At 74.2% G+C, this 52,521-nt stretch carries 41 protein-coding genes, 1 tRNA gene and 1 pseudogene; 33 read left to right on the top strand and 10 right to left on the bottom strand.

Translation table 11 applies throughout. The features are described 5' to 3' along the window. Both AC07BF_RS02280 and AC07BF_RS02275 read left to right on the top strand, forming a co-directional pair. A pseudogene (locus AC07BF_RS02280) lies at positions 1-603 on the top strand (DEAD/DEAH box helicase); the annotation flags it as partial. Between the two features lie 66 nt (positions 604-669). After that, on the top strand, positions 670-1,548 hold the full coding sequence (locus tag AC07BF_RS02275) for a tetratricopeptide repeat protein (protein WP_363624204.1): 879 nt from the start codon (positions 670-672) through the stop codon (positions 1,546-1,548). 89 nt (positions 1,549-1,637) lie between these two features. Here the strand turns inward: AC07BF_RS02275 and AC07BF_RS02270 are convergent, their stop codons facing one another. Continuing rightward, positions 1,638-3,008 carry a DUF1015 family protein gene (locus AC07BF_RS02270; RefSeq protein ID WP_478332799.1) on the bottom strand — a complete coding sequence of 457 codons (1,371 nt, stop codon included), beginning with the start codon at positions 3,006-3,008 and terminating at the stop codon, positions 1,638-1,640. 92 nt (positions 3,009-3,100) lie between these two features. Here AC07BF_RS02270 and AC07BF_RS02265 point away from each other — a divergent pair, with 92 nt between their 5' ends. Together AC07BF_RS02265 and AC07BF_RS02260 are read left to right on the top strand one after the other, a co-directional pair. After that, positions 3,101-3,700: a tetratricopeptide repeat protein gene (locus AC07BF_RS02265; RefSeq protein ID WP_363589375.1), complete on the top strand. Its 600-nt coding sequence runs from the start codon at positions 3,101-3,103 to the stop codon at positions 3,698-3,700. Positions 3,701-3,801: 101 nt separating this feature from the next. Continuing rightward, positions 3,802-4,839: an HAD-IIA family hydrolase gene (locus AC07BF_RS02260; RefSeq protein ID WP_400984512.1), complete on the top strand. Its 1,038-nt coding sequence runs from the start codon at positions 3,802-3,804 to the stop codon at positions 4,837-4,839. Positions 4,840-4,934: 95 nt separating this feature from the next. Here AC07BF_RS02260 and AC07BF_RS02255 read toward each other — a convergent pair whose 3' ends face one another. Continuing rightward, the gene (locus AC07BF_RS02255; protein WP_363589371.1) at positions 4,935-5,282 is read right to left on the bottom strand and encodes an SCP2 sterol-binding domain-containing protein; all 348 of its coding nucleotides are present in this window, start codon (positions 5,280-5,282) and stop codon (positions 4,935-4,937) included. Positions 5,283-5,459: 177 nt separating this feature from the next. On the opposite strand from AC07BF_RS02255, the gene AC07BF_RS02250 reads away from it, so the two are divergent. The 4 genes from AC07BF_RS02250 (at position 5,460) to AC07BF_RS02235 (ending at position 8,381) form a co-directional block, all read left to right on the top strand. Next, positions 5,460-6,353, top strand: a complete 894-nt coding sequence (locus AC07BF_RS02250) for a histone H1-like repetitive region-containing protein (protein WP_478332798.1) — start codon at positions 5,460-5,462, stop codon at positions 6,351-6,353. Beyond that, complete coding sequence (locus AC07BF_RS02245) at positions 6,337-6,525, top strand: hypothetical protein (RefSeq protein ID WP_363589367.1); 189 nt, start codon at positions 6,337-6,339, stop codon at positions 6,523-6,525. Before AC07BF_RS02250 ends, AC07BF_RS02245 begins: the two co-directional genes overlap by 17 nt. Further along, positions 6,522-7,379, top strand: a complete 858-nt coding sequence (locus tag AC07BF_RS02240) for a TlyA family RNA methyltransferase (protein WP_363589365.1) — start codon at positions 6,522-6,524, stop codon at positions 7,377-7,379. Before AC07BF_RS02245 ends, AC07BF_RS02240 begins: the two co-directional genes overlap by 4 nt. A 93-nt stretch (positions 7,380-7,472) precedes the next feature. Then, positions 7,473-8,381: an NAD kinase gene (locus AC07BF_RS02235; protein ID WP_063349647.1), complete on the top strand. Its 909-nt coding sequence runs from the start codon at positions 7,473-7,475 to the stop codon at positions 8,379-8,381. Between the two features lie 19 nt (positions 8,382-8,400). Here AC07BF_RS02235 and yczR read toward each other — a convergent pair whose 3' ends face one another. Further along, the gene (gene yczR, locus AC07BF_RS02230; protein ID WP_478332797.1) at positions 8,401-9,900 is read right to left on the bottom strand and encodes a MocR-like transcription factor YczR; all 1,500 of its coding nucleotides are present in this window, start codon (positions 9,898-9,900) and stop codon (positions 8,401-8,403) included. A gap of 132 nt (positions 9,901-10,032) precedes the next feature. On the opposite strand from yczR, the gene yczE reads away from it, so the two are divergent. The 3 genes from yczE (at position 10,033) to AC07BF_RS02215 (ending at position 14,000) form a co-directional block, all read left to right on the top strand. Further along, a complete protein-coding gene (yczE, locus tag AC07BF_RS02225; RefSeq protein ID WP_400812510.1) occupies positions 10,033-10,728 on the top strand; it encodes a membrane protein YczE in 696 nt (231 codons plus the stop codon). 88 nt (positions 10,729-10,816) lie between these two features. Continuing rightward, positions 10,817-12,550: a DNA repair protein RecN gene (gene recN, locus AC07BF_RS02220; RefSeq protein ID WP_478332802.1), complete on the top strand. Its 1,734-nt coding sequence runs from the start codon at positions 10,817-10,819 to the stop codon at positions 12,548-12,550. 271 nt (positions 12,551-12,821) lie between these two features. Next, entirely contained in the window at positions 12,822-14,000 is a 1,179-nt protein-coding gene (locus AC07BF_RS02215) for a glycosyltransferase family 4 protein (protein WP_363589361.1), read from the top strand. A 27-nt stretch (positions 14,001-14,027) separates the two neighbouring features. Here AC07BF_RS02215 and AC07BF_RS02210 read toward each other — a convergent pair whose 3' ends face one another. Next, complete coding sequence (locus tag AC07BF_RS02210; RefSeq protein WP_400844681.1) at positions 14,028-16,034, bottom strand: glycoside hydrolase family 15 protein; 2,007 nt, start codon at positions 16,032-16,034, stop codon at positions 14,028-14,030. Between the two features lie 720 nt (positions 16,035-16,754). Between AC07BF_RS02210 and AC07BF_RS02205 the strand changes: the two genes are divergently transcribed. The 10 genes from AC07BF_RS02205 to AC07BF_RS02160 all read left to right on the top strand — a co-directional run bounded on the left by AC07BF_RS02205 (position 16,755) and on the right by AC07BF_RS02160 (position 29,906). After that, entirely contained in the window at positions 16,755-18,434 is a 1,680-nt protein-coding gene (locus tag AC07BF_RS02205; protein WP_079135937.1) for a CTP synthase, read from the top strand. Positions 18,435-18,527: 93 nt separating this feature from the next. After that, positions 18,528-19,175: an NUDIX hydrolase gene (locus tag AC07BF_RS02200; protein ID WP_363586994.1), complete on the top strand. Its 648-nt coding sequence runs from the start codon at positions 18,528-18,530 to the stop codon at positions 19,173-19,175. Between the two features lie 175 nt (positions 19,176-19,350). Further along, the gene (locus tag AC07BF_RS02195; protein ID WP_478332796.1) at positions 19,351-21,549 is read left to right on the top strand and encodes a tetratricopeptide repeat protein; all 2,199 of its coding nucleotides are present in this window, start codon (positions 19,351-19,353) and stop codon (positions 21,547-21,549) included. 261 nt (positions 21,550-21,810) lie between these two features. Next, positions 21,811-22,926, top strand: a complete 1,116-nt coding sequence (ald, locus tag AC07BF_RS02190; RefSeq protein WP_363624116.1) for an alanine dehydrogenase — start codon at positions 21,811-21,813, stop codon at positions 22,924-22,926. A 497-nt stretch (positions 22,927-23,423) separates the two neighbouring features. Further along, positions 23,424-24,491: a ParA family protein gene (locus AC07BF_RS02185; RefSeq protein ID WP_030245868.1), complete on the top strand. Its 1,068-nt coding sequence runs from the start codon at positions 23,424-23,426 to the stop codon at positions 24,489-24,491. Beyond that, positions 24,488-25,075, top strand: a complete 588-nt coding sequence (locus tag AC07BF_RS02180; RefSeq protein WP_400811461.1) for a hypothetical protein — start codon at positions 24,488-24,490, stop codon at positions 25,073-25,075. The genes AC07BF_RS02185 and AC07BF_RS02180 overlap by 4 nt, the downstream gene beginning before the upstream one ends. Positions 25,076-25,319: 244 nt before the next feature. After that, a complete protein-coding gene (locus AC07BF_RS02175) occupies positions 25,320-26,186 on the top strand; it encodes a segregation and condensation protein A (protein WP_363629147.1) in 867 nt (288 codons plus the stop codon). A 254-nt stretch (positions 26,187-26,440) separates the two neighbouring features. Further along, positions 26,441-27,112, top strand: a complete 672-nt coding sequence (gene scpB, locus AC07BF_RS02170) for an SMC-Scp complex subunit ScpB (protein WP_400811587.1) — start codon at positions 26,441-26,443, stop codon at positions 27,110-27,112. A 63-nt stretch (positions 27,113-27,175) separates the two neighbouring features. After that, entirely contained in the window at positions 27,176-28,630 is a 1,455-nt protein-coding gene (locus tag AC07BF_RS02165; RefSeq protein ID WP_478332795.1) for a pseudouridine synthase, read from the top strand. Positions 28,631-28,922: 292 nt separating this feature from the next. Continuing rightward, positions 28,923-29,906 (top strand): helix-turn-helix domain-containing protein, encoded by a 984-nt coding sequence (locus tag AC07BF_RS02160; protein WP_159398525.1) that lies wholly within the window; start codon positions 28,923-28,925, stop codon positions 29,904-29,906. Between the two features lie 47 nt (positions 29,907-29,953). Here AC07BF_RS02160 and AC07BF_RS02155 read toward each other — a convergent pair whose 3' ends face one another. The 3 genes from AC07BF_RS02155 to AC07BF_RS02145 all read right to left on the bottom strand — a co-directional run bounded on the left by AC07BF_RS02155 (position 29,954) and on the right by AC07BF_RS02145 (position 34,352). Beyond that, entirely contained in the window at positions 29,954-30,316 is a 363-nt protein-coding gene (locus AC07BF_RS02155) for a DUF952 domain-containing protein (RefSeq protein ID WP_350883713.1), read from the bottom strand. A gap of 79 nt (positions 30,317-30,395) precedes the next feature. Next, positions 30,396-31,943: a mucoidy inhibitor MuiA family protein gene (locus tag AC07BF_RS02150; protein ID WP_478332794.1), complete on the bottom strand. Its 1,548-nt coding sequence runs from the start codon at positions 31,941-31,943 to the stop codon at positions 30,396-30,398. 3 nt (positions 31,944-31,946) lie between these two features. After that, positions 31,947-34,352 carry a DUF4139 domain-containing protein gene (locus AC07BF_RS02145; RefSeq protein ID WP_478332793.1) on the bottom strand — a complete coding sequence of 802 codons (2,406 nt, stop codon included), beginning with the start codon at positions 34,350-34,352 and terminating at the stop codon, positions 31,947-31,949. A gap of 397 nt (positions 34,353-34,749) precedes the next feature. Between AC07BF_RS02145 and AC07BF_RS02140 the strand changes: the two genes are divergently transcribed. The 4 genes from AC07BF_RS02140 (at position 34,750) to der (ending at position 39,662) form a co-directional block, all read left to right on the top strand. Continuing rightward, positions 34,750-35,835, top strand: a complete 1,086-nt coding sequence (locus AC07BF_RS02140; protein ID WP_363587002.1) for a prephenate dehydrogenase — start codon at positions 34,750-34,752, stop codon at positions 35,833-35,835. Positions 35,836-35,914: 79 nt separating this feature from the next. Beyond that, positions 35,915-37,009 carry a DUF4419 domain-containing protein gene (locus AC07BF_RS02135; protein WP_363587003.1) on the top strand — a complete coding sequence of 365 codons (1,095 nt, stop codon included), beginning with the start codon at positions 35,915-35,917 and terminating at the stop codon, positions 37,007-37,009. A gap of 190 nt (positions 37,010-37,199) precedes the next feature. Beyond that, complete coding sequence (cmk, locus tag AC07BF_RS02130; protein WP_363629139.1) at positions 37,200-37,913, top strand: (d)CMP kinase; 714 nt, start codon at positions 37,200-37,202, stop codon at positions 37,911-37,913. Between the two features lie 294 nt (positions 37,914-38,207). After that, positions 38,208-39,662: a ribosome biogenesis GTPase Der gene (gene der / locus AC07BF_RS02125; protein ID WP_363587005.1), complete on the top strand. Its 1,455-nt coding sequence runs from the start codon at positions 38,208-38,210 to the stop codon at positions 39,660-39,662. A 149-nt stretch (positions 39,663-39,811) separates the two neighbouring features. On the opposite strand, the gene AC07BF_RS02120 is transcribed toward der, so the two are convergent. After that, entirely contained in the window at positions 39,812-40,567 is a 756-nt protein-coding gene (locus AC07BF_RS02120; RefSeq protein ID WP_363629137.1) for a hypothetical protein, read from the bottom strand. Between the two features lie 224 nt (positions 40,568-40,791). Further along, the gene (locus tag AC07BF_RS02115) at positions 40,792-41,625 is read right to left on the bottom strand and encodes a hypothetical protein (protein ID WP_363587031.1); all 834 of its coding nucleotides are present in this window, start codon (positions 41,623-41,625) and stop codon (positions 40,792-40,794) included. Positions 41,626-42,231: 606 nt separating this feature from the next. On the opposite strand from AC07BF_RS02115, the gene AC07BF_RS02110 reads away from it, so the two are divergent. The 8 genes from AC07BF_RS02110 to AC07BF_RS02075 all read left to right on the top strand — a co-directional run bounded on the left by AC07BF_RS02110 (position 42,232) and on the right by AC07BF_RS02075 (position 51,205). Continuing rightward, on the top strand, positions 42,232-43,029 hold the full coding sequence (locus AC07BF_RS02110; protein ID WP_478332792.1) for a transglycosylase family protein: 798 nt from the start codon (positions 42,232-42,234) through the stop codon (positions 43,027-43,029). A gap of 332 nt (positions 43,030-43,361) precedes the next feature. After that, on the top strand, positions 43,362-43,820 hold the full coding sequence (locus AC07BF_RS02105) for a transglycosylase family protein (RefSeq protein ID WP_478332791.1): 459 nt from the start codon (positions 43,362-43,364) through the stop codon (positions 43,818-43,820). A gap of 70 nt (positions 43,821-43,890) precedes the next feature. Next, positions 43,891-44,589, top strand: a complete 699-nt coding sequence (locus AC07BF_RS02100; RefSeq protein ID WP_363629158.1) for an alpha-ketoglutarate-dependent dioxygenase AlkB family protein — start codon at positions 43,891-43,893, stop codon at positions 44,587-44,589. A gap of 235 nt (positions 44,590-44,824) precedes the next feature. After that, a complete protein-coding gene (locus tag AC07BF_RS02095) occupies positions 44,825-45,691 on the top strand; it encodes an acyl-CoA thioesterase (RefSeq protein WP_363587009.1) in 867 nt (288 codons plus the stop codon). A 254-nt stretch (positions 45,692-45,945) separates the two neighbouring features. Next, positions 45,946-46,737: a DUF1684 domain-containing protein gene (locus AC07BF_RS02090; protein WP_363587010.1), complete on the top strand. Its 792-nt coding sequence runs from the start codon at positions 45,946-45,948 to the stop codon at positions 46,735-46,737. Between the two features lie 62 nt (positions 46,738-46,799). Then, a complete protein-coding gene (locus tag AC07BF_RS02085) occupies positions 46,800-48,209 on the top strand; it encodes an MFS transporter (protein ID WP_400811480.1) in 1,410 nt (469 codons plus the stop codon). Positions 48,210-48,365: 156 nt separating this feature from the next. Then, positions 48,366-48,439 (top strand) — tRNA-Pro (locus tag AC07BF_RS02080). A gap of 603 nt (positions 48,440-49,042) precedes the next feature. Continuing rightward, positions 49,043-51,205, top strand: coding sequence for a tetratricopeptide repeat protein (locus AC07BF_RS02075; RefSeq protein WP_478332790.1), 2,163 nt, complete (start codon positions 49,043-49,045; stop codon positions 51,203-51,205). On the opposite strand, the gene AC07BF_RS02070 is transcribed toward AC07BF_RS02075, so the two are convergent. Further along, on the bottom strand, positions 51,189-52,521 hold a 1,333-nt coding region (locus AC07BF_RS02070; RefSeq protein ID WP_478332789.1), incomplete at its 5' end, for a hypothetical protein. The two genes, AC07BF_RS02075 and AC07BF_RS02070, sit on opposite strands and share 17 nt — an antisense overlap.

The raw sequence follows: 52,521 nt of genomic DNA, 5'->3' as shown, positions 1-52,521 counted from the left end.
AACCGTGACCGTGGGGACCGCCCGTCGGGTGGTTTCAACCGCGATGACCGTGGTGGCGACCGTGGCGGCTTCCGTCGTGACGACCGCCCCTCCGGCGGTGGCTTCAACCGTGACCGTGGCGATCGCCCGTCGGGTGGTTTCAACCGCGATGACCGTGGTGGCGACCGTGGCGGCTTCCGTCGTGACGACCGCCCCTCCGGTGGCGGCTTCAACCGTGACCGTGGCGACCGCCCGTCCGGTGGCGGCGGTTTCCGTCGCGATGACCGTCCGGGCGGCTTCAACCGTGACCGTGACGACCGTCCGCGTCGTGACGACCGTCCGTCCGGTGGCGGCTTCAACCGTGACCGCGACGACCGCGGTGGCTTCCGTCGTGACGACCGCCCCTCCGGCGGTGGCTTCAACCGTGACCGTGGGGACCGCCCCTCGGGTGGTTTCAACCGCGATGACCGTGGTGGCGACCGTGGCGGCTTCCGCCGTGACGACCGCCCCTCCGGTGGCGGCTTCAACCGCGACCGCGGCGACCGTCGGGACGACCGCGGCGGCTACCGCGGCAACCGCGACGACCGCCGTGACGACCGGGGCGGCTACGACGACCGTCGTGGCAACTACGAGCCCGTCAAGCGCCTGCCGATCCCGGAGGACGTCACCGGCTTCGAGCTGGACGGGGACGTGCGCCAGGAGCTCAAGAGCCTTCCCAAGACGCTCGCGGACGATGTCGCCCGCAACCTGGTGATGGTGGCCCGCCTGCTCGACACCGAGCCGGAGGAGGCCTACCAGTTCTCCCGCGTCGCGCTCCGTCTGGCCTCCCGCGTGGCCGCCGTCCGTGAGGCGGCCGGTTTCGCCTCGTACATGACGCAGCGGTACTCCGAGGCGCTGACCGAGTTCCGTGCCGCCCGTCGGATGACCGGCCGCGCGGACCTGTGGCCCGTGATGGCCGACTGCGAGCGCGGTCTGGGCCGTCCGGAGCGGGCACTGGCGATGGCCGGTGAGCCCGAGGTGAAGCAGCTGGACAAGGCCGGCCAGGTCGAGATGCGCCTGGTGTCCGCCGGCGCCCGCTCCGACATGGAGCAGTTCGACGCGGCCGTGGTGACCCTGCAGAGCCCGGAGCTGGCCTCCAGCGCCGTGCACCCGTGGACCGCGCGTCTTCGGTACGCCTACGGCGAGGCGCTGATCGCGGCCGGCCGTGGCGACGAGGCCCGTGACTGGTTCGCGAAGGCGGCCGAGGCCGACACCGACGGCACGACCAACGCGGCGGAGCGCCTGGCCGAGATCGACGGCGTGGAGTTCGTGGACGCGCTCGACCCGGAGATGGCCGAGGAGGAGTCCGAGCAGGCCGACGCCCCGGCGAAGAAGCGCGGCGGCGAGGCCTCCGACGACCGCGTCATCTTCGAGGACGAGGAGGACGTCGAGGAGTACTACGACGAGGACGACCTCGAGATCGACGAGGAGTTCGACGGCGTGGTGCCCGCGCGCGCCGCCGAGGCCAAGGACGAGGCCAAGGACGAGGCGAAGGCTGACGCCGAGGCCAAGGGCGACGCCCGCAGCTGAGCGGCTCCGACCGACGAGTGAGGCCCTGCCTGCTTCCCCTGGAATTCCAGGGGAAGCAGGCAGGGCCTCTTCGCGTTTCGGCGGGGAACCTAGCCCAGTTCGAGGTTGCGCAGCACCAGTCCGGTGGCCGGCTTCGGCCCGAAGGAGGTGGACTTGCGCGGCATGGTGACGCCCTGTTCGGCGAGCCTGCGGACCACGCTCTCCCGGACCGGGTGCAGCAGGACGGCGGTGCCGCCGGTGCGCGCGGCCTCCTGCTCGGCGGCTGCGGCGGTGTGCAGGTAGCCGATGTCGTCCGGGCCGTCGGGGACGTGCCAGGTGCGGTCGAGCAGGGTGGCGTGCAGGACCGTGGCGTCCAGGTGGCGCCACTCCTCGGGCCGGTTGTGCGGCACGGTGGCGTCGAGCAGTGCCTCCTCGGGCTCGCCGAGCAGCCAGTACACGCCGTCCCCGCCGGTCAGTATGAAGCCGTTGCCGCCGTGCCGTTTCTGTTCGGCGAGCGCCTGGAGGGCGGCGGTCAGCGGGCCGGGGACCTCCTTGACCTTCCACTGGTCGCCGAGCCTCTCCAGTGCCTCGGCCACGGGCAGCCGGTACAGCACCCGGTGGATGGCCCGGACTCGCAGCGGGTAGCGGGCGGTGTCCACCAGGAGCACCAGGCCGCGGTCCCACGGGCTGCGCGGCAGGTGGCGGTGCTCGCGCTGGAGGCGGAGGTACATCTCCCAGCGGTGGTGGCCGTCGGCGATCAGGGCCCGGCAGGTGGCGAGGTCGCGGCTGATCTCGGCGATCTCGGCGGGGTCGGCGACGGCCCAGAGGCGGTGGTGGGTGCCGTCGCTGGTGGCCGTGGAGAGCAGCGGCTCGCCCTGGACGGTCCGTTCGATGACGCCGGAGGCGCCGCCGCCGCCGCGGTAGGTGAGCAGCAGCGGTTCGAGGTTGGCCCGGGTGGTGCGCATCAGGCCGACCCGGTCGGCGACCGGCCGCGGCATCACGTCCTCGTGGGGGAGGACCACGCCGGCCTCGCGACCGCTCACCGCGAGGGCCCCGATCAGCCCGCGCTGGAGCAGTTCGGGGGAGTCGCCGCTGGCGGGCACGCGCTGCTCGTAGACGTAGAGCGCGGGCGCCGCGTCGGCGGCGAGGATCCCCTCGCGCTGCCAGGCGGCCAGGAGCCGGGCGGCGTGCCGGTACTTGGTGTCGCGGTCGGGCCGATCGCCGGCGTCCTCGGGCTCGGGCCTGGGCAGGATCAGCCGGACCACGTTGTGCGGGTCGGCGGTCTCCAGGTCGAGCCGGCGGCCGGGGTCGACGACGTCGTACGGCGGTGACATGACCGCGGCCAGGGCACCGACCCGATCGGGGACGTAGCGCAGGCCTCGGAAGGGTGACAGGGACAGGCCTGCGGTGGCGACGTGCCCGGGATTGCCGGGGCCGCCCTCGGGAGTCTCGACTCCGTCTTCTGCACTGGGTGTGCTCATTCTGGGCATCGTAACCGGGTACGCGTTGTTGAGAGATCGGAATACCCGTGCTGACCTGTGGGACGGGTGTGCGACCGAGGGCGAGGTACCGCATGGACGACGGGCAGGAACGGCTGGACGGCAGCGGCCCGGCCGAGCAGGGCGGGCCGGCCGGCGTCGGCGGCGGGGGCGCTCCGGCGCACGGCGGCGTGCCGGCGCAGGGGCGTTCCGGCGAGCCGACCGGGGACGTGTACGACTGGTTCCGGCGCGGCGGCAGGCTGCTGGCCCAGGGCAACCCGGCGGCCGCCGAGCAGCTGCTGGTCCGGGCGGCGGCGGCCGAGCCGCAGTCGCGCAGCATCCGGGAGACGCTGGCGCGAGCCCAGTTCGACACCGGTTCGTACGCGGCGGCGCTGGAGAACTTCCGGGCCGTCGCGCTGGCCGATCCGTCGGACGACTACGCTCAGTTCGGGTGGGGCGTCGCGGCGGCCCGGCTGGGCGACTTCGAGACGTCCGCCGAGCACCTGGCGCTGGCCGTGGCCATGCGGCCGGGCACCGAGCACTACCAGGCGGCGCTGCGGCAGACCAGGGCGACCCTGGCGGCCCGCGCCGGGGCGTTCGGCCCGCTGCTGCCCGGGGCACCCGGGTACCTGGCGCCCCCGCCGGGCCCGGACGGGGCGCCGACGGGCGACGCCGGTGCGGACGACGAGGTCTGACCGGCTCGGGGCCCACCTGCTCAAGGGCCCACCGGCTCAAGGGCCACCCGCTCGGGGGCACCCGAGGAAGCGAACGACGCAGTGAATGAGGTAGCGCAGCCATGACCGAGACGGCCACCACCGTGCGACGGACCGCCCCCGGCGGCAGCGAGCAGCCGCTGACCGAGGCGTACGACACGGCGCTGCTGGACCTGGACGGCGTGGTCTACGCGGGCCCGCACGCGATCGAGCACGCCGTGGACGCGCTGGCCGCCGCCCGGACGGCCGGGATGCGGCTCGCGTACGTGACCAACAACGCCTCCCGCCCGCCGCGGGTGGTGGCCGAGCACCTGACCGGGCTGGGCGTGCCGGCCGAGCCGGCCGACGTGATCAACTCGGCGCAGGCGGCCGCCCGGGTGGTCGCCGAGAAGGTGCCGGCCGGGGCGAAGGTGCTGGTCGTGGGTGGCCCGGGGCTGGAGGAGGCTCTGGCCGAGCGCGGGCTGGTCGCCGTCCGCTCGCTGGCCGAGGAGCCGCTCGCGGTGGTCCAGGGCTACGACCCGTCGGTCGGCTGGGCGCAGCTGGCGGAGGCCGCGTACGCGGTGCAGCAGGGGCTGCCGTGGGTGGCCTCCAACACCGACCTGACCATCCCGACCGCGCGCGGCATCGCGCCCGGCAACGGGACGCTGGTGGCGGCGGTGCGGGCGGCCGCCGGGGTGGACCCGGTGGTGGCGGGCAAGCCGCAGCCGCCGATGCACCGGGAGACCGTGCTGCGGACCGGCGCGCGGCGGCCACTGGTGGTCGGCGACCGGCTGGACACCGACATCGAGGGCGCGTTCAACGGCGGGGTGGACAGCCTGCTGGTCTTCACCGGGGTGACCACCCCGGCGCAGCTGCTGGCGGCCCCGGCCGAGCACCGGCCGACCTACCTGTCGGCGGACCTGCGCGGGCTGCTGGAGCCGCACCCGGCGGTCACGACCGGGGCGGACGGCTTCGGTTGCGGCGGCTGGGCCGCGTCGGCCGCCGGTGGCGTGCTGCGGCTGGACGGCGGCGGGGACCGCTGGGACGGTCTGCGGGCGCTGTGCGCGGCGGCGTGGACGGCGCTGGACGCGGACGGCGCACCGGCCGACGGGCGCAAGGCCCTGGCCGAGCTGGGGTTCTGAGCCGCCGCGCGGCGCTCAACGCGAGGGCGGTCGGGCCCGGAGCACTTGGGTCCGGAGCGCTCGGGTCCAAGAGGGAAGGAGCACGGCGGCCGGGTTCAGAGCAGGGTGCGCAGCCGCAGCAGATCGCGGAAGCTCGCCTCCAGCCGGATCCGGCCGCCCGCCCAGGCGGACGCGAAGTTGAGCCCGCCGAAGACCACGGCGACCAGGTCGTCGCTGCTCATGGTGAGCCGGATCGCCGCCTTCTCGGCCGGGGCGCCGGGGGCCGAGGCGAGGTCGTGGATCCGGCCGTCGCGCAGTTGGCCGGTGAAGGTCAGGTCGAGGTCGGTGATCCGGCAGCTGAGCGAGCGGTCGAGAGCGGCCGCCCTGCGGACGTCACCGGTGGACTTCGCCATGTTCCGGCTGAGCTGTTCCAGCGCCTCGCGGCACTCCTCGGCGTTGGCCATGGCGGTGGTTCCCCTCCCTGGGTTCCCCGGTGGTTGCGGCAGGTGACGGCGATGGTCCCTGCCGGGCCACGGTACCGCAGGCGGGTTTTGGCGGTAGCGTCGTCCGTGGGGTGCCCGGATCGGCCCGGGCACCGACGGCGACGGAGCGATGCGCGCAGGCGCTAAGGAGGCACCCGGATGCTGCCGAGGACGGTGCGGGGAGTGGTGGAGGTCGCCGCCGGGCTGGCGGAGGAGGTCGGCAAGCGGGTCGTCGGGACGGCGGCCGTGATCCTGGAGCGGACCGGGGTCGACGTCACCGAGGTCGAGCGCCGGCTCGGCGGGCAGTTCCCGCCGTCGGCGAAGACGCTGCAGACGCTGGCGGAGGAGGCGGTCACCGCCGGGCGGGCCGGGGTGGACCTGGCCGTCGGGGTGGCGCGCGGCGAGGTGGAGAAGGCCTTCGAGAAGGTCGGCGACCAGGTGATGAAGGTCGGCGTGGTGCTCGCCTATCTGGAGAGCAAGCTGCGCGAGGTCGAGGAGGAGGCCGAGCCCGCGGTGCGGTCGGCCGGGTTCGACGAGGCGGCGGAGCCGGCGCCGGCGCCCCGGGCGGACGACCTGTTCGGGCGCGGCTGGGAGCGGGCGGACGAGCAGCCGGCGGCCCCGGCGGCGGGGGAGCCGGTAGTGGCCGAACGGGTGGAGGTGGACGAGCCGGTCGAGGTCGACCCGCCCGTCCCGCCGGTACGGCCGTCGCTACCGGGGAAGGCCGCCGCGAAGCGGACCCCGGCGAAGGAGCCCACGGCAGCGGAGCCGGCCCCGGCGGAGCAGACCTCGGCGGAGAAGGCCCCGGCGGCGGGCCGGGCCGGGGTGAAGAAGTCCCCGGCGAAGAAGGCGGCGGCCAAGAAGCCGGTGGCCAAGAAGACGGCCGCCAAGAAGACGACCGTGCGCAAGACGGCCGTCAAGAAGACCGCCACCGCGCAGCAGACCGCCGCCGAGCCGCCCGCGCAGCCCAAGACGCCCGCGAAGCGTACGGCGACGAAGAAGACCACCGTCCGCAAGGCCACCAGCACGAAGAAGCCCGATGACCGGACCAGCTGAAGCCGTCGAACCGCTCGGCGTGGAACCGACCCCGACCGGCCACCCCGTCGTGGACGCCGGGCTGGCCCGGCTGGAGGCCCTGGACGGGGTCCCGGCCGAGGCACACGTCGAGGTGTACGAAGATGTTCACCAGCGGCTGGCCGACACGCTGGCCGCGCTCGACCAGGAATGACCCTGGAACGACCCGCAGGACCCGTAGGAGCTGAAACACCAGTGGCAGTGGCACGACGCCGACTCGACGCGGAGCTGGTCCGCCGCAAGCTGGCCCGGTCGCGTGAGCACGCGTCCGAGCTGATCGCGGCCGGCCGGGTGACCGTCGGAGGCACCACCGCGACCAAGCCGGCCACCCAGGTGGAGACCTCGGCCGCGGTCGTGGTGGCCGAGGACGACAACGACCCCGACTACGTCTCGCGCGGCGGGCACAAGCTGGCCGGGGCGTTCGCCGCCTTCGTCCCGCAGGGCCTGGTGGTCGAGGGCCGCCGGGCGCTGGACGCGGGCGCCTCCACCGGCGGCTTCACCGACGTCCTGCTGCGGGCCGGCGCGGCCGGCGTGCTGGCGGTGGACGTCGGCTACGGGCAGCTCGCGTGGTCGCTGCAGAGCGACGAGCGGGTGACGGTGATGGACCGCACCAACGTCCGGGAGCTGACCCTGGGGCTGATCGGCGGCACCCCGGTCGACCTGGTGGTCGGCGACCTGTCGTTCATCTCGCTGGGCCTGGTGCTGCCCGCGCTGGCCGCCTGCGCGGCCGGGGACGCGGACCTGGTGCTGATGGTCAAGCCGCAGTTCGAGATCGGCAAGGAGCGCCTGGGCAGCGGCGGGGTGGTGCGCAGCCCCCAGCTGCGCGCCGAGATGGTGCGCCAGGTCGCCGGGCAGGCGTGGGAGCTCGGGCTGGGCGTGCGCGCCGTCACCGCGAGCCCGCTGCCGGGCCCGTCCGGGAACGTGGAGTACTTCCTGTGGCTGCGCCGGGACGCCCCGCAGCTGGATCCCGCCGAGGCGGACCGGGCCGTCGCGGAGGGGCCCCGATAGGGTGCTGTGGGGGCGTCCGGTCCGTCATGCTGTGTGACGCGGCCGTACCGGGGCCGAAGGCGACCCGGCAGGCGTGAGGGAGAGGGCAGCGGCATGAGCGATGAAGAACGTACGGTCTTCCTGATCGCGCACACCGGCCGGGCGGCGGCGCTGCGCAGCGTCGAGGCCTTGGTGCACGGGCTGCTGAAGGCGGGCATCCGGATCAGACTGCTCGCCTCCGAGGCGCTGGACCTGGACCTGCCGGACGGGGTCGAGAAGGTGGCCGGGGGGCCGGGTGCGGCGGACGGCTGCGAGCTGATCCTGGTCGCCGGCGGGGACGGGACGCTGCTGCGCGGGGCGGAGCTGGCCCGCGAGCACGGGCTGCCGATGCTCGGGATCAACCTGGGCCGGGTCGGGTTCCTCGCCGAGGCCGAGCGGGACGATCTGGCCGTGGTGGTCGAGCGGGTGGTCGACGCCGACTACGAGGTCGAGGAGCGGATGACGATCGACGTCATCGTCCGCACCAACGGCGATGTGGTGCACCAGGACTGGGCGTTGAACGAGGCGTCGATAGAGAAGGCGTCCCGGGAGCGGATGCTGGAGGTGGTGACCGAGGTGGACGGCCGCCCGGTCTCCAACTTCGGCTGCGACGGCGTGGTGTGCGCGACGCCGACCGGTTCCACCGCGTACGCGTTCTCCGGCGGCGGGCCGGTGGTGTGGCCGGAGGTGGAGGCGCTGCTGATGGTGCCGATCTCCGCGCACGCGCTGTTCGCCCGCCCGCTGGTGACCTCGCCGGACTCGGTGCTGGCCGTCGAGGTGCAGCCCAAGACCCCGCACGGCGTGCTCTGGTGCGACGGGCGGCGCACGGTCGAACTGCCCGCCGGCGCACGGGTGGAGGTCCGCCGGGGGCAGACCCCGGTGCGCCTGGCCAGACTGCACCGGGCGCCGTTCACCGACCGGCTGGTGGCCAAGTTCGCGCTGCCGGTGACGGGTTGGCGCGGGCGGGCGAACACCCACTGCTGACCGCCCGTCGGTTCGCCGGTCAGATCGCCAGCGGCGGGGTGTCGCCGGGCGGCCCGTACCGGCCGCCCGCCGTCGCCCGGGCGGCGGTCTCGGCGAGCCGCTGCACGGCGGCGGGGACGGCCGGGGCCGGCACGGTGAGCGGGATCCGGATGTGGTGCTCGAACGCGCCGTCCGAGCCGAACCGGTTGCCCGAGGCGATCCGCACCCCGGCGCGTTCCCCGGCCCGGGCCAGCGCCGCGCCGGACAGCCCGCCGGTGGACACCCAGAGCGAGAGGCCGCCGGGCGGTGGCGTGAACGACCAGCCCGGCAGGTGCTCGGGCAGTGCGGCGGCGAAGGCGTGCGCCGTCGCCCGCAGCCGGTCCAGCTGGTGCGCCCGGACGGCGGGCAGCGGCTCGCCCAGCAGTTCGGCGGCGATCAGCTGTTCCAGGACCGGCGTGCCGACGTCGCTGTAGACCCGGTCGGCGGCCAGCCGGCGCACCAGCGCGGGCGCGGCCCGGACCCAGCCGATCCGCAGGCCGCCCCAGAGCAGCTTGCTGGCCGAGCCGACGGTGACCACCTGGGTGGACCGGTCCAGCGCCGCCATCGGGCGCGGCAGCGGGACGGACTCCGGTACGCCCCAGCCGAGTTCGGCGGTGGTCTCGTCGACCAGGACGATGCTGCCGGCGGCCCGGGCGGCGGCCAGCAGCTCGCGGCGCTGCTCCTCGCCGATCAGCGCACCGGTCGGATTGTGGAAGTCGGGGATCACGTAGGCGACCTTGGGCGCGGCCCCGCGCAGCACCCCGCGCCACTCGGCGAGGTCCCACTCGGGCTGGGGGCGGTAGCCGTACGGCACCGGCACCAGGCGGGCGCCGGTGATCCGGAGCGCCTGAAGGGTGTGGGCGTAGCTGGGCGCCTCGACGGCGACCCGGTCGCCGCGACCGATCAGCGCCCGCTGGACCAGGTGCAGCCCGCCCATCGCGCCGGTGGTGACGAGGATCTGGTCGGGGGTGGTGGGCAGGCCGCGCTGGGTGTAGCGGCGGGCGAGGGCCTCGCGCAGCACCGGGACGCCGGTGGGGTAGTGGCCGTGCCCGGCGGCGTAGCAGGGCAGCTGCTCGACGGCCCGGACGGTGGCCTCGCCGAGGAACGGCTGCGGGGCCGGCAGGGCGGCGACCCCGAGGTCCAGGGTGCGGCCCTGCTCGTCCGGGGGGACGGGGTGCAGCGCGTCGCTGGGCGGCGGGGCGCCCTCGGGCAGGGCGGTCCAGCTGCCGGCGCCGCGGCGGCTGAGCAGGTAGCCGTCGGCGCGCAGGGTCTCGTAGGCGGTGGCGACGGTGGTGCGGCTCAGCTCCAGGGCGCTGGCGAGTTCGCGTTCGGCGGGCAGCCGGGCGCCGACCGGCAGGCGGCCCTCGGTGACCAGCAGCCGGATCTGCCCGGCGAGGGTCCGGTAGGCGGGGCGGCGGGCGGTGGCTGGTTCGGGCAGCCGGGCGGCGGCGAGCAGCCGGGCGAGCGCGGGCGGGGTGATGGTGGTGTGCCAGTCGGCCAAGGCTGATCAGTCCACTTGCTCGAAATTGGCCCTGGAGCGGGCTCTATTGGCCTGACCATCATGGCAGTGCGGCCGTCGAGTCCGCCACCGCCGGGGCCGCCCGGGGTGCAGCACCACCCGCAGGAGCGCCCGATGGCCACCACGACCACGCCCACGACCACGTCCGAACCCGCCCCGGAGGCCGCCCGGCCCCCGCTCGCCGCCCGGGTGCTCGGCGACACCCACGCCCTGGGCCGCCGGATCCCGCAGCTCGCCGTCGGCCTCTACCTGTACGGCGCGAGCATGGCGCTGATGCTGCGCTCCGGCCTCGGCCTCGACCCGTGGGACGTCTTCCACCAGGGCCTGCAACGCGTCGCCGGCCTCTCGGTGGGCACCTGGGTGACCATCTGCGGCGCCCTGGTCCTGCTGCTGTGGATCCCGATCCGCCAGCGCCCGGGCGTCGGCACCGTCGCCAACGTGCTGGTGCTGGGCGCCTCGATGGACCTCACGCTGCGGATGGTCGACGGCCCGCACGGGCTGCCCGCCCGGATCGCGCTGATGGCCGCCGCGATCCTGCTCAACGGCCTGGCCACCGGCCTCTACATCGGTGCCCGCCTGGGCCCCGGCCCGCGCGACGGCCTGATGACCGGCCTGCACCGGCGCACCGGGCGTTCGCTGCGGCTGATCCGCACCGGCATCGAGGTGACGGTGCTGGTCGCCGGTGTCCTGCTGGGCGGCACCGCCGGGGTCGGCACGGTCGCGTACGCACTGGCGATCGGCCCGCTGGTGCAGATCTTCCTGCCGTGGTGCACGGTACCGGGACCCGGGCAAACGCCCCGGAAGGGGTGAACTTCCGGGCACGGAGTTGCCGCGCGGCGTTGCCGCTCGTCGCGCGCCGGGGGTGGAACCTCGTAAGGTCGTCTCCGTGTTGGACGAGATGCGGATACGGGATCTTGGGGTCATCGACGACGCGGTGGTCGAACTCGCCCCCGGCTTCACCGCCGTGACCGGTGAGACCGGCGCCGGAAAGACCATGGTCGTGACCAGCCTCGGCCTGCTGCTCGGCGGTCGCGCCGACCCGGGCCTGGTGCGCAACGGGACCGGACGCGCCGTCGTCGAGGGCAGGCTGGAGCTGCCCGCCGGCTCCCCGGCGGCGATCCGCGCGGCCGAGGCCGGGGCCGAACTGGACGAGGGCGCCCTGCTGATCAGCCGGACCGTCTCCGCCGAGGGCCGCTCCCGGGCGTACGTCGGCGGGCGGGCGGTCCCGGTCGGGCTGCTCACCGAACTCGGCGAGGAACTGATCGCCGTGCACGGCCAGACCGACCAGCAGCGGCTGCTGCGCCCGGCCCGCCAGCGCGGCGCGCTGGACCGGTACGCGGGCGAGGCGGTGGCCGAACCGCTGACCCGCTACCGGGAGACCTACCGGAGCCTGCGCGAGGTCTCGGCCACCCTGGAGGAGCTGACCACCCGGGCCCGTGAACGCGCGCAGGAGGCCGATCTGCTGCGCTTCGGCCTGGACGAGATCGCCGCCGCCGAGCCGGTGGCCGGCGAGGACACGGAGCTGGCCGCCGAGGCCGAGCGGCTGGGCCACGCCGACGCGCTGTCCTCCGCCGCGACCCTCGCCCACGCCGCCCTGGCCGGGGACCCGGCCGACCCGGAGGCACTGGACGCGGGCACCCTGCTCGCGCAGTCCCGCCGCGCGCTGGACGCTGTGCGCCACCACGACGAGCGCCTCGCCGGCCTCGCCGACCGCCTCAACGAGGTCGGCTACCTGCTCGCCGACGTGGCCGGCGACCTGGCCGGCTACGCGGACGACCTGGACGCCGACCCCGTCCGGCTCGCCGTCGTCGAGGACCGCCGGGCCGTCCTGGCCCAGCTGCTGCGCAAGTACGGCGGCCCGGAGAACTCCCTCGCCGAGGTGCTCGCCTGGGCCGAGGCCGGCTCCGCCCGGCTCGCCGAACTCGACGGCGACGACGACCGGATCGACCGGCTCGGCGCCCAGGAGACCGCGCTGCGGGCCGAGTTGGCCGAGCTGGCGGCCGAGGTGTCGGGCGCCCGGCAGGCCGCGGCCGGGCGTTTCGCCGAGGCCGTCTCCGCCGAACTCGCCGAACTGGCGATGCCGCACGCCCGGGTGACCTTCTCGATCGCCCAGGTCGACGACCTGTCGGGGATCGAGGTCGACGGCCGCACCGTCGCCTACGGCCCGCACGGCGTGGACGAGGTCGAGGTGCTGCTCGCCCCGCACCCCGGCGCCCAGCCCCGCCCGATCGCCAAGGGCGCCTCGGGAGGTGAGCTGTCCCGCGTGATGCTCGCCGTCGAGGTGGTCTTCGCGGGCGCCGACCCCGTCCCCACCTACCTGTTCGACGAGGTGGACGCGGGCGTCGGCGGCAAGGCCGCGGTCGAGATCGGCCGCCGGCTGGCCAAACTGGCCGAATCCGCCCAGGTCGTGGTGGTCACCCACCTGCCGCAGGTCGCCGCCTTCGCGGACCGGCACCTGGTGGTGGAGAAGACCAACGACGGCACCGTGACCCGCAGCGGCGTCAAGGTGCTGAACGACGAGGAGCGGGTGCGCGAACTCTCCAGGATGCTGGCCGGACTGGAGGACTCCGAGCTCGGCCGGGCCCACGCCGAGGAACTGCTGGCCGCCGCCCGGGCCCCGCGCCACCGCTAGGGCGTGTCCGGCCGATCTTGCCGGACAGGGCCTGGGGCACTTCGCGTCGAGCGCCCGGCCGGACCTGCTGCGACAGGTCCTGGCCGGGGTGCCCGACCCGCCGACAGGGTCGGGTGGCCCTTGCGGACGGAAGGCGACGCGCCCCTGGTGGCGCCGACTGTCCAAGAGGGCCGCCGACCTGGCATGGTGGCGGCTGGACATTGGCTTTCCAGTCCCGAGCGCCGCCGACGGGCAACCCTCGCGAAGCGGCGCGCGAACCTGATCGAGTCGGATGCGAGAGAACGTGGACCATTCCGCCGCCCGGGCCGCCGCTGCCACCCCAGAACCGGGACAACTGCACGTGGTACTCGTCCTGGCCGCCAGCACCGGCGGCATCGGTGCCCACGTGCGCTCCCTGGCGCAGGGCCTCGTCGCGCACGGCGTGATCGTCACGGTGTGCGCCCCGGCCGGCACGGACGCGCTGTTCGGCTTCTCCCGCACCGGCGCCAGGTTCCACACCGTCGACATCACCCCCACCGCCGGCGCCCGCAGTGACGCCACCGCGATCGGTGAGCTGCGCCGGGCCTTCACCGGCGCCGACGTGGTGCACGCGCACGGGCTGCGCGCCGGACTGCTCGCCGACCTCGCCCTGCGCACGGCAGGCCGCTTCCCGGGCCTGCGCCCGGAGACCCCGCTGGTGGTCACCTCCCACCACGCGCTGCTGGCCACCGGCCTGGAACGCCGCCTGCAGCGGCTGATGGAGCGCCGGGTCGCGCGCGCCGCCGACCTCGTCCTCGGCGCCTCCTCCGACCTGGTCGCCCGGGCCCGCGAGCTGGGCGCCACCGACGCCCGGCTCGGCCCGGTGGCCGCCCCGCCGATGCCCGAGGGCCGGCTCGACCGGGCCGCGGCGCGCGCCGCGCTGCTCGGCGACGGCCCGGACCGGCCGCTGGTGCTGGCGGTCGGCCGGCTCGTCCCGCAGAAGGCCTTCGGGCTGCTGCTGGACGCCACCCGCGAGCTGTCCGTGCTGGACCCGGAGCCGCTGCTGCTGGTCGCCGGGGACGGCCCGGAGGCGGCCGGGCTGCGCGAGCGGGTCGCCGCCGAGAAGCTGCCGGTGCGGCTGCTCGGCTTCCGCACCGACGTGCCCGACCTGCTGGCGGCCGCCGACGTGGTGGTGGTCGCCAGTCGCTGGGAGGCCCGCTCGCTGGTGGTGCAGGAGTCGATGCGGGCCGGCGTGCCGGTGGTCGCCACCGCCGTCGGCGGGATCCCCGAGCTGGTCGGCGACGCGGCCGTGCTGGTGCCGGCCGGCGACCCGGTCGCGATCGGCCGGGCGGTGCGCGGGCTGCTGGCCGACCCGGCGGGCCGCGAGCGGCTGGTGGCGGCCGGCCGGCAGCAGGCCGAGACCTGGCCGGACGAGGCCGCCACCGTCGCCCAGGTGCTCAGCACCTATGACGAGCTGGTCCAGCGGCCCTAGGCCGCCGGACCGCCGGCCGCCGGGCTGCTAGACCGTCGCCTGCTCGACCCGCTCGGCCGCCAGGCCGTCCGGCTGGGCGGACAGGTAGGCGCCGCCGCAGGCGGTCAGCCGCAGTGCGGTGTCGATCAGCGGGACGTGGCTGAAGGCCTGCGGGAAGTTGCCGACCTGGCGCTTGAGCCGCGGGTCCCACTCCTCGGCGAGCAGTCCGAGGTCGTTGCGCAGCGCGAGCAGCCGGTCGAACAGCTCGCGCGCCTCCTGCACCCGGCCGATCATGGCGAGGTCGTCGGCCAGCCAGAACGAGCAGGCCAGGAAGGCGCCCTCGTGGCCGGAGAGGCCGTCGACGTTGTTGCCGCTCTCGTCGTGGGTCGGGTAGCGCAGCACGAAGCCGTCCTCGGTGGACAGCTCGCGCTGGATCGCCTCGATGGTGCCGATGACGCGCTTGTCGTCCGGCGGCAGGAAGCCGACCTGGGGGATGAGCAGCAGCGAGGCGTCCAGCTCCTTGCCGCCGTAGTACTGGGTGAAGGTGTTGCGCTCCGGGTCGTAGCCCTTCTCGCAGACGTCCCGGTGGATGGTCTCGCGCAGCTCGCGCCAGCGCTCCAGGTGGCCGTCGGAGGGGGCGTCCTCGGGGGTCTGCTCCAGCAGCTTGATCGTCCGGTCGACGGCGACCCAGGCCATCACCTTGGAGTGGACGAAGTGCCGGCGCGGGCCGCGGACCTCCCAGATGCCCTCGTCCGGCTCCTGCCAGTGGTCCTCCAGGTACTCGATCAGGCGCAGCTGGAGGTGGTGGGCGTGGTCGTTGCGGACCAGGCCGGTCATGTGGGCCAGGTGCAGGGCCTCGACGACCTCGCCGTAGACGTCCAGCTGGAGCTGGCCGGCCGCGCCGTTGCCGACCCGGACGGGCTGTGAGCCCTCGTAGCCGGGCAGCCAGTCCAGCGAGGACTCGGTGAGCTCGCGCTCGCCGGCGATGCCGTACATGATCTGGAGGTTCTCCGGGTCGCCGGCGACGGCGCGCAGCAGCCACTCCCGCCAGGCCTTGGCCTCGTCGCGGTAGCCGGTGCGCAGCAGCGAGGAGAGGGTGATCGCGGCGTCGCGCAGCCAGGTGTAGCGGTAGTCCCAGTTGCGCTCACCGCCGATGTCCTCGGGCAGCGAGGTGGTGGGGGCGGCGACGATGCCGCCGGTGGGGGCGTAGGTGAGGCCCTTGAGGGTGATCAGGGAGCGGATCACGGCCTCGCGGTAGGGGCCCTGGTAGGTGCACTGGGCGGCCCACTCGTGCCAGAAGTCGGTGGTGGCGTCGAGCATCTCCTCGGCGTCCGGGGCCTTCGGCGCGTCCAGGTGGGAGGCCTGCCAGGTCAGCGCGAAGGCGATCCGCTCGCCTGCGGTGACGGTGAAGTCGGCGTAGGTGGTCAGGTCGCGGCCGTAGGTCTCGGACTCGCCGTCCAGCCACACCGAGTCGGGCCCGGCCACGGCGACGGTGCGGTGGCCGCCGCCGGCCTGCTCGACCCGGTGCACCCAGGGCACGATGCGCCCGTACGAGAAGCGCATCCGCACCGCCGAGCGCATCCGGACGGTGCCGGACACGCCCTCGACGATCCGGATCACCTGGGGGACGGCGTCGCGGCCGGCCAGCGGGCGCGGCGGCATGAAGTCGATCACCCGGACGGTGCCACCCTGGGTGTCCCACTCCTGTTCCAGGACCAGCGAGTCGCCCCGGTAGCGGCGGCGGTCGGCGGGCACCGCGGGGGCGGCCGCGGTGGGCGGCGGGACCCTCAGATCGGCGGTGTCGGTGAAGCGGGGGAGGCCGAGGGCGGGGGCGGCCGGGGTGGGGGGTGCCGCGGGGGTGGGGACTTCGGTCGCGACGGCTTCGGCCGGACCGATCCGCCAGAAGCCGTGTTCATCGGTGCCGAGCAGGCCGGCGAACACGGCCGGAGAGTCGAAGCGGGGCAGGCAGAGCCAGTCCACCGCCCCGTCCCTGCTGACCAGGGCAGCGGTCTGCATGTCCCCGATGAGTGCGTAGTCCTCGATACGGCCGGCCACGTGGATCTCCAGTTCGCAATGTGGTCACGACGCATCGGCGATCTGGGGGAGCGAGCGGTCTGCGGGGCCGGAGCCCACCCCGGGACGTCCGGCTCGCCGAGGGGTGGTGGCGGGCCTTGCTGGAGTGTCCGCGCGGGGCTCGGTCGAGCCCCTGGGGTGGGAGGGGAGGAGCTGGAATACGGGGAGGTCCGGTCGCGCATCGGGGACCGGGAGTGTCCTGACCTCCCACGCCCTCCGCGTGCTCGTGCTGTCGGCGATGCGTCCGTGCAGCTTACGACGGACGAAAGGGGCGAAGCACGCGGGCGCAGCCTCGTGTGGCGCCACAATTCGGCGGAAATGCCGTGCATCGCGAGGACGCCGGGCAGGATGGTCCGGACGGATCAGTTCCGGCTGGTCCCAGTGGAGGGGCTGTCATGGCCCGAACGGAGTGCTCCGAAGTGGCCCGGTCCGGCCGGGGTGCGACCGGTGTGACTGCTGCGCCGGATGATGCGCCGGTGGTGCGCCCCGCGCACGCCCCCGGGGCGCCGCGAGCGGGCCGGAAGGCGTCCCGGTCGCGTCACTGATACCCTGGTATCCCGTGGACCGGTGGGATCAAACGCCCCGGACCAGCCGAATCGACGACCCCCCGAGTGCCGTGCACCGCACCGCCTCCCGTCGTTCGGCGAGTCGAGAGCATCCCGCCCACGTCACCTTCGACACGCGACCCACGGGAGCCCCCTCTTGGCACAGCCCCATTCCGGCAAGGCAGCGAACGGCCGCGCCGTGACGACCAAGCACCTCTTCGTCACCGGGGGTGTCGCCTCTTCGCTCGGCAAGGGCCTCACCGCCTCCAGCCTTGGCGCGCTCCTCAAGGCCCGCGGCCTGCGCGTCACCATGCAGAAGCTCGACCCGTACCTCAACGTGGACCCGGGCACCATGAACCCGTTCCAGCACGGTGAGGTCTTCGTCACGGACGACGGCGCCGAGACTGACCTGGACATCGGCCACTACGAGCGGTTCCTGGACACCAACCTGCACGGTTCGGCGAACGTCACCACCGGCCAGGTCTACTCCACCGTCATCGCCAAGGAGCGACGCGGCGAGTACCTGGGCGACACCGTCCAGGTCATCCCCCACATCACCAACGAGATCAAGTCCCGGATCCGCCGGATGGCGACCGAGGACGTCGACGTGGTGATCACCGAGGTCGGCGGGACCGTCGGCGACATCGAGTCGCTGCCGTTCCTGGAGGCCGTCCGCCAGGTCCGCCACGAGGTCGGCCGGGACAACGTGTTCTTCGTGCACGTCTCCCTGCTGCCGTACATCGGCCCCTCGGGCGAGCTGAAGACCAAGCCCACCCAGCACTCCGTCGCCGCGCTGCGCAACATCGGCATCCAGCCCGACGCGATCGTGCTGCGCGCCGACCGCGAGGTCCCGCAGGCCATCAAGCGCAAGATCTCGCTGATGTGCGACGTGGACGAGGAGGCCGTGGTCGCGGCCATCGACGCCAAGTCGATCTACGACATCCCCAAGGTCCTGCACGGCGAGGGCCTGGACGCCTACGTGGTGCGCCGGCTCGACCTGCCGTTCCGCGACGTGGACTGGACGACCTGGGACGACCTGCTGCGCCGCGTCCACGAGCCGCAGCACATCGTCAAGGTCGCCCTGGTCGGCAAGTACATCGACCTGCCGGACGCCTACCTGTCGGTGACCGAGGCGCTGCGCGCCGGCGGCTTCGCCAACAACGCCCGGGTCGAGATCAAGTGGGTGACCTCGGACGACTGCGAGACGCCCGAGGGCGCCCGGGCGCAGCTCGGCGACGTGGACGCGATCTGCATCCCCGGCGGCTTCGGCGACCGCGGTGTCAACGGCAAGGTCGGCGCCATCACCTTCGCCCGCGAGAACCGCGTCCCGCTGCTCGGCCTGTGCCTGGGTCTGCAGTGCGTGGTCATCGAGGCGGCCCGCAACCTGGCCGGCCTGCCCGAGGCCAACTCCACCGAGTTCGACGCCGCCGCCAAGCACCCGGTCGTCTCCACGATGGCCGAGCAGCTGGCCATCGTCGACGGCAAGGGCGACCTGGGCGGCACCATGCGTCTGGGCCTGTACCCGGCCAAGCTCGCCGAGGGCTCGATCGTCCGTGAGGTCTACGGCGGCGAGCAGTACGTCGAGGAGCGCCACCGCCACCGCTACGAGGTCAACAACGCCTACCGCGCGGACCTGGAGAAGACCGGCCTGCAGTTCTCCGGCCTCTCCCCCAAGGGCGACCTGGTCGAGTACGTCGAGTACCCGCGCGAGGTGCACCCGTACCTGGTGGCCACCCAGGCCCACCCGGAGCTGAAGTCCCGCCCGACCCGCCCGCACCCGCTGTTCGCGGGTCTGGTCAAGGCCGCCATCGAGATCAAGACCACCGCGGCCGAGTAAGTCGCCGGTCGTTCACCGGACGGCGGCCCCGCGATTCCCGCGGGGCCGCCGTCCGGCGTTAGATTGTGTCGTACTGACGAAAAGGGGAGAGCGATGGACGAGCAGCGCGACCAGGGGATCGCCGACGTGGCCGAGGAGTGGGAGGTCCGGGAGAGCCGGACGCCGTTCCAGGGCAAGGTCACCGGTGTGCGCAGCGAAGAGGTCCGGATGCCCGACGGCAGCTGGGCCCGCCGCGACTACCAGACCCACCCCGGCTCGGTCTCCGTGCTCGCCCTGGACGACAAGCAGCGGGTGCTGATCCTGCGGCAGTACCGGCACCCCGTCCGCCAGCGCCTGTGGGAGCTGCCCGCCGGCCTGCTCGACGTGCCCGGCGAGAACCCGTGGCACGCCGCGCAGCGCGAGCTGTACGAGGAGGCGCACTGCAAGGCCGGCACCTGGCGCATCCTCGCCGACTACTACACCTCCCCGGGCGGCACCGACGAGGCGCTGCGGATGTTCCTCGCCACCGACCTCGCGGAGGCCGAGGGCGAGCGCTACGCGGCGGAGGGCGAGGAACAGGAGATCGAGGTCGCCTGGGTGCCGGTGTCCGACCTGATCCGGCTGATCCACGCCGGGCGGCTGCACAACCCGACCCTGGTCACCGGCACGCTCGCCGTGCACGCCGCGCTCACCGGACCGGACGGGCTGGACGGACTGCGCCCGGCGGACTCGCCCTGGCCGGCCCGGCCCTTCGAGGGGTGAGCGAACGGCCCGTACGCCTCCTGAGCACCCTGCTGTTGATCCGCAAGGGTGATTTACCGGTTCGTACGACCGGATGTCACCTCGGCTGAGCCGGACGGTCGAACTACGCTTCGCAGACAGGGCGCCCGTCCCGGGCCGCCTCCGCTGAGGCCGGATGACGTCGGGAGTGGCACGGGTGGCGAGGAAGACGGCGACGATGGACCCCGGCCCCGACGCGCCCGTCGGGGCCGTTCCGGGCCTCGACCGGCTGCCGGCCGGGCCCGCGCTGTTCGTCGGGCGGCGCACCGAACTGGCCGCGCTGCGGGCGGCCGCCGCGCGCCCGGCCACCGGCCGCAGCCCGGTGCTGGTCCTGGCCGGTCGCCCCGGCTCCGGCCGCACCACGCTGGCGGTCCGCTTCGCCCGCACCGCCGCCGCGGACCACCCCGACGGTGTGCTCTTCGCACGTCTGTCCGCCCCCGACGGCGGCCGGGTGGCGCCCGCCCGGGCCGCCCGCCTGCTGCTGGAGCAGCTCGATCCCGAGGCCCCCGTGCCGCTGCCCGGCGCCACCGGGGACGGGCGGGACGAGCCCGCCTGCGTCGCGCTGCGCGAGGCGCTCGTGGGCCGCCGGGTCCTGCTGGTGCTGGACGACGTCCGGGACGCCGGGCAGCTGTGGCCGCTGCTCGCCGACGAACCCGGCTGCCTGGTGCTCGCCACCACCGCCGGGCCGCTCACCGGCATCGAGGACATCGACCCGGTGATCCTCGGCGGGCTCGACCGGCAGGCCTCCGGCGAACTGCTCGCCGACCTGGTCGGCGGCACCCGGATCTCCTGCGACCCGGTCGGCGGCGCCGACCTGGCGGAGGCCTGCGCGGCCCGGCCGGCCGCCCTGCGGCTGATGGCCGGATGGCTGCGCGGCGACCCGAAGGCGGCCGTCACCGAGGCGGCGCGCGAGCTCACCCGGGTGGTGGGCGAGGAGTCGGCACGGTCGGCGGCGCCGAAGGGGGAGGGGGAGAAGGCGGAGAAGCCCGTTCAGGGGCCGAAGACCGCCCAGGCGCCGACGCCCGGGAAGGCCGCGAAGCCGGTACAGGGGGCGGCCCCGGGGAAGGCCGCGAAGTCCGTACAGGGCGCGGCGTCGGGGAAGGCCGCGAAGCCCGTACAGGGGCCGAAGGCTGCCCAGGTGTCGACGCCCGGGAAGGCCGCGACGCCCCCACCGCCGGGGGAGAAGCCGGCCGAGGGCCCGCCGCCGGAGCCCGCCGCCGGCGAGACGGCCGGGGAGCAGGCGGCCTGGGTGAAGCCCGGCCCGGAGCCGGCCGAGCCGGTGCCCGTCCCCGACAGCGACCCGCTGATCGGCGCGTTCACCCTGCTGTACGGCACCCTCCCGGCCGCCCAGGCGCGGATGCTGCGCACCCTCACCCTGGCCCCGGCGCAGACCGCCGACCCGCGCACCGCCTCCGCCCTGGTCGGCTGCCCGGCACCGGAGGCGGCCGTGACGCTCGCCGCACTGGCCGAACGGGAGCTGCTCGGCCAGGAGGCGCCGGCCGCCGACGGCAGCCCGCGCTACCGGGTGCCCGGGCGCCTCTACCCGAGGCTGGTCCGGCTGCGCGAGCAGGAGGACCGGCCCGCCGAGACCGAGCTCGCCCGGGCCCGGCTGCTGGAGCGGCTGGTCCGGCTCACCGAGTCGGCCCGCGCCCTGCTGGACCCGGCGGGCAGCGGCCCCGGGCCCGACCCGCTGCCCGCCGCCCTGCGGCTGGGCTCGGCGGAGCACGCCCGGGAGTGGCTGCTCGGCGAGCGGGACCTGCTGCTCGGGGCGGTGGCCGACGCGATCGGCCAGGGCGACCTGGACGGCTCGGCGGGCCGGCTGGTCACCGCGCTGCTGAGGGCGCTGCCGCTGACCGGCGCCGCCGCCCCCGCCGACCTCTACCGGCTGCACGAACTGGTGCTGACCGTCGCCGAGCGGCACGGCAGACCCCGCCGGGCCTCGGCCGCGCTGCTCAACCTGGGCGACCTACAGGCCGCCGCGGGCCGCTGGGAGCAGGCCGTCACGCACTACCGGGCCGCCCTGGAGCACGCCCGCACGGCCGGGGACGAACCACTCTGCGCCCGGGCCCTGGAGGGTGCGGCCGGCTGCCACCGGGCGCTCGGCGACGCGGTGCGCGCCGCCGACTGGTACGGGCGGGCACTCGGCCTGCGGCAGTCGATGGGGGAGCCCGCCGCCGAGGCCCGGCTGCTCGCCCGGGTGGCCGAGGCGCACGCCGCGCAGCGCCGTTTCGACGAGGCGGACCGCGAGTACCGGGCCGCGCTGGCGGTGTTGCGCAGGCTCGGCGACGAGCGCGGCCGGGAGGCCGTCGGGGCCGCCCTCGCGGACCTGCGGGAACGGGTCGACGCCGGGTGGTGAGGGGTCTTTCGGAGGTATTGTCGAAGATGCCCGGTTAACACACCTTTGGTGGGAAGATCGCAAGGGAAGCCTACGAACCTGCCAATGTGTTCGGCAGATTTATTCACTTTGGAAGGCTGACACGCCGACTGGGCTTCATTACACTCGAACTCAGTCGCGCAGCGATCCCCGCCCCGGGCTGCCCCGGAGGCTTCCCCACGTGCGCGTCGCCCGCCGGTCTTCTCCGGTAGGGACCCCCATGGCAAGAGGACGTGTTTAGCCGTGAAGGTCGGCATCCCCCGCGAGGTCAAGAACCACGAGTACCGCGTGGCCATCACGCCCGCCGGCGTGCATGAGCTGGTCCGCAACGGACACGAGGTCTACATCGAGGACAACGCCGGTGTCGGCTCCTCGATCCCCAACGAGGAGTACGTGGCCGCCGGCGCCACCATCCTCCCCACCGCCGACGAGGTGTGGGCCACCGCCGACCTGCTGCTGAAGGTCAAGGAGCCCATCGCCTCCGAGTACCACCGGCTGCGCAAGGGCCAGACCCTCTTCACGTACCTGCACCTGGCGGCCGACCGCGCCGGCACCGACGCGCTGATCGCCTCGGGCACCACCGCCATCGCGTACGAGACCGTGCAGCTCGGCAACGGCGCGCTGCCGCTGCTCGCCCCGATGTCCGAGGTCGCGGGCCGTCTCGCCCCGCAGGTCGGCTCGTACCACCTGATGCGCCCGGCCGGCGGCCGCGGCGTGCTGCCCGGCGGCGTGCCCGGCACCCACCCGGCCAAGGCCGTCGTCATCGGCGGTGGCGTCTCCGGCTGGCACGCGGCCACCATCGCCATCGGCATGGGCTACGAGGTGACCCTGCTCGACCGCGACATCAACAAGCTGCGCGAGGCCGACCGCATCTTCGGCACGAAGATCAAGGCCATCGTCTCCAACACCTTCGAGCTGGAGAAGGCCGTCATCGAGGCCGACCTGGTCATCGGCGCGGTGCTGATCCCGGGCGCCAAGGCCCCGAAGCTCGTCACCAACGAGCTGGTCTCCCGCATGAAGCCGGGCTCCGTGCTCGTCGACATCGCCATCGACCAGGGCGGCTGCTTCGAGGACTCGCACGCCACCACGCACGCCGAGCCGACCTTCCAGGTCCACAACTCGGTCTTCTACTGCGTGGCCAACATGCCGGGCGCCGTCCCGAACACCTCCACCTACGCGCTGACCAACGCGACGATGCCGTACGTCGTCGAGCTGGCCAACCGCGGCTGGAAGGAGGCGCTGCGCCGTGACCCGGCGCTCGCCAAGGGCCTGAACGTGCACGAGGGCCAGATCACCTTCCCGGCCGTGGCCGAGGCCTTCGGCCTGGAGTCGGTCTCGCTGGAGAGCGTGCTCGCCTGATCCGGTGATCCTGCGATTCGGTGATCCAGAGATCCGCTGATCCTGCGATCCGGTGATCCAGAGATCCTGCGATCCGGTAGACCGCCCGGCGGTCGTTCGCCCCCGACCCGATCCCCTCGGGCCGGGGGCTTCGCCGTGCCCGTGAACGGGTGGTGGAGCGGACGGGTCGCTCTGTCGTCAATTTCTGTCGGTCGTGTCACCCCACCGCAGAAACGTTAGGGTCAACGGCCTACTCATCCCTTGACATCGGCCCGCCCGATAGTCGACACATCCGGCCCACTACCGTGGATTGTGTTGCTGCGAACGCCTTGAACGGCCTAGAGTCGCAAACCGTCGGCATGCTGCCACGCTGACGAATCGACATAGAGTCCTGGATGCCCAAGGAGGTAAGACGACTTGTGAATGAGTCGACATTTGCTCCCGGGGGTGGTCAGCCAGGACTGGCGGAGCGCACCGCCGGCCAGCCGAGTGAGGAGCCAGGGGCCCGGCAGCCCTCCGTGGGCTCGGCCGAGGTCGGCTCGGTCGCACTCCGCACCTTCGAAGCACGCCAGAACACAGCGCAGGTGACCACGGTGACCGATCACGACGCCGACTTGGCGGCCTACGGCCTGGCCTACGGCGAGTTCGCCTACGGCGCCTACGACGACCCGGACGCCGAGTACGAGCCGGACCCGGAGTACGCCGCCACGCTGGCCCCCGACGCCGCGCGCCAGCGCCGCGAGCGGGTCGGCCCGACCGGCCGCCCGCTGCCGTACTTCCCGATCCCCGCCCCGGTGGCCGAGCACGGCCCCGCGCAGATCATCGCCATGTGCAACCAGAAGGGCGGCGTCGGCAAGACCACGTCGACCATCAACCTGGGCGCCGCGCTGGCCGAGTACGGCCGCCGGGTGCTGCTCGTCGACTTCGACCCGCAGGGCGCGCTCTCGGTCGGCCTCGGCGTCAACCCGATGGAGCTCGACGTCACCGTCTACAACCTGCTCATGGAGCGGGGCCTGACGGCCGATGAAGTGCTGCTCAAGACGGCCGTGCCGGGCATGGACCTGCTGCCGTCCAACATCGACCTCTCCGCCGCCGAGGTGCAGCTGGTCAGCGAGGTGGCCCGGGAGTCCGCGCTGGCCCGCGCGCTGAAGCCGCTGCTGCCCGACTACGACTACGTCATCATCGACTGCCAGCCCTCGCTGGGCCTGCTGACGGTCAATGCGCTGACCGCCGCTCACAGCGTCATCGTCCCGCTGGAGTGCGAGTTCTTCGCGCTGCGCGGCGTCGCGCTGCTGACCGAGACCATCGAGAAGGTGTGCGAGCGGCTCAACCCCGAGCTGCGCCTGGACGGCATCCTCGCGACCATGTACGACTCGCGCACCGTGCACAGCCGCGAGGTGCTGGCGCGCGTCGTCGAGGCGTTCGGCGAGCACGTCTTCCACACCGTCATCGGGCGGACCGTGCGCTTCCCGGAGACCACCGTCGCCGGCGAGCCCATCACCACGTACGCGACCAACTCGGTCGGTGCCGCCGCCTACCGCCAGCTCGCCAGGGAGGTGCTCGACCGGTGCCGCCCCGCCGAGTGAGTCTCCCGGGGGCCGACGAGCTGTTCCGGACCACCGGCGGGATGGCGCTGTCGCCGTCCCTCGCGCCGCGTCCGGCCGCCGAGGCAGCCAGAGCGGAGACCGCGCGGACCGTCCACGGCACGGACGGCGCCGAAGGCGCCGAGGACGCTCAGGGCACCCAGCGCACCGGCGAGGCCGGGCGGCAGCCGTCCCAGGACCAGCAGCCGGCCGCCGGCGCCCCGGCGGGCGCCCAGCCGCCGGCCCAGCGCTCCGCCTCGTCCGCCGGGCCCCAGGGCACCGTGCCGGCCGGCCGCCAGCACCCCGGCGCCGCCGAGGAGCAGGCCGGCGGCACCGGGCGCGCCCGGCCGCGCGGCCGCGCGCCGCGCCGCCCCAGCGGGCGCGAGCGGCACGACGAGAAGATCACCGTGTACGTGTCCGCCGAGGAGCTCATGGACCTGGAGCACGCCCGGCTGGTGCTGCGCGGTGAGCACGGCCTGGCCGTGGACCGCGGGCGGATCGTCCGGGAGGCCATCGCAGTCGTCCTGGCGGACCTGGAGCAGCGCGGCGAGGCCTCCATCCTGGTCCGGCGGTTGCGCGGCCGCTAGGCCCCTTCCTGGCCGTCAGTGGTGCCTCTGGTGCTGCTGGTGCGGTGCCTCCGGTGCGGCGGTCCCGGTGTGGCATCCCTGGTGTGGCGTGTCGACGTCCTGTGGTGACGTCCTGCGGTGGCGTCGATGTCGATGCCGAGGGCCGACGCCGGGAGGCGTCGACGGCGTGACGACGGCGTGACGGCGGCGTGTCGACGGCCCCGGGGGCGGGGCGGGCGGCCGGGCCGGGTGAAGATGGACCGTCATGCCGAGCACCGCCGAACCACCCACCACCGCCGTGAACGCGACCGAGGAACAGCCGCGGGGCGGCTTCCGGGTGCGGCTGGACAACTTCGAAGGCCCCTTCGACCTGCTGCTCAGTCTGATCGCCAAGCACAAACTCGACGTCACCGAAGTGGCGCTGGCCACCGTCACCGACGAGTTCATGGCACACATCCGGGCGATGGGCCCGGACTGGGACCTGGACGCGGCGACCGAGTTCCTGGTCGTCGCCGCGACCCTGCTCGACCTCAAGGCCGCCCGGCTGCTGCCCGTCGCCGACGTCGAGGACGAGGAGGACCTGGCGCTGCTGGAGGCCCGTGACCTGCTGTTCGCCCGGTTGCTGCAGTACCGGGCGTACAAGCGGGCGGCGGCCCTCTTCGGCGAGCGCTGGGCCGCCGAGCTGGCCCGACGCCCACGCACCGTCGGGCTGGAGCCCCGGCATGCCGGGCTGCTGCCCGAGGTGGTCATCACCATCGGCCCGGAGCGGCTCGCGCAGCTGGCGGCCAGGGCCATGGAACCCAAGCCGAAGCCCGTCGTGTACGTCGACCACATCCACAGCCCGCCCGTCAGCGTGCGCGAGCAGGCCGGGCTGGTGGTCGGGCTGCTCACCGAGCTCGGCGAGGCGTCGTTCCAGCGGTTGGTCGAGGACGCGCCGGACGAGCTGGTGGTCGTCGCCCGTTTCCTGGCGCTGCTGGAGCTGTACCGGGAGCGGGTGCTGGCCTTCGAGCAGCCGGAGGCGCTGGGCGAACTGCTGGTGCGCTGGGTGGCGGAGGAGGACCGGGGCGCGGTCGAGGTGACGGACGAGTTCGACCGGCCGGTGGGTGAGCGGGAGCGGGAGGAGAGTCGATGAGTGGTGGGAGCGGGAGCCCGAGCGGGAGCGGGGTCGGCGGGCGGCCGGTGCGGCGCCCGCTCGGGCTGCCGGGGCGGCCGCGGGCCGGGGAGTGGCTGGAGCCGGCCTTCGAGCCGGTGGCGGGGCCCGTGACGGATCCGGTGGCGGCGGGGTCGGTGGTGGAGCCGGTAGCGGCGTCCGTGGGTGCGTCGGCGGAGGGCGAGGCCCGGGTCGTGCACCAGAAGTCGGCCCCGTCGACCTCCGGCGTCACTGATGTGGTCGGCGTCGCTGATCCGGCCGGGGGCGAGGAGACGCCCGGGGCCGGGTTGAAGGCCGAGCTGGAGGCGATCCTGATGGTCGTCGACGAGCCTGCCGGGGAGGAGCGGCTGGCCGGCGTGCTGGAGCGGCCCCGGGCGCAGGTGGCCGCTGCGCTGCGCGAACTGGCCGCCGAATACACCGCCCAGGGCCGCGGATTCGACCTGCGGCTGGTCGCCGGCGGGTGGCGGTTCTACAGCCGGGACACCTGCGCTCCGGCCGTCGACCGCTTCCTGCTGGACGGCCAGCAGGCCCGGCTCACGCAGGCCGCATTGGAGACCCTGGCGGTCGTCGCCTACCGGCAGCCGGTGTCCAGATCTAGGGTTTCCGCCGTCCGCGGTGTGAACTGTGACGGCGTGATGCGTACCCTGGTACAGCGAGGACTGGTGGAAGAGGCCGGATCCGAGCCCGAAACAGGTGCGATCCTGTATCGGACGACGAACTACTTCCTGGAACGGATGGGGCTCCGCGGCCTGGACGAGCTGCCGGAGCTTGCTCCCTTCCTGCCCGAGGTCGACGACGTGGAAGCGGAGTCCCTGGAGGGCACGATGATCGCGGAGGCGGTCGCCGCCGCTGCCGTGCAGGCCGTGGGCGGCAGTGGCGAGGCCGGTCGGGCTGCGCCTGATCGGTAGGGGGCGGTGAGGTCGGCCGAAACGACCGCACATCCCAGACGGTAACGACGTACGGACACTTTGATGCGTAGCAGTGGCAACGGCAGGAACGGCAGCGGCAGCGGCGGCGGCAGCGGTCGCAGCGGACAGGGCGGGGGCCGGGGCGGCGGCTCCTACGGCGGCAGCGGCAGCGGCCGCAGCGGCTCGGGCTCGGGCTCGGGCTCGCGTGGGGGTTCGTACGGCGGTGGGTCCGGCTCGGGCTCCGGCTCGCGTGGGGGTTCGTACGGCGGTGGGTCCGGCTCGGGCTCCGGCTCGCGTGGGGGTTCGTACGGCGGTGGGTCCGGCTCGGGCTCGGGCTCGCGTGGGGGTTCGTACGGCGGTGGGTCCGGCTCGGGCTCGGGCTCGCGTGGGGGTTCGTACGGCGGTGGGTCCGGCTCGGGCTCCGGCTCGCGCGGCGGCTCGTACGGCGGCGGCAGCGGTGCCGGTTCGCGCGGCGGCTCCGGCTCGTACGGGCGTGACAGTCGCCGGGACGACCGGCGCGACGACAACCGGTACCCGGACCGCCCGCTGCGGCCCGAGGAGCGGCGCTACGACCGCCCCGAGTTCGGCGGTGGCCCCAACGCCACCCCCGCCCGCGGCGGCTACTCCGGCCGGCGCCCCAGCCCGGCCCCGCGCCCGCGCCGTGAGGGCCAGGGCGCCCCGGGCGACCCGCGCCGCCAGCCGCAGCGCTCGCGCGAGCTGCAGGCCAAGATCGAGGACGCCGTCCTCGCCCGGCACGACAAGCCGGCCGTCAAGCTGCCCAAGACCTTCGGCGAGCCCGAGGGCGAGCGCCTGCAGAAGGTGCTGGCCCGGGCGGGCATCGGCAGCCGCCGCGCCTGCGAGGAGCTGATCGAGCAGGGCCGGGTCCAGGTCAACGGCAAGCTCGTCACCGAGCAGGGCAAGCGGGTCGACCCGCAGAACGACGAGATCAAGGTGGACGGCCTGACCGTCGCCACCCAGTCGTACCTGTTCTTCGCGCTCAACAAGCCGGCCGGCGTGGTCTCCACCATGGAGGACCCGGACGGGCGCCAGTGCCTCGGCGACTACGTGACCAACCGGGAGACCCGGCTGTTCCACGTCGGCCGTCTGGACACCGAGACCGAGGGCATCATCCTGCTCACCAACCACGGCGAGCTGGCCCACCGTCTCACCCACCCCCGGTACGGCGTGACCAAGACCTACCTGGCCGCCATCCAGGGCCCGATCCCGCGCGACCTGGGCAAGCAGCTGGCGCAGGGCATCGAGCTGGAGGACGGCTTCGCGCGCGCCGACAGCTTCAAGGTGATCTCCAACGTCGGCAAGAACTACCTGGTCGAGGTGACCCTGCACGAGGGTCGCAAGCACATCGTCCGCCGGATGCTGGCCGAGGCCGGCTTCCCGGTCGAGAAGCTGGTGCGCACGCACTTCGGCCCGATCGCGCTGGGCGACCAGAAGTCGGGCTGGCTGCGCCGTCTGACCAACCCCGAGGTCGGTCAGCTGATGCGCGAGGTCGGTCTGTAGACCGGTCGGTATATTCCGATTGGGCTATGTAGACCGGTCGGCATATTCCCCCCGAAGTCTGTAGACCGGTCGGTATATTCGGGCTTCCGCTGAGGGCCTCCCCGTCGAAAGGCGGGGAGGCCCTCGGTCGTTCGGTGGGGGTGGGCGGGGTGCGAGGCGGGGCGCAACCCCTGGTCACGGCCTTGTCAGCGCCATGATCCGTGGCAGAGGATTGCCACCGGACCACCATCCGCCCAGTGGCGGGACTGCGCCAGGGCCGGCGCCGGTGGGGGGCGAACGGGGAGACGGCGTCGTGTCGGATGCACCACTCAGCGCACTGGGACTGGCCGAGCCGGACGGACAGGTCTACGCGGCGCTGGTGGCCAATCCGCAGTCCACCGCGGAGGAACTGGCCGAGGGCTGCGGCCTGACGCTCCAGCAGAGCGTGCGCGCCCTGGACCGCCTGGCGCAGCAGGGCATGGCGACCCGGGCGCCGGTGGACCGGCAGCGCTACCTGCCGGTCGCCCCCGACGTCGCGATCGGCACCCTGATCGGCCACCGCGAGTCCGAACTGCGGCACGCCCGGGCCGAGATGCACCGTCTGATGGACGCCTTCCGGGAGGCTTCGCGGTACACCGATCCGGCGCACTCGGTGGAGGTGCTGACCGGTGGCGAGGCGATCGCGCAGCGGCTGGAGCACATCACCGAGACCAGCCAGTACCAGGTCCGCGGCTTCGACCGCCCGCCGTACATCCAGGATCCGGTGACCCCGATCCCGTTGCAGCGGCGGCGGTTGCGGGAGGGCCTGCGGCTGCGGACCGTCTACGACCGGGACGCGGTGGCCTGGCCGGGCCGACTGGAGCGGAACATCCTGGCCGGGGTCGCGGACGGCGAGGAGGCCCGGGTCCGGCCGTCGCTGCCGATGAAGATGATCATTTCGGACGACCGGATGGCGATCATCCCGATCAGCGTGGGCGACAGCGTCCTCGACGCCGCGTACGTCATCCACCCCTCCGCGCTGCTCCAGGCGCTGGACACGCTGTTCGAGGCGGAGTGGGAGCGCGCCGTCCAGTTGCAGGCCGCGATCGGCACCGGGGACGCGACGCTGGAGCCGGAGGCCGACCACCGCAAGCTGCTGGGCCTGCTGGCGGCCGGCCTCACCGACGAGTCGATCGCCCGGTCGCTCGGCTGGAGCGCCCGCACCACCCAGCGCCGGTTGCAGAGCCTGATGCGCTCGCTGGGCGCCACCACCCGCTTCCAGGCCGGTATGGCGGCCCGGGAGCGGGGTTGGTTGTGACAGGAGTTGGCTGTGCACCGGGCCGGGCGGACGTCGGGGGTCGGGCGTCAGCTCCAGGGGGTGAGGGCGGCCCAGCGGCCGTCCGGGCCGCGTTCGACCTTCAGCAGGCCCTTGACGGCGGAGCGGTTGAGTCGTCCGTAGACGTGCGGGAACAGCAGGCCGGGGGTGGCCCCGGGCGGCGGTGCGCCGTGCGGGGCCTCCCACTTGACCATCGGTTCCACCTGTGACTCCTCGATCAGCAGTGCCATCAGCGGGTCGGGAGTGTCGGCGAAGAAGGCGTTGGCCACCGCGAGTGCCGTCTGTTCGTCCGCCGAGCAGTGGATGAACCCGTCGGTGAGCAACGACGCGGTGGTGTACGGCCGACCGGGGTCGGACAGCCAGTCGTCCAGGGGTGCGAGGTGGAGGATCATGTTCCTGTTCTACCCGGTTTGGTCCTGAGCGGTCGTCACGAGCGGACCGGTGTTCAGACGGCGGCGGAGGCCGGGCTCCTCAGAGTCCGGCGACCTTGGCGGTGGCGGAGACCTCGTAGACCAGCGTGACCGTCCGACGGGCGCCGGGCCCGAGCGGGACGTCCCAGCGGAGGATGCCCTCGGCGTCGAAGGCGTCCGGCGACGGGGAGCACTCCTCCTTGCGCAGCCGCACCTCCACCGCCGACACCTCGGAGACCGGCACCCGCTCGCGGACCGCGACGACCTGCTCGTCCCGCTCCTCCGGGCCGGAGAAGCGGGAGAGGTGCAGCCGCACCGTTCGGGTGGTCGTCTGGCGGCCGGTGAGCCCGGCGGTGGCCTGGCGTTCCTCGGCCTCGCGGACCACCCGGTAGCCGTCCGAACTGCCGAACGCCAGCTCGGCGTCGGCCCCGGCGGCGGTGAAGCCCAGCTCGCCTCGGCCGGTGAAGCCGCTGCCGCGGACCAGTTCGACCGGACCCGCCAGCAGCGGGTGCCCGGCCGTGTTGCGGAACCGGACCACCTGGGTCACCAGCGGGGACAGCTCCGGCGCGCACGCGTACTCGCTGCTCGCCTGCCCGGTGAAGGCGCCGAGCGGCACCCGGTGCGCCCGGCCGTCGGAGGGCACGGTGGCCGGAGCGGGCGCGGGCAGCACCCGGACCTCCCCGCCGTCGTCCACCCCCGGTACCCCGGCGGCCGGGCCGAGCGCGCTGATCGCCTCCTCGCGCAGCTCCACCTCAACCGTGCGGCGCTCCTCCGCGGTGCGCTCGCGCAGCATCAGGACGTCCTCGGCGACGGCGGGCGGGTCGGTGGCGAGGGCCGAGCGGGCGGTGGAGAAGGTGAGCCGGACACCGGTCCAGTCCTCGCCGGTGCGCTGCCAGACCACCGCCTCCGACTCCAGCCGCAGGCTTCCGCCGTCCAGGGTGGCCCGGTACGAGGGGCGCCAGAGGGCGCACGGCACCAGATGGGTGACGGCCAGCCCGCTCGGGCCGGGCTGCGCCGCCTCGACGGTGAGCTCCAGGTGGGCGACCAGTTCGGCCGGTTCCTCCTCGGCCTGGTCGAGGGTGAGCAGGGCCTGCGAGCGCTCCTGGTCCAGGCGGCGCAGCCGGGAGTGGGTGGTCCGCAGCTCCTCGCCGTGGCGCTCGCGTTCGGCGTCCACCCGGTCCAGTTCGCGGGCCCAACGGGTGCGTTCGAGCTCGCCGATCCCGGCGCCCTCGCCGATCTCGCGCAGCAGGTCGGCGGAGAGCTGGGCGAGCAGCGCCAGCCGGGCCTCCAGGCGGGCGCGGGTCTGGTCGGCGAGGCGGCTCGCGGTCTCCAGCTCGTGCAGCCGGTGGCGCAGCCGGGAGTCCTCCGGGCCGGGCGGCAGCGGGGCGCGTGGGATCCAGTCGCGGACGATCCGGGCGTCCAGCACGCGGGTGCCGGGGGCGGTGGTCTCGGCGCGCAGGGTGCGGTCGACGGCGAGCGCGGTGAGCGGGCCCAGTCGCAGCCGCTGGACGCCTGCGGCGAGGTCGACGGTGGTGGTGCGTTCGACCTGGCTGCGGTCCTCCAGGCAGGTGACGGCGGTGACGGGGAGGGGGATGGTCGTTCCGGTCATCGTTCAGTTCCTCCGGTTTCCACCGACGATGGCCTTTCCGGCCGGGATCTTGATCTGGTAGCCGCCGTCCAGCTCGGTGCGGCCGCCGGGCGGCAGCTCGACCCGCCAGAGCCGGGTGCTGGGCGGGCAGTCCGGCGTGGAGACCGCCGGGGCCTGCCAGTCGGCCCGCTCCTCGATCCGGATCTCGGCGTCGGAGGTGACCGGCACGCGCTCGCGGACCTCCACGGTGACGGTGCGGCCGAGCCGGTTCGCCAGCTGGACGCGCACCCGGTGGTCGAGCACGGTACTGCTGCTCAGCATGCCCGCGGTGGACTCGTGCAGCTCGGTGCGGCGCGCCACCTCGATGCTCTCGGTGACCCCGATGCCCAGGCTCCGCAGCCCGCCCGGGGCGAGGGTGGGCAGGGCGGCGGTGAGCAGGAACTCGTCGTCGACGGTGACCTCGACCGGGCCGGCCAGCACGGCGCGGTCGGTCCGGTTGGCGAGCACCAGGGTGGCGTACACCTTCTCCTCGACGGCGGGGACGGTGACGTACTCCGGGCGGACGGACACCGGGATCTCGTCGATCGTGACGGTGTGCCAGGTGCCGTCGGACGGGATGTCGGCGGGGGCGGCGGAGTCGAAGCGGTGGTCGAAGGAGCCCGCCGACTCGCGGGGCGGGACGGCGTGCCGGGGGAGTGCCAGATGGCGGACCCGCTCGCCGCCGGTGTCGCCCGGGGGCATCGCCGCCGGCCCGTAGTGGTCGGCCTGCTCGGTCTGCTCGGCCTGGGGGCGCAGGGTGCCGCGGTGGGCGGCGGGTGCGTCGGGGCCTGCCAGGACGAGGCCGGGGTAGTCGAGCAGGGAGGCGTCCGGGGCGAAGCCGGTGCCGGGGGCCTCGGTGCCGCCGCCGCTTCGGCGGGCGCGGCGGGCGAGCGGGTGCAGGTCCGGCGGGGGCGCGCCGCCCGGTGCCACGGGGGCGGGCGGCGGCGCGGGGGCCTGGGGCATCGAAACCTGGGGCATCGAGGCTTGGTACATCGAGGCTTGCGGCAGGGGGGCTTGGGGCATCGGGGCGGCGGCGGGTGCACCGCCGTATCCGGCGAAGCCGCTCGGGGCGGGCGGGGGCTCCGGTACGGGTTCGTCGATGTCCAGGGTGCCGCCGCGCCCGGTGGGGGCGGCCAGCCGGGCGGCGTCGGCCACGAGGCCGGCGTCGGCGGGCCGGGCGCCCCCGAGGCGGTTGAGCCGGGCGGCGGATCCGTACGGGCCGGGGGCCGAGACGGCGAGCGGGGCCTTGCGGCGCGGGGCAGGGCGGGCTCCGGCTCCGGCGTCGTCGTAGCCGGTGAAGAGGTCGGCCAGGCCGGCCGGGGGCTCGCGCCAGCCGGACGGCGGCGGGGCGGGCTGGCTGCGGCCGATCCGCAGCGAGCGGAGCCGGGGCAGGTCGGTGCGGCGGTCGAGGTCGGCGGTGGAGAGGGCGAGCCGGACGCCGGTCCAGTCCTCTCCGGTCTGCTGGGCGACGGAGGCGCGCAGGACGAGTCGGCCGGTGTCGGCGCCCTGGCGGTAGGAGAGGCGGTAGGCGGGCGCCCAGCGGGCGGCGGGGACGCCGTACTCCAGCTCGATGTCGAGCCGGGCGGGGGGCTTCTCGGGGGCTGGGGCGACGGGTTCCCCGGCGGATTCCGGGGCGGATTCCATGGTGGGTTCCATGGTGGGTTCCGGGGCGGGCTGTGCGGAGAGCGCCGAGGCCTGCGCGGTGGTGAGGGTGAGCAGGACGGTGGCGGCGGTCCCGACCGGGTGGGCGGGGCCGGCCGTGGATGCGCGGTCCAGCCGGTCGGCGGCCAATTCGCGCTCGTGGTCAGCGAGTTCGACTTCCTTGGTGAGCTCCTCGGCGCGTCGCTGGAGCCGGGTCAGGCGCTCGTCGACGAAGTCGGCCAGCTCCAGCCAGGCGTCGGCGGGCGTCCGCCGCAGCGGTTCCTCGGGCCGCCGCTGCGGTGGTATGGCGCGCAGGGCGGAGGTCTCGGCGATCGCGGTCAGGACCAGTCGGCGGCGCTCGGTGAGTGCGCCCTGGCGCTCCATGGCCTCGTCCAACTCGCGGCGGAGCCGGGGGAGTTCGGTCGGCTCGTGGAACTCGGCGAGCAGCTCCAGCCGGGCCTCGGTGACCGCCGTCCCGCTCGGGCCGTCGAGCACCCGGGCGCGCAGCGAGCGGCCGTCCAGGGAGGAGGGCAGACCGGTCAGCCGCAGCCGGCCGTCGGCCGGGAGCGGGACGCTGGCCCGGCGGCGGCACACCGCGCCCTCGGCGTAGACCACGACGGAGTCCAGGACCGACGGGTGGGCGGGGACGGCGGGGGGTTTCGGGGGCCCGGCCTCGCCGACGTGTCGGGCCTCGCCGTTCTGCTGATCGTCGCCGCTGTGCTGATCGTCGCCGCTGTGCTGATCGTCCATGCGCAACCCCTTCGTTCGCGTGCCGTGTTCCGCGTGTCGCCCGCGCCGTGCCCGGGCGGCCAGTCTGCCCCGCTTCGGTGCGGGCGTCGCCGGATTTCGCGGGGTGCGGCGTGTGTGCCCGTTGGCGGGTCTGGCGGTCTGGCGGTCTGGCGGCCTGGCGCGTTCGCGGTCCTGTGGTGCCCGCCGTGTCCGGCGTGCCTCCGCATGGTGTGGGACGGGGACGGGGCCGCCGTGGTTGCCCAGCGGGTGGGCGGTGGGGGCGTGGGTGGGGCGGATGCGAGAGGATGGGGCGCGGGTGTTCCCGGCCGGTGCCGGGGCGCCGACCGGACCGAGAACCGGCGAGGTCGGGCAGCCCGGAACGCGAAGCCCGAGAATTCGAGAAGGAGCGCGACCCGCCATGCGCACTGCCGTCGTCGTCGGTACCGGACTGATCGGCACCTCCGCCGCGCTCGCCCTGGCCGGCCGCGGGCTGACCGTCCATCTGGAGGACGCCGACCCGGACGCCGCCCGGACCGCCGCCTCGCTCGGCGCCGGCATCACCGAGCCGGCCGACGGCCCGGTCGACCTGGCGATCATCGCCGTGCCGCCCGCCCTGGTCGGCAAGGTGCTCGCCGACTGCCAGCGCCGCAACCTGGCCCGCTGGTACACCGACGTCGCCAGCGTCAAGGCCGGCCCGCGCATCGAGGTCGCCGCGCTCGGCTGCGACACCGTCCACTACATCGGCAGCCACCCGATGGCCGGCCGCGAGCGCTCCGGCCCGCTGGCCGCCCGCGCCGACCTGTTCGAGGGCCGCCCCTGGGTGCTCACCCCCACCGACGACACCGACACCGAGACGCTCAACGCCGCCCTGGAACTGGTCGCGCTCTGCGGTGCGATGCCGATCGTGATGGACGCGACCGCGCACGACCGGGCCGTCGCCCTGGTCTCGCACGCCCCGCAGCTGGTGTCCTCGCTGGTCGCCGCCCGGCTGGAGCACGCCGACGAGACCGCCATAAGGCTCTCCGGGCAGGGTGTCCGGGACGTCACCAGGATCGCCGCCTCCAACCCCGGCATGTGGGTCGACATCCTCTCCGCCAACGCCGGCGCGGTCGCCGACATCCTGGAGGAGGTCGCCTCCGACCTCGGGGAGACCGTCGCCGCGCTGCGCGCCCTGGACGCCCCCGAGGAGGGCGAGCGCCGGGCGGGCGCGGCCGGGATCGAGGCGGTCATGCGGCGCGGCAACACCGGCCAGGCCCGCATCCCCGGCAAGCACGGCGCGCCGCCCACCCGGTACGAGACGGTGGCCGTGGTGCTCGGTGACCAGCCCGGCGAGCTGGGCCGGCTGTTCGGCGAGGTCGGCGCGGCCGGGGTCAACATCGAGGACGTCGTCATCGAGCACTCGACCGGCCAGCAGGTGGGCTTCGTCCAGCTGTCGGTGGCGCCCGGGGCGGTCAAGCCGCTCACGGTGGCGCTGCGGGCGAGCGGGTGGAGCGTCCGGGACTGATCGGGCTGCGGGGGCCGGTCGGCTTCTGGGACTTCGGTTGAGCGGTTCGGTCGAGCGGTTCGGTTGAGGGGGAGCAGGGATGATCATCGAGTTGCCGCTGGGCGAGACCCGGCACGGGTCCTACGGCCGGCCGGTGGACCTGGGGAACGAACGGTTCCTGCGGGCGGTGGTGGGTGGGGACTTCCGGATCCACCACCGCAGCGTCGAAGCGCTGGTCGAACTGCCCCGGCCGACGCCGCCGGACCCGGAGTCCACCGAGCCGGAGCCGACCTGCAGCCTGCTGGTGCGGGCGGTCCACGCCGCCTTCGCGGAGCACCTGCCGCTCAGCCTGTCGCCGGACGTGCTCTGGTACGCGGTGGTGCACGAGGTGGCCGTGCACGCGCGGATGTACGCGCCGAGGTACCGGGCGCTGTTCGGCGGTGCCGAGGGGCGCCGGGAAGTGATCGTGGTCCGCGACGACGCCCTGGCGGCGCCCGGCCCGGACTGGTCGCGGTCGATCCGGCTGGTGCGGGAGCCGCTGGCGGCGGCGGTCGGGGCCGAGCTGGTGGAGCTGTTCCAGCCGGCGTTCTCGACGACCACGCCCGACGACGCCTCCTCCGCGCTGGTGGCGCTGATGGACGTGGTCAGCCCCTACTACGCCTTCCGCTGGGAGACCCGCTGCGGCATCCCGCGGATCCGGCTGGAGGGCACGGCCGGGGACTGGGCGCTGCTGGTGGCGCGGGTCGCCGGGCTGGCGGAGCGCTTCGACTGGCTGGCGCCGTGGTTCGCCGAACTGCGCCCGGTGCTCGACGAGATCGCGGCGACCGCGGCGGGCGGGACGGTCGACGACGAGTTCTGGCGCTCGCTCTTCAAGTGGCGGTCGATGTCCGGCGGCCCACGGGTGACCGGCTGGCTCACCGCCTTCCTCGCGCACACCCAGACCCCCGACGGGCCCCGGCTGCGCCAGTCCTTCGGCTGGCGGGAGGCGGACGCCAACCCGTACCACCGGGACTCCTTCGCGGTGAACGACTTCCCCTCGCACGTCTCCAAGGTGCCGTTCGTCTGGGACCACCTCGGCCGCGAGATCCCGATGGCCTTCACCGCCGGCATCCTCGGCATCGAGTGGGACGGGGAGTACCTGCGGCCCCGGCTGGGCAACGCCGTCCTGCGGATCCTGGGCCCCGACCAGGGCTGATACCGGGGCCGATATCGGCGCTGATACCGGGGCTGTCACCGGAGCCAAGGGGGGCCGGCAGGGGGCTGGCACTGGGCTGATCGGGTGGCGGAGTGGGTAGGGCGGCGGTCCATTAACCTTGAGGGAGACAACCCCCTGCCGTCTGCCTCCCCAGGCCCCGGCTTTCACGCCCAGAGAGAGGTTCGGCCCCGTGGACACTGCCGACCGAGCGCACGCCCCGGTCGTCGTCGCGATCGACGGACCCTCCGGTTCGGGCAAGTCGACCGTCTCGCGGGCGGTGGCGGCCCAGCTGGGCCTGAGCTTCCTGGACACCGGAGCCATGTACCGGGCGATGACCTGGTGGATGCTGGCCAACGACGTCGCCGTGGCCGACCCGGAGGCGGTGGCCGTCGCGTGCGGCAAGCCGGTGATCGTGTCGGGCACGGACGCGGACGGTCCCACCATCACGGTGGACGGCCAGGACGTCTCCGGACCGATCCGCGGCCCCGAGGTGACGGCGCAGGTCAGCGCCGTCTCCGCGGTGCCGGCGGTGCGCTCCCGGCTGGTGGAGCTGCAGCGCGGCTGCGCCGAGGTCGCCGAGCGCGGCATCGTCGCCGAGGGCCGGGACATGGGGACGGTGGTGTTCCCGAACGCCACCGTCAAGGTGTTCCTGACCGCCTCCGAGCAGGCCCGGGCCGAGCGCCGGGCGGCCGAGCTGCGCGCCAAGGGCGTCGACGAGGCGACCATCACCGCGATGGCCGCCGACCTCGCCCGCCGGGACGCCGCGGACTCCTCCCGGAAGACGGCCCCGCTGGCCCAGGCCGCGGACGCCGTCCTGGTGGACACCAGCGAGCTCACCCTGGAGCAGGTGATCGACCGGATCGCCGCGCTGGTGGAGGAGCGGGCCGGGATGTCGTCGGTCTGAGAGGACGGACAGGCCTGAAGGGACGGACCGGTCTGAAGGACGGACCGGTCTGGACGGCCACAATGGTCTGAACGGCCTGAACGGCCTGAACGGCCTGAACGGCCTGAACGGCCTGAACGGCCTGAACGGCCTGAACGGCCTGAACGGCCGGAACAACCGGAATGGCCGGAACGGCCGAATGAGCTGCGGTGCCGCCGAGGTGCCGCGGAGAAAACCATCGCGCTGCCCCGAGCGGGGCAGGTACGCACGGCGCGCCCCTGGGAAGGGCCGCGCCGGGAAACGGAACAGACGAACATGACCGCAGAGCACTCCGACACCGGCCACGGTGGACTGGACGCCGCCGACTACGCCGAGTTCATGGCCATCGCCGCCGAGGAAGGCTTCGACGTCGACGGCGTGGACGGCTTCGACGGCGCCGAGCACGTACCGCTGCCGGTACTGGCCGTTGTCGGCCGCCCGAACGTCGGCAAGTCGACCCTGGTGAACCGCATCATCGGCCGCCGTGAGGCCGTCGTCGAGGACAAGCCGGGCGTCACCCGCGACCGGGTCACCTACGAGGCCAGCTGGAACGGCCGTCGCTTCAAGGTCGTCGACACCGGCGGCTGGGAGATCGACGTCCTCGGCATCGACGCGATGGTGGCCGCGCAGGCCGAGCTCGGCATCGAGCAGGCCGACGCGGTGCTGTTCGTGGTCGACGCCACCGTCGGCGCCACCGACACCGACGAAGCCCTGATCAAGCTCATCCGCCGGGCCGGCAAGCCGACCGTGCTGTGCGCCAACAAGGTCGACGGCCCGTCCACCGAGGCCGAGGCCGCCTACCTGTGGTCGCTGGGCCTGGGCGAGCCGTACCCCGTCTCCGCGCTGCACGGCCGAGGCTCGGGCGACCTGCTCGACGCCGTCATGGACGCGCTGCCCGAGGCCCCGCCGCAGACCTTCGGCGACGCCGCCCCCGGCGGCCCGCGCCGCATCGCGCTGATCGGCCGCCCGAACGTGGGCAAGTCCAGCCTGCTGAACAAGGTCGCCGGCGAGGAGCGGGTGGTCGTCAACGAGCTGGCCGGCACCACCCGTGACCCGGTCGACGAGATGATCGAACTCGCCGGCAAGACCTGGAAGTTCGTCGACACCGCCGGCATCCGCCGTCGCGTCCACCTGACCGCCGGCGCCGACTTCTACGCCTCGCTGCGGACCTCCGCCGCGCTGGAGAAGGCCGAGGTCGCGGTCGTCCTGGTCGACGCCAGCGAGACCCTCGCCGAGCAGGACACCCGGATCATCTCGATGGCCGTCGAGGCCGGGCGCGCCGTCGTCATCGCCTACAACAAGTGGGACCAGATGGACGAGGAGCGCCGCTTCTACCTGGAGCGCGAGATCGAGCGCGACCTCGTCCAGGTGCAGTGGGCCCCCCGGGTCAACGTCTCGGCCAAGACCGGCCGGCACATGGAGAAGCTCGTCCCGGCGATCGAGACCGCGTTGGAAGGCTGGGAGACCCGCATCCCGACCGCGCGGCTGAACGCCTTCCTCGGCGAGCTGGTGGCCGCCCACCCGCACCCGATCCGCGGTGGCAAGCAGCCGCGCGTCCTGTTCGGCACCCAGGCGGGCATCCGTCCGCCGCGGTTCGTGCTGTTCGCCTCGGGCTTCCTGGAGGCCGGCTACCGGCGCTTCATCGAGCGCCGGCTGCGTGAGGAGTTCGGCTTCGTCGGGACGCCGATCTCGATCTCGGTGCGGGTCCGGGAGAAGCGCAAGAGGAAGTAGGACGTCGTGATCCACCGGCAGTAGTCGGTGGGTGCCGGCAGCAGGTGTGGGCGAGGGCCCCGTCACGGTGGTGGCGGGGCCCTCGTCGCGTGTACGGGGTCGTGCGGGCGCTGTGCGGGCGCCGTGGGGGTGGTGCGCAGGCGGGCGGTTCAGTGGTGGTCGCCGTTGCGGCCCGGGGGGAGGGAGAGCATCTGGCGGTGGCGGCCGCCGGTGGGTGCGGCGGTGGCGACGCCGGTGGCGGTGCCCATGGCCGGGGCGGGGGCCGGGGGCGGCGCGGGCATCGCGTGCGGGATCGGGCCGAGGTAGCCGGCGGCCACCCAGCCCTGGCCGTTGGTGAACTGGGGCGGCGGGGGCGGGGTGTGCTGAGGGGCGGTGGCCGCCGGGGCGGCCTGGCCGAAGCCGTCGCTGGTCGGGGCGGCGGGCTCGGCGTGCGGGTGCGGCTGAGGGGCGCTGTGGCCGGTGTGGCCCATCGCGCCGTGATGGGTGTGGCCGGTGGCGTTGTGGTGGGTGTGGCCGGTGGCGCCGTGGCCGGAGTGCCCGGTGGCGCCGTGGTTGGCGGCGTGCCCTGCGGAGTGGCCGTGCTGCTGGCTCGGCATGTACTGCGGCAGGCCGGGCGCCTGTCCCCCGTAGCTGTGGAAGGCCTGGTGCTGGGGCGGGTACGGGCGCGGTTCGCCGAGCACCGGGTAACCGTCGCGGACTGCGAAGCCGGTGAACTTCAGGTCCTCCTCGCCCGAGCGGTCGCCCGGGAGCGCGCGGAACAGCCGCCGGTACTCGGAGTACAGCTCGTCGTAGATCGGCGTCGTCGAGTGCGGGTGCTCCGCGTCGTACGACGGGCGCATGCCGGGGATCGAGCGGGGGGCGGTGGTGGACCGGCCGGGGGACGCGGAGACGTCGTAGCTGTACACACAGGGGCCAACGAGTGAGGGGGCACAGGGATGCGGGGTTGCCGGGGCCCGGCCGGAAGGCGGCTTGTGCCGAGGGGGAGGCCGCCTTCCGGCGGGTGCGGAGCCCGGGCGTGGAGCCCGGGTGCCGGCGGGTTGGGGCGCGGCTGGGGCTGGGGCTGGGTGCTGCTGGGGCGGGGGCGCGGGCTGGGTCGGGCGCGCGCTGCTGGGGCTGGGTGCCGAGGGGCTCAGGTGCCGGCGAGGGGGAGGGAGGCGGCGACCACCTGGCCCAGTGCCACCGCCCGTTCCAGCGCCTGGCGGAGCAGGTCCTCGCGCGGCTGACGGCCCACCATCCCGGCCGGGACGGCGTACATGGTGACCTCGGAGAGCTGGCTCGCGGCCATCCGCCAGGCGTCGGTGACCTGGAGCGGCTGGTGCGCCTGCCACCAGCCGGTGCTGCCGCCGGCGGCAGCGGGCTGCAGGATCGCGTGCAGCTTGCCCATCGCCACCAGGACCGACCAGCCGCCCAGTTGGTCCGGGGTCTCGTCGAGGTCGGTGATGGCCTGGAAGCCGGCGTCCTGGAGCAGGTCGAGGAACTCGTCCTCGCCCGAGGTGCTGCCGGGGCGCCCGACCGGACCGGTCGGCTCGACGACCAGCGAGGCGTGCCCGACCTTGCCGTGCAGCACCAGCCCGCAGGTGATGCCGAGGATGGCGGCCTGGCCCGGCGCGCTGGGCTGGGGGGTGGGGGCGGTCGCCGGGGTCGGCGCGGGAATGGGCACCAGCGGGTGCGCGGGCGCGGCCGGGGCGCCGGTCTGGGCCTGGCTGATGCTGCGGACGGCGCCGACCAGTTGCTCCTCGGCCACCGGCACCACCTGGGACGGGATGCAGCGGGCGTGGGCGAAGGCGAGTACGGCGGTCTCCTCGCCGACGAACAGGACGGTGCTGGTGGGCTCCGCGTGGGTGTCGCCGGAGGTGCGGCAGGAGGTGCATTCGTAGCTGTCGGGTGCGCGGTCGCCGCCGAGGAGGCGGTCCGCCTCGTCGTCGCCGATCTCGGACCGGACCTCGTCGCTGACGTCGAGCATGCGCGGCACGGGTTCTCCTCTTGGTGGGTGCGGTTGGCGGTCGGGGGGCGGGTACGGGGAGGTCGCCATGACCAACGGGCCCTTGTGTCAGGCGTCACGGGTGGTCGACGAGGCTGACGGGAATTGCCTCTGATCCGACCGCGCCGCGTGTTCTCGTGGTCGCAATGTGTCGATGTCGGTGGCAGGCCTGCCGGAATGAAGCCGTGAGGTGAGTCACGCCGCCGTGATGTTTGATCTACGAATCGACGGCTAAAACGGGCATTTCGGGCGAGATTGTGCGGTCATTACCGCCGGTAACCCTTGGCTGAGCTGGGCAGACCGGTGGAGTTTTGGTTTCCCCGCCGACCGGCTCGTAGCTTCATTGGCGGCGCAACGAGCGCCACCCGGGTTCACCCCCGACGCACCGCCCCTCCGGCTTCCCGCCGGATGCGGCAGGTGCCCGCCGACGCGATCGCTCGAACAGGTCGCCGGTGAGCGGCTGGGTGGCCGGGGCGGCAAGCGGCACGTCCGACACGTGCACGGTCGCCCGATGGACGCGGCAAGTGAACGCGGCCCTCTCCAGGGCCTGGTTCCGCATGCCCGCCCGGGGCTTTCGAGAGGAACCCCATGACCTTCCGTCACGAGACCGCCGCTGCCACCACCTCCACGGCCACCAAGCGCAACCGCGTCCGGATGGCTGTCGTGGCGGGCGCCGCTGTCGCGGCCCTGCCGGTGGCCGGCCTCGTCACGGCCACCTCGGCCTCCGCCGCCTCCGTCTCCACCTGGGACTCCGTCGCCCAGTGCGAGAGCGGCGGCAACTGGGCCATCAACACCGGCAACGGTTTCTACGGCGGACTGCAGTTCACCTCCAGCACCTGGGCCGCCTTCGGCGGCACCGCCTACGCCTCGCAGGCCAACCAGGCCACCAAGGCGCAGCAGATCGCCGTCGCCGAGAAGGTCCTCGCCTCGCAGGGCCCGGGCGCCTGGCCCGTGTGCTCCGTCAAGGCCGGCCTGACCAAGGGCGGCGCCCCGGCGGCCGTCGACACCTCGGCCGGTTCGACCGCCGCCAAGCCGGCTGCCCCGGCCGCAAAGCCGGCGCAGACCCAGGCCCCGAAGGCCGCCGCTGCCCCGAAGGCCGATGTCGCGCCGAAGGCCGCCGTCCCGAAGGCCGCCGCTGCGCCGAAGGCTGACGTCGCGCCGAAGGCCGCGCCGAAGAACGATGCCGCCAAGGGCGCCAAGGGCTGGACCGGCTCGAACGACGCCAAGCCGGCCAAGGGCGACAGCTACACCGTCAAGTCCGGTGACACCCTGAGCTCGATCGCCGCCGCGCAGGGCCTGGACTGGCACGACCTGTACAAGAACAACGCCAAGGTCATCGGTGGCAACCCCGACCTGATCCTCCCGGGCCAGACCCTGAGCGTCTGATCAGTTGAGCCTCTGAGCCTCTGAGTAGCTGAGTGTTTGAGCAGCTGAGCGATTGACACCGACTCTCCGGGGTCTGCCGCCTGATGTCGGCTGTCCGACGTCCCCGGCCTGAGCTCGGTTCAGCGGGCCTCCCGGCCCCGGCGCTGTGCTGACACCACGGCCGCTTCTCCGCTGTGCGGGGGAGCGGCCGTCGGCGTTTCCGGTGCTTCTGGCGTCTCTGGTGTTTCTGGCGCGTTCGGCGCGTTCGGAGTGTCGTTGGGGAGGGGCGTGCGGCGACCAGCCTAGGGTCGGCTGCTGTGCTGCCTCCGTGTGACGAGCGTATGTGCCGGGTCGTGCTTCGGCTGGGCGTCGCCGTGGTGCTGCTGGCGGGGTCGGCGGCGATCCCCTGGGAGCGGGCCGGTGCGGCGGTCCGGGTCGCGGACGTCGTGTGGGACGGCCTCGCCGAGTGCGAGAGCGGCGGCGACTGGCAGGCCGACACCGGCAACGGCTACTACGGCGGCCTGCAGATCTGGCCGCCCACCTGGGAGGTCGCCGGAGGCTTGCGCTTCGCCGACCGGCCGGACCACGCGAGCCGCCGGGAGCAGACGACGGTCGGCGAGGAGATCCTCCGACGGCAGGGCTGGGAGGCGTGGCCGGACTGCGCGCGGGAGCTGGGGCTGATCGGCGGATCGCCGGCCCCCGGCGGCAGCCCGACCTCCGGCGGCAGCCCGACTCCCGGTGGCGGTCCGGCCCCCGGCGGCAGCCCGCCCCCCGGTGGCGGTCCGGGCTCCCGAGACCGGCCGGGTTTCTGAGGCCGGCCGGGCTTCGGCCGTGGCGGTGCGGGAGGATGGTGGGGTGATCCAGGGCGAACTGTTCGGTGACCTGCCCGGTGCCGTCCCGGGCGGCCGGTCGGGGTCCGCTGCCGCGCGCGGGCGCGCCGAGCCCGCCCCCGGTGCCGTCCTCCTCCCCGGCTGGCTGGACGCCGATGCCCAGCTGCGCCTGGTCGCCGCCTGCCGGGAGTGGGCCCGCCCACCGGCCGGCCTGCACGCCGTGCGGATGCCCACCGGCGGAATGATGTCCGTACGGATGGTCAGCCTCGGATGGCACTGGTATCCGTACGGTTATCGGAGGGACGCGGAGGACGGCACGCCCGTCAAGCCGTTCCCGCCCGAACTCGACCGCCTCGCCCGCCGGGCCGTCGCCGACGCCTACGGGACGGACGCCCGGCAGATCGCCGGTGCCGCGTCGTACGAACCCGACATCGCGATCGTCAACCACTACCCGCACGGCGCGAAGATGGGCCTCCACCAGGACCGCGACGAGCGGACCGACGCGCCCGTGGTCTCGCTCTCACTCGGCGACGCCTGCGTGTTCCGGCTCGGGAACACCGAGACCCGGACCCGCCCGTGGACCGACCTGGAGCTGCGCAGCGGGGACCTGCTGGTGTTCGGCGGCCCGGCCCGGTTCGCTTACCACGGCGTGGTGCGCACGCTGCCCGGCACGGCGGATCCGGCGCTGGGTCTGGTCGGCCGACTCAACATCACCGTGCGGCAGTCGGGGCTGGCGGCGGGGGAGGCCTGAGTCCGGGTGGGCGTTCGTTCGTCCGTTCGCCTGGCGGCCGCTCGTCCGCTCTCCCCCTACTGCTCGCTCGCCGCTCGCTTACTCGTTCGAGTGAATCGGCTCCTTCGGCCCGGTGGGCGGGAATGACCCCGGTCGCCGGAGAATTCGAGTGGGTTGGAGAATTCGATCAGGACGGGCACCGGAGCCGGGCGGAAGACCTCCGCCGGGGCCGTGGGCCTGGAGAGGAAGCGCACGCATGGGTACCCCCGTCGACGACCTTGTCGACCTGCTCGACCTGGAGCAGATCGAACTGAACATCTTCCGCGGGCGCAGCCCCGAGGAGGCGCTGCAGCGGACGTTCGGCGGCCAGGTCGCCGGGCAGGCGCTGGTCGCGGCCGGGCGCACGGTGGACGGCGACCGTCCGGTCCACTCGCTGCACGCCTACTTCCTGCGCCCCGGGGTGCCCGGCGTGCCGATCGTCTACCAGGTCGACCGGATCCGCGACGGCCGCTCCTTCACCACGCGCCGGGTGCTCGCCATCCAGGGCGGTCGGTCGATCTTCGCCCTCACCGCCGACTTCCACCGCCCCGAAGAGGGCGGCATCGAGCACCAGCACCCCATACCGGACGTCCCCGCCCCCGAGGACCTGCCCAGCGCTCTGGAGGAGGTCGGCTCCCGACTCGGCGAACTCCCCCCGTTCATCAGCCGCCGCCAGCCCTTCGACATCCGCTACGTCGACCGGCTGCGCTGGACGAAGGAGGAGCTGGCCGGGGTCGAGGCGCGCAGCGGCGTCTGGCTGCGGACGGACGGCCCGCTGCCGGACGACCCGCTGATCCACGTCTGTGCCCTCACCTACGCCAGCGACATGACGCTGCTCGACGCCGTCCGCGCCCCCGTCGAGCCGCTCTGGGGCACCCGGCATTTCGACATGGCCTCGCTGGACCACGCGATGTGGTTCCACCGCCCGTTCCGTACGGACGACTGGCTGCTGTACCAGCAGGAGTCCCCGATCGCCCACGGCGCGCGCGGCCTCGCGCGCGGGCAGATCTTCGACCGGAGCGGGCGGCTGGTGGTGTCGGTGGTGCAGGAGGGGCTGTTCCGGCCGCTGGGCGCCGGCAGCTGACGGGGCGGGCGCGTGGGTGCGTCGGCGGCCGGGTGCCGGGTGCCGGGCGTCGGCCGAGCGGGACGGCCTTCGTCCTGGCGGGCGTCGTGTCCGGGGTGTTGCCGTCGTGACGCCGTGTTGCCGTCCGGTGGCCGCCCTGTGGCGGTTCCGGCAGGCGGGAATGATCCGTCCGGGTGCGCGGCGTTGTGGTGGGTGACCGAGTTGGACGGCCCGAACGGCGGGCCGTCCGAGGACCGCAGTGGGAGGGTGTACCGATGACGGCGACGGCCGCGGAGGACTGGAAGCACTGGAGTGACGGCCGGGCGGCGTCGGTGAGCGCGCCACACGGCCAGCTCGCACTCACCGGCACGCACTGGTTGGAGCCCGAACCCGCCGAGATCGTCGGCCTGCCCGGGCGCTGGTGGGCCGACGCCGAGGGCGTCCGGGTCCGGGCGGCGGCCGCGGACGGCATCACCGTCGGCGGCGCCGACGGCCCGGTCGACGGCGAGGCGCTGCTCCGCCCCGACACCGATCCGGCCGCCGACACCGCCACCCTCGGCGACGTCCTGCTCGTCCCGATCGAGCGCGAGGGCGAGCTCGCCCTGCGGGTCTTCGACCCGGCCGCGCCGCGCCGGACGGCCTTCGCGGGCATCTCCGCCTACCCGTACTCGCCGGAGTGGGCCGTCCCCGCCGTCTTCACCCCGTTCGAGCAGGACGGCGCCCAGTCCGTGCTCGTCCCCAACGCGGACGGCAAGGAGCGTCCGCTCGCCGTCACCGGACAGATCGCCTTCACCGTCGCCGGCGAGCACCGCGAGCTGACCGTCAGCCGCTCCGGCGACCGCCTCACCGGCGTCATCGCGGACGCGACCAGCGGCATCGACACCTACCGGTTCCGCTTCATCACCCTCCCCGCCCCGGACGCGGACGGCCGCACCGTCCTCGACCTCAACCGGGCCTACCTGCCGCCGTGCGCCTTCGCGGACCACTTCATCTGCCCGTTCCCGCCGCCGGGCAACCGGCTCGACTTCGCGGTGGAGGCAGGGGAGAAGCAGGTCCTGACCAGGTAGGACGGGCCGCTGCCCGGCCCCGGTGCGGGGAGCGGGGAGGCCGGGGCGGACCATGGAGGGTTGTGTCGACCAATCATCCTGCCAATCCCGCCCCGGCGTCCGATCCCGCCCCGACGCCTGCCCCTGCCCCGGCGCCCACCCCTGCCCCGGCGTCCGATGCCGCCCCGGCCACCGCCGCTGTTCCGGCGGAGGAGTCACCCTCCGACGCCTCCTCTCCGCCGGCCGGAACCGAGGCCCTCCCCTGGTACCGGCGGGCCTTCGCCGACCTCAGCCCACTGCGCGACCACCCCGACTACCGCCGGGTCTGGTTCGGGCAGGCGGTCTCCTCCATAGGCCAGCAGATGACGGCCGTCGCCGTCTCCGTCCAGGTCTACGACGAGACCGGCTCCGCCTTCGCGACCGGCCTGGTCGGCCTCTTCTCCTTCTTCCCGCTCGTCGCCTTCGGCCTCTACGGCGGCGCGATCGCCGACACCGTCGACCGGCGCAAGCTCGGCCTGATCGGTTCGGCCGGGCTCGCCGCCGTCTCCGCCGTCCTCGCCGTGCAGGCACTGGCGGGCCTCGGCCAGGTCGCCGTCCTCTACGCCGCCGTCGCCGCCCAGGCCGGCTTCTTCGCCCTCAGCTCGCCCGCCCGCTCCGCGATGATCCCCCGGCTGGTCCCCAGCCACCAGCTTCCCGCGGCGAACGCGCTGAACACCGTCAGCATGAACCTCGGCCTCACCGTCGGACCCATGATCGGCGGCGTCCTCATCGGCGCCTACGGAACCCAGGCCGCCTACCTGGTCGACACCGTCGCCTTCGCCGGCACCCTCTACGCGATGTGGCGCCTGCCCGCCATGCGCCCGCTCGGCGACCGCAAGGGCCGCGCCTCCGTCCTCGACGGCCTCCGCTTCCTGCGCGAGCAGCCCAACCTGCGCACCAGCTTCCTCGCCGACCTGGCCGCGATGATCTTCGGCATGCCGCGTGCCCTCTTCCCCGCCATCGCGGTCACCTTCTACGGCGGCGACGCCCGCACCGTCGGTCTCCTGGTCGCCGCCCCCGCCGTCGGCGCCCTCACCGGCGCCCTCTTCTCCGGCTGGGTCGGCCGCATCCACCGCCAGGGCGCCGCCGTCCTCGTAGCCGTCGCCGCCTGGGGCCTCGCCATCGCGGCCTTCGGCGCCCTCCACAACCTCTGGCTCGGCCTCCTCCTGCTCGCGGTCGCCGGCTGCGCCGACACCGTCAGCATGATCTTCCGCAACACGATGATGCAGGTCGCCGCCCCCGACGAGATGCGCGGCCGCCTCCAGGGCATCTTCATCGTCGTCGTCGCCGGCGGCCCCCGCCTCGGCGACTTCGAGTCCGGTGCCGTCGCCGCCCTCACCAACCCCGCCACCTCCGTGATCACCGGCGGCCTCGCCTGCGTCGCCGCCGTCGTCCTCCTCGCCGCCCGCCGCCCCGCCTTCCTCACCTACGACGCCCGCCACCCCACCCCCTGACCCACCCCGACCCGCCCCTGACCCACCCACCCCCAACCCGGCAGCGAGCACCCCTCCACGTGCTGTATTGTTTTCCACGTCGCCGGGACAACCGGAGACAAGGTCGAGAAGCCCACAGCAGAGCCCCCCAGGCCCCGCTACCGGGCACCGAGACCACGGGACGTGGCGCAGCTTGGTAGCGCACTTGACTGGGGGTCAAGGGGTCGCAGGTTCAAATCCTGTCGTCCCGACAGTGATGTCGGAAGGCCGTTGGCCGGGAGAAATCCCAGGCCAGCGGCCTTTTTGTTGATGGGGCGACAGGTGATCGACGGTCGTGGTACCGGCGTCTTGCGATCTTGTCAGGGACCAGCTGGGGACCGCAGCCGCTGGCCGAGGGATCGCCGCAGCCTCGCCGGCCTGGCAGCTCGGGGGGGCTTGGGCGGGCCGAGCAGGGCGTTGATGGTCAGGTGCTCGGTGGGCAGGGCTTTGAGGTTGCGGGCGTTGATGAGGCGGTTCGGTCGTTGCGGCGGGCGAAGGTGTAGCTGGCCTTGCTGAACCGTGAGGTGGTGGCGAGGGTGCCGTAGCCGGCGTTCTTGGCGTGGATGGCGCAGGCGGGGGTCGGGCGGTCTCCACTGGGAGTGCGTTCTTGGAGCGCTTGGCCTGGACGGGGGAGATCTGGAGCCGGTGGGGTCGTTCAGGGTGACGACGGTGTCCACGCCGTGGCGGGGAGGGGAGGCGGGACTGGGCCCGCTTGTGTCGTGCCCATGGTGGGGTTCGGCAGGCTACCGTGGGGCCGGACGCGAGGGTGCGGCGGCTGCTGGTCGGGTGTGCCGCGGTGGAGCAGGGGGTGTGGGGTGTTCGAGCCGGTGTCGCTGTCGGCGGTGGCCGCTGTTTTCGGCGCCGTGGGTGCGAGCGTGGCGAACGAGGCCGGCAAGTGGGCCTGGGAGTCGGCGGGTGCCTTTGTCCGCCGGGTGACGGGGCGGGACGTGCCGGCGCCGACCGATGCCGCCGAACGGGCCACTGTGGTGCAGCTGTTGCTGGATGTGGCGGGGTCGGATCCCGCGCAGGCCAGGGCGCTTCGTGCCTGGCTGGGCGGCCAGGGCGGGGGCTGGTCCGGGCCGTTGGCGGCGCCCTCCCTGCTGCCGCCCTCCGACCGCTTCTTCACCGACCGGCGCAAGGTGCTGGCGCTGTTGGACAAGGAGGCCGGACGGAAGGCGGACGGCACGCCCCGCGTCAGTGTCCTGTATGGGCCTCAGGGAATGGGTGTGAGCGCCGCGGCCGTTCACTGGGGCGCGCTGCAGCGGAAGCGGTTTCCGGACGGGCAGCTCTACGCGGACCTCTCCGGCGGGTCGCCGGCCACCGCACCCGATGCGGCCGCTGTGCTCCGGCAGTTCCTGATCCACCTCGGCATGCCGGCGGACCGGGTTCCGCCGGCCGCTCAGGACCGGGTCGAGCGGTTCCGGTCGCTGGTCGCCGAGCGGCAGCTGCTCGTCGTGCTGGACCACGCCCGCTCGGCGGCCCAGGTCCGGCCGTTGATCACCGCGGCCCCGGGCGTCGTCACGGTCGTGGTGGCCCGGCGTCCGCTCACCGGTCTCGACGCCGTTCCGATTCCGGTGGGGCCGCTGTCCGACAAGGACGCCAGGCGGCTGCTCACGGACCTCGCGGGGAAGGAGACCGTCTCCGCCGCCGGCCCCGCCCTGTCGGGTGTTCTCGAACGGTGCGGCGGATCGCCCTTCGCCCTGCGCGCCGCGGCTCCCCGGCTGGCGTTCATCCCCCAGCAGCGCCGGGGCCGGGGCGGTGGTGGCGATGGCGGTGGCGATCCCCACGCGGGTGATCCGGTGCGCGCCGCCGTGCAGGAGTCGTACGAGGTACTGGAGCCGGAGGAGGCCCGGCTGTTCCGGCTCTGTGCCCTGCGGCCGTGGCCGGCCGTCGGTCCCGAGCTGGCCGTGGCGGTCGCCGGCCCCGGCGGACCCACGGTTGAGCGTGCTGGTGTCCTGCTGGCCGGGCTCGCCGAGGCCGGTCTGGTGGAGGCCACACCCGAGGGCCGCTACCGCTACCGGCCTGCCGTGCGCCGGTTCGCCGAGGAGCAGGCGGCGCGGGTGGACGGGCTGGCCGCGTGCGCGGGTGCGGTGACGCGTGCCGTGGAGCACCTGCTGCGCTTCGCCGTCCGGGCCGACTACGCGGCGTTGCGGGAGCGTTGGCACGTCGGGCCGCTCTACCGCGAGCTCGGGCCCGGCGACTACCCGGACGCCGGTGCGGCGTTGGCCGCTCTGGCCGCGGAGGTGGGCAACCTGGTCGAGGCGGTGCTCGCCGCCGAGGAGTTGGCCGCGCCGGCCACGGCGTGCGAGCTGGCGGAGGCGTCGTGGGCGGTGCAGCTCAAGGCCGGTCGGCACGAGGCCCTGTTGCCGGCGCTGCGAACCGCCGTGCGGGCGGCGGTCGCGCACGACCCGGACTCGGCGATGGCCGGCCGGATGCACACCCAGTTGGCGTTCGCCCTGATGGAACTGGACCTGCTGGCCGAGGCCGAGAGCTGTCTGGTCGACGCCTCCTCGGCGTTCGAACGGGCCGGCCACCTGCTGGGCCAGGCCACGGCCGTCGAGTCGCTCGGGCTGCTGAGGCTTCGGCAGTGGCGGTGGCAGCCCGCGTACGACTGCTTCGAGCGGGCTGACGGACTGCTCGCCTCGATCGGCCCGGACCACGAGCGGGCGGGGGACGTTCCGCGGGCCCGGGCGCTGTTGAAGCGGCACCGGGGGCGGGCGCTGCGAGGCCTGGCCGAGTACGAGCGGGCCCGGGTCTGGCTGACGGAGGCGTTGTCCGAATTCCGGCGTCTGCGCGACAACTACAACGCGGCCCGCACCCTCACCAATCTCGCGGAGACCTGGGCGGACACCTCGGCGACGGATCAGGCGCTGGCCGCGATCGACGAGGCCACCGCGATCCTGGACCGCGAGCAGGCGGAGCCCCATCTGCGCTACCTGGCGGGCCTGCGGCAGCAGTGCCTCACGGAACGGGACTGACCAGGACCGGGTGGGACGCGCCGCCGGTGCGCACCGTCAGTTCCATCGGCGGCAGGGGTCGCAGGGGTCGGGGGACGGCGGCGCCGTCCAATTGGGCGAACAGCGCCGAGGCGGCCGCCGCCGGGTCGAGCGAGGGGCTGGTGAGGCGGACGAATCCCCACTCACGCAGCAGCACTTCGCAGGTGTCCGGACCGGAGACGAAGGCCGCGAGCGAGCAGTTCGGGTAGCGGGCGAGCGTCGCCGCGGCCCACTCCCGGGGCGGACCGATCCGGGGGTCGTCGGCCTCCCCGTAGCGGAGGATCGCGTCGGCCAGACCGAGGAGGCCCTGGTCGAGGGTGTCCTCGTGCACCGCGAGGTGATCGGAGCCGGGCCCGGAAGGCCCGTACCGGCCTTCGGCGACCCGCTCGACGGTGACTTCGTGCGGGCGGGGCCCCGGGCGGGTGCGGACCCGCAGCGGCACGGTTCGGGTCGGTGGCCGGTAGTCCGGGAGTGGGAGAAGGTCCAGGAGAGCCGGCTCTGTCGGCTCGGGCAGCCCCATGACCTCGTAGAAGAGCGAACGCAGCAGGCCGGCCGCCTCGCCGGGCGCCGAGGTCGTCAATTCGCTGGCACTGGTCATGGATTGATGGAACGTCAGGAGTTGGTCCAGCTGCGGTCGCAGGGGAGAGTCCAGGGCGAGTCGGGGGGCTTCGCGGACGAAGGCCGCTACCGGCGAGGTGGCGCCCAGGACCTCGTCGGAGGCCGTGCCGAGCAGAACGGGGGTGCCCAGTGCCGCGGCGTAGTAGCTGACCGAGCCGAAGTCCCCGATCACCGCGTCGGCGGCGATCAGCGCCTGTCGCCAGCTGTCCAGGGGGTCGACCAGGGTGAGGCCGGCCCGCTCGGCGCGGTCCAGCCAGAGGCGGACCTGGCCGGGGCCGTGGCCGTGCCAGATGTTCGGGTGGAGGACGGCCGCCACCCGGTAGTCGTCGACCGGGAGTTCGGCGGTGAGGCGGTCGAGCAGCCACGGCAGCGGGTCGTCCGTGCCGGCGTCACCGAAGAGCGACTGCGGGTTCCAGGTGGAGTTGAGCACGACGAGCCGCTGTCCGGGCCGGACGCCGAACGCGCGGCGATGGCGTTCCCGGTACGGAAGGGCGGCCAGGATGCGGTCGAAGCAGGGGTCGCCGCCGAGCACCGCCGTCGGAGCGGCCTCGGGGCAGGCTTCGCGCAGCCGGCCGAGCTGCTCGGGGTGGGAGAGCACCATCGCCCGGGCGAGCGGAACCCCGTCGGACAGCAGCCACTCGGGCGCCAGGCCGAAGACAGGGGCATGCGGCGCGTTCGGG

The organism is Kitasatospora sp. NPDC043950 (assembly GCF_056435345.1).
The sequence above is the reverse complement of the archived record's forward strand: the minus strand, read 5'-3'. Positions and strand labels throughout refer to the sequence as shown.

Excerpts from the sequence above, each read along its gene's own strand:
- AC07BF_RS02265 (WP_363589375.1), top strand. The coding sequence starts at position 3,101 with ATGGACGACGGGCAGGAACGGCTGGACGGCAGCGGCCCGGCCGAGCAG.
- AC07BF_RS02090 (WP_363587010.1), top strand. The coding sequence starts at position 45,946 with ATGACGGCGACGGCCGCGGAGGACTGGAAGCACTGGAGTGACGGCCGG.
- AC07BF_RS02270 (WP_478332799.1), bottom strand. The coding sequence starts at position 3,008 with ATGAGCACACCCAGTGCAGAAGACGGAGTCGAGACTCCCGAGGGCGGC.
- AC07BF_RS02240 (WP_363589365.1), top strand. The coding sequence starts at position 6,522 with ATGACCCTGGAACGACCCGCAGGACCCGTAGGAGCTGAAACACCAGTG.
- yczE (WP_400812510.1), top strand. The coding sequence starts at position 10,033 with ATGGCCACCACGACCACGCCCACGACCACGTCCGAACCCGCCCCGGAG.
- AC07BF_RS02165 (WP_478332795.1), top strand. The coding sequence starts at position 27,176 with ATGCGTAGCAGTGGCAACGGCAGGAACGGCAGCGGCAGCGGCGGCGGC.
- AC07BF_RS02260 (WP_400984512.1), top strand. The coding sequence starts at position 3,802 with ATGACCGAGACGGCCACCACCGTGCGACGGACCGCCCCCGGCGGCAGC.
- AC07BF_RS02255 (WP_363589371.1), bottom strand. The coding sequence starts at position 5,282 with ATGGCCAACGCCGAGGAGTGCCGCGAGGCGCTGGAACAGCTCAGCCGG.
- AC07BF_RS02110 (WP_478332792.1), top strand. The coding sequence starts at position 42,232 with ATGACCTTCCGTCACGAGACCGCCGCTGCCACCACCTCCACGGCCACC.
- recN (WP_478332802.1), top strand. The coding sequence starts at position 10,817 with ATGCGGATACGGGATCTTGGGGTCATCGACGACGCGGTGGTCGAACTC.
- AC07BF_RS02245 (WP_363589367.1), top strand. The coding sequence starts at position 6,337 with ATGACCGGACCAGCTGAAGCCGTCGAACCGCTCGGCGTGGAACCGACC.
- AC07BF_RS02115 (WP_363587031.1), bottom strand. The coding sequence starts at position 41,625 with ATGCTCGACGTCAGCGACGAGGTCCGGTCCGAGATCGGCGACGACGAG.
- AC07BF_RS02200 (WP_363586994.1), top strand. The coding sequence starts at position 18,528 with ATGGACGAGCAGCGCGACCAGGGGATCGCCGACGTGGCCGAGGAGTGG.
- AC07BF_RS02155 (WP_350883713.1), bottom strand. The coding sequence starts at position 30,316 with ATGATCCTCCACCTCGCACCCCTGGACGACTGGCTGTCCGACCCCGGT.
- AC07BF_RS02150 (WP_478332794.1), bottom strand. The coding sequence starts at position 31,943 with ATGACCGGAACGACCATCCCCCTCCCCGTCACCGCCGTCACCTGCCTG.
- AC07BF_RS02145 (WP_478332793.1), bottom strand. The coding sequence starts at position 34,352 with ATGGACGATCAGCACAGCGGCGACGATCAGCACAGCGGCGACGATCAG.
- AC07BF_RS02135 (WP_363587003.1), top strand. The coding sequence starts at position 35,915 with ATGATCATCGAGTTGCCGCTGGGCGAGACCCGGCACGGGTCCTACGGC.
- AC07BF_RS02250 (WP_478332798.1), top strand. The coding sequence starts at position 5,460 with ATGCTGCCGAGGACGGTGCGGGGAGTGGTGGAGGTCGCCGCCGGGCTG.
- der (WP_363587005.1), top strand. The coding sequence starts at position 38,208 with ATGACCGCAGAGCACTCCGACACCGGCCACGGTGGACTGGACGCCGCC.
- AC07BF_RS02175 (WP_363629147.1), top strand. The coding sequence starts at position 25,320 with ATGCCGAGCACCGCCGAACCACCCACCACCGCCGTGAACGCGACCGAG.
- AC07BF_RS02215 (WP_363589361.1), top strand. The coding sequence starts at position 12,822 with ATGCGAGAGAACGTGGACCATTCCGCCGCCCGGGCCGCCGCTGCCACC.
- AC07BF_RS02140 (WP_363587002.1), top strand. The coding sequence starts at position 34,750 with ATGCGCACTGCCGTCGTCGTCGGTACCGGACTGATCGGCACCTCCGCC.
- AC07BF_RS02095 (WP_363587009.1), top strand. The coding sequence starts at position 44,825 with ATGGGTACCCCCGTCGACGACCTTGTCGACCTGCTCGACCTGGAGCAG.
- AC07BF_RS02235 (WP_063349647.1), top strand. The coding sequence starts at position 7,473 with ATGAGCGATGAAGAACGTACGGTCTTCCTGATCGCGCACACCGGCCGG.